This is a genomic window from Pseudoalteromonas sp. HL-AS2, from assembly GCF_031198805.1.
In the GTDB taxonomy this organism is placed as follows: Bacteria; Pseudomonadota; Gammaproteobacteria; order Enterobacterales; family Alteromonadaceae; genus Pseudoalteromonas; species Pseudoalteromonas nigrifaciens.
In genome coordinates, this window is the sequence record NZ_CP133572.1 from 403,700 (window position 1) to 461,370 (window position 57,671).

The window sequence follows — 57,671 nt, forward strand, 5'->3', positions numbered from 1 at the left end:
TTAGTGGTCTGGTCAACAAGCGCTTTTACAAGCTCATCCCTTTAGGGGTGAGTAGTTGACTATAATTGCTGCCATAGTTGAAAAGTTAAATATGATCGAAATGGCGCGCAGTTATCGCTGCTAAACACGGCCACAGCGGCTTGCGCTTTTTTAACACCTAAATCACCATCGAGTAAAATATCGGGCTGACTTTGGCCACGTAACTTTGCATAGTTTACCGTCCACGGGCCTATGCCCTTTAAATTTAGCCATAAATCTAAATCGTCACATTGTGGGTTTAACGTGCAAAACTGCGCCAAATTATACAATGCATTTTTACGCGCTTGAGGCACTTTAAAAAACGCAAAATCACTGTTTACCAATTGCTGTGGGGTTGGAAAATAAACAGCCCCGTTGCACTGCTCCCCCAACTCACTAACAAGTTTAGTTACTAAATTATGCGCAGCAGTAACACTTACTTGCTGCCCAAGTACCGCGCGAATGCCCGCTTCAAAACTCGACCAAATTCCTGGTAGGCGCAGCCCTTCGCTCACCGCAAATGCATTATTAATATTATCTTGTATATGCATTGTGATTAAATTTATATCGGCGTCTAAATCAAGTACTCGCCGAATATTGGTAATAACTTGCTGTAAGCAATGCGTATTATTAATCGTTATTGCCACTTTAAAGTGATTTTTTTTAGCTATAAACTCGGCATTAAAACTGCCTTTGCAGTGCTCGTCTGAAAATGTACGCCCATAACTTGTCGCTGTTATCCACTCCATAGGCGCAATTAAGCGTTTTGCTAAAAACTGCTGCATAGCAGGCCAATTATATGGCGGCCTAAAGGGAAGAGTTAAATTGAGAGTTGAGTTTACAATAGAGCTAGGTGCTTTATCGCTGCTGCGTAATTTTGAAGGGGCAATATTTAGTTGCTGTAAAAATGCGTCGTTAAAACGTCTAATGCTATTAAATCCCGCTGCAAAAGCAATGTGCGTTAGCGGTAGAGTGGTTTCTTGGATCAGTTTTTTAGCAAAGTGACACTGATTGAAAAGACGGTATTGCGTGATCGAAATACCAAAGTGCTGAGTAAATAAACGCCTTAAATAACGGCTACTTACCCCTAACCTTGCCGCGAGTTTTTCGCAATCATAACAAGCACCTTGATCAATTAACTGTTTTGCTCGCAGTGCCGTGGTTTTAACTCCTTGCCAAGCAAAGCTCCCCGGCGCACTATCGGGCCTACACCGCATGCAGGGTCTAAACCCCGCTTTAGCAGCATTATGTGCATACTGATAATAGGTAACGTTTATTTCATTAGCCGTGGGGGCTGGGCATATTGGCCGACAATATATACCGGTACTTTTAACCGCCACATAAAAAAGCCCATCAAAACGAGGATCGCGACTCTGCCGTGCTTTTTGCCAGTGTTTATCATTCATAAACGCACACACTAATTACTAATAAGAAGCTTAAGCTTAAAGTATACGCCACACTTTACTAGCCAATTTCGGACCTTAACCATATAAGTTAACCAAAGGCAGGAGTTATATGGTTAAGCTACTGTTTATTATGTAACGTGTTAAAAGGCACTCTGCCTTATTTGGCAAAGTCGATTAACTCTTGCCCTGTTAAGCGATAAATAATCCATTCATTTTGCGGCTTAGCGCCCATACTATCGTAAAAGTCTATTGCGGGTTTATTCCAATCTAATACCACCCATTCAAAACGCCCACAATTTTTATTCAGCGCTTGATTTGCTAAGTGCTTCATTATTGCTTTACCTGCCCCTTTACCGCGGCTATCAGGGCTTACATATAAATCCTCTAGGTAGAGGCCGTTTTTACCAAGCCAGGTAGAGTAATTATAAAAATAAACAGCAAAGCCAATGGGCTCGTCGCCATCAAAGCATATAATGCTATGCGCTGTTGCGCCTTCACTAAAAAGGGTATTTAAAATGGCTTGTTCATTAGTTTTAACTGCTTGTGGCTCTTTTTCATAAATAGCGAGCTCATTAATAAAGTGCAAAATGGTTTTTGCATCACTTGCTTGCGCATCACGAATGTCGATTGTGTTTGTCATACTGCTTTAACCTTAAAAATATTGCTCTAATTTATCTTTTAAAATATCAAGTTCAATTGGCTTGCTTAAATAATCATTCATGCCAGCTGCAATACACCGCTCTTTGTCTGAATCCATGGCATTGGCTGTTAATGCTATAATTTTAATTGCTTTATGCTGCTCGCCAGCCTCACCTTTACGTATTGCAATAGTGGCATCATAACCATCCATAACCGGCATTTGGCAATCCATTAGTACAACTTGAAAGTAACCTGCTTCATGTTTTGCGAGTTCCTCTAAAGCACGTTGACCATTTTCGGCTAAGACTGTTTCGCAATTGAGCTTTTTAAGCATTAAAGTAGATACTTGCTGGTTTATTGGATTATCTTCAACCAATAATATTTTAGCAGGCTCAATGGTTTTGGCTTTGCGCAACGATGAAATATACCCAGATGTTACCAATGGCAGTGCTTCGTGCTGCTCGCTATTAGTAATAACCGAAAGCGCAGAAATTAAATCGGCGGTTGTTACTGGCTTTGGAAAGTAAGCCTGAAAGCCTGCGTCAGAATAGCGCTGAGCCCCCTCTAAGCCTGCAATACTGGTCATCATTACTAATGGCATATGTTTGTAATCTGCATGCGCTTTTAATACTTCACATAACTCTATGCCATCCATGCCGGGCATTTGCATGTCTAATACAGCTATGTCATACATGCCCTGATTGTTTTTAACTCTATTTTCACAAATTAGCAGCGCATGTTCGGCATTATTTGCCAGCTCAACATTAGCTCCCCAGTGCTTGAGCTGCTCTGAAATAACCAAACGATTTGTTTCGTTATCATCAACCACCAATATACTTAACCCATTAATATTAGCCTTTGGCATATAGCGCTCTTGTTGATCGCCCTTTAGCACCTCCATGGTGACGATAAACTCACTCCCTTGGCCAGCATTACTTTTAATTGCAATAGCGCCTCCCATTAGTTCACATAACTGCTTACTTATAGCAAGACCAAGGCCAGTGCCTCCATATTCTCGAGTAGTAGACGCATCTACTTGCATAAAGGGTGCAAATAACTGTTGTTGTTTTTCTTTGCTAATACCAATACCAGAATCTTTTACGCTAACTTTCAGTATTAGCTGGGCTTCAATACGCTCAATAGATGCGCTAACCACCACTTCGCCTTCGTTTGTAAACTTAACGGCATTACTTAATAAATTAGTTAATACTTGGCGTATTCGCCCTGGATCGCCACTTAACTGCGATGGCTCTAAGGCAACCAAATCTAAAATTATTTCTATGCCTTTATTTTGAGCTGTTAATGCTTGCGCTGCGGTTACTTCACCAATTAAATCGCGGGCATTAAAGTTAATACTCTCTAGCTCAATTTTACCTGCTTCTGCTTTTGAAAAATCTAAAATATCGTTTATTACACCCAGTAATGAATGCGCACTGGTTTTAGCAATTGCTACTTTAGTTTCAATAGGCTTGGGCAGTTGCTCTAACTGAATAAGCTCAAGCATGCCTAAAACACCATTCATTGGCGTACGTATTTCATGGCTCATAGTTGCTAAAAACTGACTTTTTGCTACACCGGCTTCTTTTGCCAAAACCAAGGCTATTTTTAATTCCTCAGCGGTTTGTTTACGGCGTTGTGACACTAAGGTACTGCCTACTAAAGTTGCTAAAGAGCGTAAGTAGGTTTCTTCACTTTGCGTCCATTGGCGAAACTCCCCAACGGTTTCTGCGCATAAAATACCTAAATTTCCGTCACCGGTTGTAATAACGGCATCTAGCATAGATTTTATATTATTAGGTTTTGCATAGTGCTCAATAAAATCAACGGTAGCGGGATGATTATAAACATCGTCAATGGCTATTAAGTTTTGTTTATAAATAGCTTCGTAGTAGGCAGGGTAATCCTCTGCACTGAGCTGTGCATTACAGCAATCAACACCTTGCCCTTGTATATTTAAACTATGGCAAATCATTAAATCGCGTTGTTCGTTAAAAATCCAAATAGAAGCGCGCTGTACATCAAGCACTTCACACATAGACTTAACGGCTAATTTTTTCACCTCTGCCACATCACTGCTTTGCACTTCAGGTGCAACAGTAAGCATGGCTAAGCTTTTGTTGTAACGATTGGCTTTTTCGCTTTCAAGTTCAAGTCGCTTATGTGCATCAATACTTTGAAAAGAGCCAAAAACACGAATACACTGGCCGTTTTCAAACTCACTTTGCCCTATTGACTTAACCCAACGTTCTTGGCCAGTGTAAGTAACAATAATAAGCTCAATATTCCAGCTTTTCCCACTACTTATTGCACTTTCAAAAAGGGCATTAATTTTATCTCTGTGATAGCCTTCTTTATAATGATTTATTGCGGTGGCTATATCTGGAGAGTAACTCTGTGGCACTTCGTGAATTGCGCGTACTTCGTCTGACCAATAAAGCGTTTGCGCTTTTAAGTCTATTTCCCACGCACCTATTTGCCCCTGTTTACTCATAGATTCAAGCAGGCTTTGCTGACGTGTTATTTTTAATTGCGCCTGATAACGCTCTGTAATATCGAGTATAAAACCATCTAAATATAATACGTTTCCGTCAGTGTCATAAATGGCTTGGCCTTTTTCATTTACCCAACGTACTTCATTACCTTGCGTTATGATCCGGTATTCAACAGACCAAGGCGTGTGCTCGTCAATGCACTTAATAATCGTTTTTTCAATATCGTCACGATCGTCCGAGTAAATTATTTCTAAATAACTTAACTGCTTATTCTCTAATATTGCCTCAGCGTCATAACCCGTAAGCTCTTTAGTTTGCTTACTCATATAAAGCATAGTCCACACTTTATCGTACTTACAGCGGTAAATAATGCCTGGAATATTGCCTACTAACGAGGCAAATTGGTCACGACTATTTTGTAATTCTAGCTCTGTTGCTTTTTGTTCTGTAATATCCAAATGGGTACCTATCATCCGCTTTGGTGAGCCATCATCATTCCATTCAACCACTTTTGCAGTGTCTAGTATCCATACCCAATGACCTTGTTTATGTTTCATACGTGCTTCATTGACGTAATAGTTTGTTTCACCAGAAAAATGAGCGTTTAATTTTTGCTCCGAAACGATTAAATCGTCTGGGTGGGCATACTTATACCAAGTGCCTATTACTGCTGGGCCTAACTCATCTAAGGTATAGCCAATTATTTCAGCCCAACGGTGATTAAAAGTGACTTTACCTGTGTCAATGTACCAATCCCAAATTCCCACAGCGGTAGTGTCTATTACCAACTGTAGTTGTGCTTTATGCTCTTCTAGCTCTATTTCTTGTAACTTTAATGCGGTTAAATCTGTTCGAATGGCTATATAGCTCTGTGGCTTAGCATTTTCATCTAAAAATGGCGCTATGGTGGTATCTACCCAATATAAATTACCTTGCTTGGCTTTATTACATATTTTCCCATGCCATACTTTTCCCTGTTTTAGGGTTTGGTACATTTCTTTAAAAAACTGTTTTGGGTGAGTGCCCGAATTAAGAATACGGTGATTTTTACCTATTAACTCGTGTTCGTCATAACCACTTATTTCACAAAACTTTTTATTAACAAAAGTGATAGTGCCTTTTAAATCTGTTGCAGCCACAATCGCGTGCTCATCAAGTGCACTTTTTTGCTCTGCTAAGTGCCTTAGCACAACCTGTAGTTCAGCCCCTTGTTTATAAAACTCTGTTAGTTGTTGCTGTTTATTTTCGGCCAATTTACACAGCTTACTCGATAACAAATTAAACTCTTGGCTGTCGGGTAAAATAGGTACTTGGGTGCTTTTCCCCTTGGTAATTTTATCAACAAGGGCTGTTAAGCGCCTTAATGGATGAAACAATACTCGACCAAACCACCAAGAGCACGCTAAAACAGCCAACAACATAAGCAGTGTTGCCAAAGCAAAATACTTAATAGAATAAGTATTTGTTAGCTCCTGAACATTCGGCTTAGACACTAATAGCAGCCAGCTTTGATCACCCAAAAAATTCAGCTGACTAACAAAGCCATACATTACATCATTATTTTCGTTGTTATAGGTAAACGTTTTTTGCATTAATTGTGTTTTATTTAATAATGTTTGCTCTGTTGATGGCTGTTGGTTTAATAAAGGCAAACTATTACTTGGCAATAAACTAAAACTAAGCTCGCTGTTTTTAGCATACATTGCATTTAATTGATTCATTAGCCACTGGGGGTTTATATCGGCTAAAAGAATACGGCTTAATTGTTGCTCCGTATTATATATACCAAGCGCAATAATAAAATGTGGTTGTTTTTCAATTAAAAATGATTGAAATGAAGGCGTTGCATGCTCACTCAAGCTAGTATGGATATTAGTTAACGATTGAGGAGCTATTTTGCTAATAAAAGAAGATGTAGGTGTAGCAAGCAAAGCTGCGCTATCTATTAGCTCTACATTATTTACAAATTCGTATACGTTAACAAACTCAGTTATTGCACTTTGTTGTTGCACAGAGTTAGTCGTTAACTGGTTTTTAAGTAACTTAAAATCTTTAATATAATCAGCCAGCCAAAAGCGACTAAACTGCTGAGCAATATTTGTTACCTGTTGTAATTCAGTTTGGGCGTGTTGTTCTAATGTATTATTTATTCGCTTAAAGCTCAGCCAAGAAAACAAACACAAAGGTATTAATGCAATAACTACAAAGGCTATAGTTAGCTTACTTTGTACAGACTGTCCTTTACCTGCTAGCTTTGTGAAGCTCAAACCTTTATTCATACCTGAATTACCTAGTAATTTTACCCATTTTAATACTATGTATTAATGCATTAAAAAGCCTAAGACGCAAGTTTTGCGCTAATAAGCCCATGAATTTTTTATGTGTTTTACAAACAGTACTGCTACCTGGCTTTTAACTAAATATACGCCTAAGTATACACAATGAGTTAGCTAAGTTTCATCAAGCCCCGTGTAGCTGTTTTTAGCTGCTCGTGATATAACAATCTTAATATAAGTAGTTACTTGGGGATATTATGGGTCATGACCATGCACACAGCCATGTAGACGACAGCCAAAGTAACAAGCAACTCGCGCTAGCTGTTGCCATTAATGTTCTGCTTACTGTTGCGCAAGTTATTGGCGGAATATTTTCTGGCAGTTTGTCACTCATGGCAGACGCACTGCATAAACTTAGTGATGCAGCCGCTATATTTATTGCCCTTGTTGCGCGTAAAATTGGTAACAAACCTGCCGATAACACACATCACTTTGGCTACAAGCGCGCCGAAATTTTAGCTACTTTGTTCAATAGCAGTACATTAATACTGATAGGTGTGTATTTAATTTTTGAAGCTATGAGCAGTTATTTAAACCCGCAGCCAATTGATGGTTGGATCATAGTGTGGGTGGCTGCATTTGCCCTGCTAATAGATTTAATCACTGCACTTTTAACTTACCGAGCTGGCGCAAATAGCAGTATGAATATAAGAGCAGCTTTTATTCATAATGTATCTGATGCGATGGCGTCTGTTGTGGTTATTGTTGCAGGTACTTTAATTATTTTGTACCAGTGGTATATAGTTGATTTAATTGCGACAATTTTAATTTCTATTTATGTTATTTACCATGGCGTGTTACTGCTTAAACAAAGCTGTCGCATTTTAATGCAAGCTGCGCCTAATAACTTTGATACCCAAGCTGTTACATGCGCTCTCACCAAAAACTTTAATATAGAGCAAGTAATAGCTATAAAAGTATGGCAATTAGATGATAAAACCAGCCATTGCGAACTGCTGATTAACGCTCATAACTCACTTGATTTAGCAGCCGTTAAACACTTTTTACAGCATAATTTTAATATTGAAAACTGCATAATAGAAAAGCACAATAATTTATAATAAAAATAGCTTTATAAACAAACTTTCAATTGAAAACTGCTCTCATTATCATTTACAATTAGGGTTCTTAGCTCACAATTGAGATGCCGTTTTTGAAACTTTGGTTACGTAAAATTCATTTGACACTTGCCCTACTCAGCGGGTTGTTTTTATTAATAGTGAGCCTCAGCGGAGCGGTGTTAATTTACGCAAAAGATCTACAACACCTTATCCAGCCCGAAAAATGGCTAGTAACGCCTGCAGAAAAACCGCTAAATTTCGACACTTTAATAAACAGTGTGCAAACTCAAACCCAACAAAAAACTGTTTTTTTAATGCCTGAACAAAACCCTACTATGGCATGGCAGTTTAGATTAGCTAATAATCACTACGCGAGCGTAAACCCCTACACCAGCAATGTTATTTATACTTACCAAAGTACAGATACAATTTATGGTTTTACGCTTGCTTTGCATCGCTGGTTATTATTTGAGAGCAGTGACGGTAATAAACCATTTAAAAATTGGATGTCGGTATGTGCATTACTGCTGTTAATAAACGTATTAATAGGCTTTTATTTATGGGTAAAACCTAAAAACCGGATAAAACGTTTAGCTATAAAACCTAAAGCAAAACTAAGAGTACTGCTGTATCAGCTGCATACTGTGTTGGGAGTTTACTTTTTTGTGCCATTAATACTGATTGCCTTTACGGGTATGGCGTTTAATTGGAAAACGCAAACGCAGTCTGTTTTAGAACTGGTAACACAAAATAAAGTAACAAACAGACCTGCGCCTCCCAAAATACCTGTGCTTAAAAATACCGAATTACAATACAATTTAGCAATTAATAATGCTCAAGCCATATTTCCAGAAGGTGAGCTATATAGGGTATACCTGCCTAAAAAAGCGGATGACGCGATTGCTTTAAGAATACAAAATCCCGGCGAAAGCCACGCTTACAGCTGGGTTTGGACTAATCCATTTACTGGTAAAGTATTAAACTCATTTGACGCCAGTAAAACCAATTTCACCACACAAGCATGGAACTTTAAATATGCCTTTCATATTGGTAATTTTGCTGGGCCAGTTGTACAGTTTTTATGGCTACTAATAACCCTATCACTGAGCTTTTTTATTGTAACGGGTGTTTACTTTTGGTTAAAAAGACGAAATCGAAAATAATTATCATTAACACTTGTGGCCGTTATTGTTAATAGTTATCATTACCAAAATTAATTATTTATCTGAGTTACCATGTTAAAAACCTCACTTTGCTTACTTAGCGTCGCTGTTAGTGCTTGCGCAATTGCCGATGAAAATAGTAAAAACAAATATTCTGCTGATCAGTTAGAACACGTTATTGTGTCGGGTAGTCGTATATTTGAAAGTATTGATGAAGTTCCTGCTTCAATTACTGTTATAAATCAGCAGCAAATTCAACAACACTTAAAAGTAAACCCAGAACTAAGCAGCTTACTCGCACAAATGGTACCAGGATTGGCTCCTAGCACCGGCAGCTCCAGTAACTCAGGCCAAACACTGCGTGGTCGCGCACCTTTAGTTATGATTGACGGCGTGCCACAATCAACTCCACTGCGTAACGGTTCATTAGGCATAAAAACGCTAGATGCCAGTGCCATTGCACGCATAGAGGTTATTAAAGGAGCAACCTCGATTTATGGTAATGGCGCTGCTGGCGGCATAATTAACTACATAACAAAAAAAGCGAAAAGTGACGGCCAGCCTGAGGGCGAAATTAGTATTTCTAGCCGCTTTAGTGCTGTTAAGCTTGATGAAAGTGCCGGTGCAAGAATATCGGCAGCTATAAATGGTGGCTTAGATAAGTTTAGCTATTTAATAAGCGCCAGTTACGAGCAAAACGGTGTACAACGTGATTCAGAGGGTGATATTTTAGGCTTGCAATATGGTTTGTCCGACTCAGAAACACAAAACTACTTTACTAAACTAAGCTACGATTTTGATGATGATAAGCAACTAGAGTTTAGTTATAACTTTTATAGCTCACAGCAAAAAACTGATTTAGGGGATGTTACTGGCGACGGTAACATAGGTGAAAAAACCTATGCGATTCACGTACTCAAAGAGCTGCAAAAACCAGGTAAACCGCAAGGCCCCGAAGGCAATGTAAATATTACTCTTAAATACCTAGATTACGCCTTATTCGATAACACCCAAATGACCTTAGATCTGTACAAGCAAAATATAGAAAATGTATTTTTCTTTTCAACTAATTTAGCCAATCTTGATGATGGTTATAGCGGTGGTCAATCTGTTATAAAGTCAGATAAACTAGGCGCAAGAGCCACATTTAATAGCCAATTTGACTTTGATAATCTAACAACCACCTTAATATATGGTATTGATGCCCTAAACGATAAAACCTCACAACCTTTAGTTGATGGCCGTATATGGGTTCCTGAAATGGACATGGATAGTGTTGCTGGTTTTTTACAAACAAAGTGGGTAATTAACGACGATATTATTTTAAAAGCCGGTGTAAGAAAAGAAAGCATAGATTTAACGGTAGCCGACTATCAAACATTAAAGCTATGCAGAACCGCTACGCAATGTTCAGTACCACTAAGTGTGCGCGGCGATACCATAAATTACGATGCAACAACTTACAATGCTGGCATTAAATATAATTTAAGCCCTGCCTTTAGCCCATTTTTTAGTTACTCGCAGGGCTCTGATATATCAGACATAGGCATACTATTGCGAGCAGCTACTGTAAACGATATAGCGCTTATTCAAACACAAGCATCAATTATAGATAACTACGAAGTAGGTTTCACCTCACAATTTGATGACCTGCGCTTTGAAGTAGCAGCATATAAAAGCACGTCTGAGCTAGGAACCAGCAATAAATTTAACGATGTAACAGGCGTTTATGAGCCAATACGCGCGCCGCAAAAAATATGGGGCTTTGAAGGCTTAGTAAATTATGCCATTACCCCACAACTTAAATTAGTTGCCACATATAGCTACGTTGAAGGTAAAGATACCCAAGCCGATGAATACTTAGGTGCTAAACAAATTAGCCCACCAAAAGCGACAGCCAATTTAGCGTGGCAGGCCAGCGACGACATAGCTCTTACATTTAGCTATTTATACGTTGGCGATAGAAAGCGCTTTGATAAAAACGAACAAGGCCAATACGTTGGCGATCAAGGTCCTGTAAGTAGTTACGATATAGTTAATTTGAGTGGTCAATATCAAATTACTCCACAATGGAGCAGCTATTTTGGGGTCGAAAATTTATTTAACAGCGACTACTACCCTGCTCGTGCGCAATCATATACTTATGGTGGCTACAATATTAAAGGGCTAGGCACTACGGCAACTCTCGGTGCTAAATATCAATTCTAACTGATTTAAGTAACTTTAAAGGCATGTTAAGCATGCCTTTTTAAATTATATTAAAATATGTGTATTAACCCTCATCTCGCTCAATTAACAATACCTATTATAAAAATTAAAAACTGCTTACAAACCAAGTAATAACGCAAACTTAAATAAGAATCAAAACCAATAGTAACATAATGATTTTTATAGAGAAAACTTGCAATAGCTGCAGTTTGCACTACACTGGTCGCAATTGAACTTGTTAAGGTGATCTATCATGAAAGGTAATCAAAAAGTAATCGACGCATTTAATACATTGCTAGCCAACGAATTAGCAGCAATTGACCAGTATTTTATTCATTCGCGCATGTACGATGACTGGGGATTAGCTAAACTTTATGAGCGCCTTAACCACGAAATGGAAGAAGAGAAAGATCATTGTGACTGGTTAATAAAACGCATTCTATTTTTAGAAGGTGTGCCTAACATGACTAAACGTCGTGATTTATTAATTGGCACCGATGTTAAAAGCATGATGCAAAACGACTTAACACTTGAGCTTGAAGTAGTAGCTAGCGTAAAAGACGTAATCGCAATATGCGAAGAACAACAAGACTATCAATCTCGTGCCATTTTAGAAAAACTATTATTTGATACCGAAGAAGATCATGTTTACTGGTTAGAACAGCAACTTGGTTTAATTGATAAGATTGGAACGCAAAATTATCATCAAGCACAAATGGCTTAGTAGGAGTATATAGTATGAAAGGCGATAAAGACGTTATTGCAGCACTAAATAAAGTACTCGCTAACGAGCTTGTTGGTATTAACCAATACTTTTTACACGCACGTATGTTTAAAGATTTTGGCTTTAGTAAATTAGATAAAGCAGACTACAAAGTATCAATTCAAAAAATGAAAAACGCGGATCGTTTAATTGAACGTATTTTGTTTTTAGAAGGCTTACCAAATCTTCAAGACCTAGGCCGTTTACGTATTGGTGAAAACAGCGAAGAAATGATTGCTGCCAATATGAGCTTTGAACTTGATACAATTGATGAGTTACGTAGCGCAGTTAAACTGGCTGAAAGTAAAAAAGATTATATTACTCGTGAAGCCCTTGATCACATTTTAAATGAACAAGAAGAGCAAATTGATTGGTTAGAAACTCAGCAATTACTGATTGAAAATACCGGCTTAGAAAACTACCTACAGTCGCAGCTGTAATAGTAATTAACACGCATAAAAAAAGCAGCTTAAAGCTGCTTTTTTTATATCTAAATTTTGTAATGTAATTTTTAACTAAATTAAGCCACTTGATCCGTTATATCGGCAATTTGAATAAGCTTACGATTAAGGATCTTTTTAGTACAACCACAACACTTACCGCATTGGCTGCCCACTTTAAGCTCTTTAGTTAACTCACGCATGGTTGTTGCACCATCGTCAATTGTTTGTTCAATTTTTTTATCGGTCACACCGTGACATAGACAAATATACATGAATACAAACCACTCTCAATTACATTTAGTAGGTGCATACTAATCTAAATGGTAATGGTTATCAAACACTTTTTGCAGTTAATTATGTTATTTTTTGATCTTATTTTAAGCAGTGCTACACAGGTTAAAATAATCAGCGACTGTTTAAAAAAGTATATGTTCCAAAATTGTATGTCCGTTGAGGCCCTGTATTCAATTTTTAAAACAACCACTGAGCACCTGTACGCTTAAGCTATTCGTTTTAATTACTTATAGCGCTTAATCTATGGTTCACGATTTACTATCTAAAAGGTTTGTGGAATAATGCGCGTCTCTTAGGGGAGTAGCCCGCTTAGTAATATCAATCGTGTTGGAAAAGTGAGTAATTATAGCCTTGTATATCGCTACAATAACCACGCTTTAATATTATTGGTGTCACAAGTAAACTTATCAACATAATTGCACCTCACGTGCGTGGTAAGTTTGTAATGTTGTAGCAAGCATTATCGGCGAGACCTAGGTAGATAACTATCCTCAAGGCGGGAGATAGCTATTTGCCTTGGTTTAGTATTCCCGCCTGTAAGAATCAATAATGGAAGTTTTTTTAACCTCAACCGTCACTGTTGCCCTTGCGGAAATAGGCGATAAAACTCAGCTTTTATCGTTACTGCTCGCTGCTCGTTTTCATAATAAAATTGCACTCATTTTAGGTGTATTAGTCGCAACTATTATTAATCATGGCTTATCTGCTTGGTTTGGAGATTGGCTTAGTGGTAATTTTGCTATTGAGTACCTACCTTGGGTTGTGAATATTAGTTTTATTGTGGTTGGCCTTTGGCTGCTGATCCCTGATAAAGATGAAGCCGTGAGCCATAAATACGATCGCTATGGCGCATTTTTAGTCGCTTTTGTATTGTTTTTTATTGCTGAAATTGGCGATAAAACACAAATAGCCACTGTGCTACTTGGCGCACAATATCAATCGGTGTTGTGGGTTACTATTGGTACAACTGTGGGCATGTTAATTGCTAACGTACCGGTTATTTATGCAGGTAATGCGCTACTAAAACGCATTCCTTTAAATAAAGTGCGAATAATTGCAGCCAGTGTTTTTGTGCTGTTAGGGCTATATGGCATAGCAACTATTTAGGCTCAATACTTTTATTATTAAAAGCCCCCTGCTCATTATCCATAAACGAGGGCTTTTAATTTCACATCAGCTTAAGTATTAAAACTGATATTTAGCCGATAAGTAAACACGTCTTGGCTCACCCGGAAAATGCCCAGTGCGATTAATAAAGCCGCTTAATGCGTACTCTTTATCAAACACATTTTTAATTGATACTTGCCACGTCCAGTTTTCTAACTGAGTTTTCCAGGCCATATTGTAAATGGTATAGGGCTTTACATGGGTGCCATCTAAACTTACTTGCTGATCAACATAATCAAGGCCAGCAGCAATAGATGAGTTAATGCTGGGTAGGTCATAGCGAGTCCATATGCCTGCAGTATTTTGGGGGGCATTGGCAAACTTATCAGAACCAGCAGCTTGCGCTGAAAAGCCTTCGCTTTGCTCGTTTATACGGGTATCGTTATACGCGTAACTGGCCGTTACTACCCAGCTATCGGTTATGTCGCCAACCACCTCTAGCTCAAAGCCATCGCTTTGCACTTCACCTAGCGATTCTAGCTGGTCAATACCCGAATCATTTTGTAGTAAGCTTGTTTGCAAAATATTTTTACGCACAATTTGATAGGTCGCGATATTAATCGCCAAGGAGTCATCAAATAATTTAGTGCGCAAGCCTAACTCTGTAATATAGCTATTTTCTGGGGAGAATGGCCCACCTACTAACTCAGATTGGCTTGCCGCATCTTGCGGCAAAAAGCCTGTACCATAAAGCGCATATGGAAAAAACGTATCGTTAATATTATAACTGGTGCCAATACGCACCGTAACATCACTATCTGAAAACTCAGTATTGCTGATCTGATCAGTATCTTCAAAGTGATCGTAGCGTAGCCCCGCTGTTATATTCCACTTTTCGGTAATATCTAGTTGATCTTGCAAATAAACCCCGAGCCTTTTAGATTCAGTACTAACAAATCGTGGGGTTATACTTTGTAAGTCGTAATCGGCGCCCGATGTTAAACCATATTGCGGATTGATTAACGATAGTCCAGGTACTGGTCCGCCTTTACTTGCTTGTTTGGCGGTGCGGTATATAGCATCAAATTTAGCAGCATAATAATCTGCGCCTACTAAAAACACATGCTCCATATTCGCAATCGTTGTTTGTGCTATTAAATTAGCAGTTAAACTCAAGCCTTGGTTTTCGCGCGCTTGATCTCTAAATTCACGTTCACTCCAATCAACTACACCGTCATTATCGGTATCTAACAAGCCCCGCGGTTCGTGATAGTTTTGCTGTTCGGTATTAGTAAAGTAACGCGCTGTTACATCTATACTAAATATATCATTTAACTCATTTTTATAGGTTGCCTGATACACATCAGCTGACACTTTTTGATAATCGCTTGCTTCGTTATGGTTCCACTCACGATTAGCAATAAAGTCGCCGTTATCATCTACAGGTACGCCACGTAAACGGGCTCCTGCTAAGTCTTGATCTATATTAGTGTATTGCAGCACTAAATTTGACGCATTATCAAAGTCAAAGCGATAACCTAAATCGATAATGGTGTTGTCTTCGCCGGTGTTATACCTAAACGGATTTTGGCTTTCTTTATACACGCCCACTCTGTAGGCTTGTGTTTGCTCGTTGTTTACACTGCCTGTAGATTCAAAAGCACCACTAAAAAAGTCATCATTGCCAAGCTCTAGTTCTACTGTAGTTTTAGCAATATATTGTGGTTTTTTAGTCATGTAGTTAATAATGCCACCTGGATTACCACTACCATAAACCGCGCCACTTGGGCCTTTAAGCACTGCTACTTGCTCAATATTAAATAACTGCGGTACGGCAAAACCATTAAAAGGGTCACCTTTTACACCATCGTATAAAATTTCGTCTTGACGAAAGCCTCTAAATGTTACGCCCGAATAGCTAAAGCCATTAACGCCTGCAATGTTACTATATAAATCAGTAATTTGACGTGCTGCTTGGTCACTAATTAACGCTTGCGGTAATATTTGAATCGATTGAGGTATTTTTTCTAAGGGGGTATCTGTACGGGTACCAAATGCTGACTCGGTTGGCCTATATAACGAAAAAGCACGGCCTACTACTTCTATTTTTTCAATATTATTCTGAGCCGTTGCGCTATTGAGCGGTATTGTTGAGGGCGGTGCTGTTGTTGATTGTTCAGCTTCTTCGGCGGCAAATACACAGGTAGAATTAAATATAATTGATGAGATTGCGATAGATAAAAGAGTAAATTTCATGAGAGATAACTAACAATAATACAGTGAACGCATGTTAATGCTAACTACTCTCATTTGCAATTGATTATTCTATATAAATAAAAGCTTTGCCTATGTACTCGTAACGCAATAGCAGCCTTTAGTGCCAGCAATTAATAACTGTGAATTAAACCCAGCTGTTAAGTTACTAATTACAGTTTCTACAAAACCGCTTCCTTGCGAGCACGCTAGTCCTTCGGATAGCGGCCCGGCATAAACAAAGTCCCCATTTTTATCAATAATTACAGCAGCAGGGGTTGCTGGAATGGCTTGCTTAAGTTGTTGTGTAAGTTGCAACTCTTGCACGGCAAGTCCTTTACTTTTTGCAAATGCTTGCAACGTCGTAATGTGCGCTTGTGCTTGCTTAGTACAACCGCAATTTTGCTCTGTAATAATAACAAGCGATGCCACGGTATTACTAACCACTAACTGTTGTTTAAATTGCTCAAACCAATTTTGTTGCTTTAGCATTTGCGATTCATCAAACGGCTTTAGTTGCCCAAGCTGAAAGTACACCAGCCCAGTCACAACCAGTATAAACCACGCGGCAACAACCCCTACAATAAAGTAATTCGACTTACTTAAATTTTGCAATACTTTGCTCTAATACATCAATACTTACGTCAATTAACTGTACTTTAGCTGTTAACTGCTTAACTATTTTTGTGTCTTGATATTGGTTTTGGCGCATTTTGTCTGTGCTTAGTGCTATTTGCGCCGTATTACCCGCTTGCTCGGCAACTACTTGAGCCACTGAGCTAGTACTGCTTGATACCGCTTTAATTTGTTCACTCATAGATGAAATGTTTTCTTTCATCGTGGTGCTTATTTTTGTTAAGTCGACTACAAAATCAACACATTGGCTCATAGACTGAGTAGATGTGCGGCTATTGCTAACCAAATCTTTTAGCGTAGCGGCTATTTTAGCCGTAGTTGCTTGGCTATTAGTAGCAAGTGAGCGCACTTCTGATGCGACAACAGCAAAGCCACGACCATGCTCTCCGGCTCTAGCGGCTTCAATTGCGGCATTTAAAGCCAGTAAGTTAGTTTGATCTGCTATTCCCGATATTTCATTAAGTAAACCCGATATTACGTCGCCTGCGCCAACAAGATGATTTATTTGCTCTTCCGTATGATTAAGTAGTGTTAATAGCTCTCTGCTTTTACTGTCTGTTTGTGACACTTCTTGCAAGGCATTGGTCGCAGCTTGAGTAATATTATCTACTTGGTGTTTTAATACTTCACTTTCTTGCTCAACAAGTTTAAAGCCATGAGCAACTTGCGCACCAGAACTTGCAATATCGTCGGTTTGTTGGGTGCGCTGATCTGCACCTTCGGTTAACTCGTCGTGCACTTGGATCAGCTCTTGTGAGCTTACCTTTAATGACTCTGATTGAGTTTTTACTTGTTTAATTACATCTGACAAATACTCTAATAAGGTATTAAAGCCGGCTACCGCTTGGCTTTTTTGATCATCAGCACGTAAAGAAAGTTTAATATGATTAGGGTCTTGCATTATTTGCTCTGTCGCTGAGCTTAACGATAGCCCAGCACTACGTTCGCGCTGCAATGTTTTAGCAATATAGCCTGCAACAAACACTTCAACAATGGCATAACCTGCGTGTATTAGCACTGTTGTAAAGGCAAGCCTATCTGGATCAAACACGTAAAAACCTGTGTTTTGAGTTTGTAGGTAATAAAACGATAAGTGATGTACAGCAACAAACACAATAGCAGTTATAAAAACACGCCATTGCACAAACATAATTAACATCGCCATTAAAATAAATATTTCAAAATGCACTTCAATCAAACCATAGGTTTGTTGAATATGTAAAAAAGAAAACATCATAATGGCTGCAGCGACAACGTGGGGCGTTAAAGCACTATTAGGTTGGGTTTTTAATAGCCAAATTGGTAATAAGCAAAGCGGTAAGCCAACAATAAAGGCTTCGCTCAATGTGCCAAAATATAAACCAACACCTATTGATTCTATAAATAAGAGGCTAAAAATAACCGTAAATAAACGCGCAACACTAGACATAGTAGCCTTAAATTAAGTTTTTTAATAAAAATTAAGCGAGGCAATACGTATTAAAGTTTAAAAAAGTTCATCGGTTCCCCCTAACAAGCAAAAAAATGCTGAAATATTACACTTAACTTAACTAAGTAGACGAGTTAATTACATTATTTAAATATATTGACCTAATTGAATTGTTATTTACCCAACAAGCTAATAAGTTTATGTACAAGCAAAGCCGGCTATTTAACCTGCACTTTAGTTAGAACTTTATTATCCAGAGTTAAGGCTATTTAATAATAGGTAATATTTTTTTAAAGTTAGGTGTTGCTGCTTGCTTGGTCCATTGAAAAATAATGCTCTCGGTACTGGAAATGATCGCACCAGCTTGGCGTAGTTGCTCAGTAGCAATTATTTTGTGGTTGTCGTTACGTGAACCTATCGCATCAACTGCAATGATCACCTCATAGCCGTACTGCAATAAATCTAAGCATGTTTGCAACACACAAACATGCGCTTCGGTACCAATAACCACGACTTGCGGGCGAGTATACTTAGCGAGTTGCGCTAAAAACCCGGGCTCTGCACAGGCACTAAAGTGGGTTTTATGAAAATAATCTGCTTGTGGCAAAGCATCCTGTAAGGTTTGATTGGTTGCGCCCAAACCTTTTTTATATTGCTCTGTAATAAGGGTCGGTATTTTGTGCACTAAGCTGGCTTGCGATAACTGTAATGAGCACTTTAAAATAGCGCTAAAGTCAGCTATGGCTGGCTCAAGTTTCGTTTGTATATCAATAATTAATAACACACTGCGTAAAGCATCCACATTACTCATTTTGCTCATACTTCCTCCACTGTCCTGTTTAGTGTTAACTGCTTGTAACTAGCTCACTCTAATACGAACACCAAAACAAAGCTACTCTGCTCGCTGTTAGTATTGTTCAACTAGGCTTAAATAAGTTATTAATACACTGATACAACTCATTTTTATTGATGGGTTTGGCTATAAAGTCATTCATACCGGCGTTTAAGCATTTTTCTTTATCTTCGGCAAACGCATTGGCAGTAATAGCTAAAATTAATACGTTTTTACAATCATTTGGCATTTGGCGTATTTTTTGTGTGCATTGGTAGCCATCCATATTGGGCATTTGGCAATCCATTAAAATCAAATCTGCGGGGTAGCTTTCTAAGCAATGTAACGCTTCAAGGCCATCGTTTGCCGTTTTTATCTCGCATCCCGTTGCAATCATCATTTTGGTGATTACTATTTGATTAATTGGATTATCCTCTACGATTAAAATACGTTTTGCTGCTAAATCAGGAACAGAACTGTCGGCTATCTCCTTAACTGGAGCCTGGCTTAGAATGAGTGGGATTTTTATTTTAAAACAGCTTCCTACCCCTTCTTCACTGCGCAGGGTAAGCGAGCCGCCCATCAGCTCAATTAATCGTTTACTAATTGTTAGCCCAAGCCCAGTGCCGCCATATTTTCGGGTAGTGGAAACATCAGCTTGTGTAAATTCTATAAATAAATTTTGTTGTTGCAGCGCAGAAATACCAATACCAGTATCGGTAATTTTAATGAACAAACAATCATCCTCTGCAAAGCAATCCATAGTAATTAAACCAGTGTCAGTAAATTTACCCGCATTACTGAGTATATTGTTGATAACTTGAGAAAAGCGTAGTGAGTCTAACGCTATAAATGGCGGTAATTCTGGAGCAATAGTTAGCTTAAATGTAACGTTAGCGCTTAATCCCGAGTTATCAAAAACAGTGGCTAATTGGCGTATTAGTTTTTTAATTTCAGTTGGTTGCACATCTAACTTTAACGCATTAGCTTCTATTTTAGAAAAGTCGAGTATCTCATTTAAAATAAGCAGTAAGTTATGGGCACTTTGTTGGATCATTTGCAGCTCATTTTGTTCATCGGCAGCAATTTTAGAATTTTTTATTAGCAACTGAGTCATGCCCAAAATACCATTAAGCGGAGTGCGAATTTCGTGACTCATATTGGCCAAAAATAATGACTTAGTTTTATTTGCTTTATTAGCAACCCCTACAGCTTTAATTAGCTCCTGTGTTTTATCTTTAACTTGTTGCTCAAGCTTTAAATTAAAGTTTTTAAGCTGATTATTCAACGCTTCATTTTTACTGTTTGCGGTGCGTAACTTATTAAAGTTATTAGTCATCTTAAGGGCTAAACTTGCAAACTGTTGTTGTAACTTTTCAACCTCGTACCAGGTATTAGTATGCGAAACTAACCCTACTGTTTGTTCATCGGTTTCGAAGTTATCTATTTGCTCGGTTAACTTTATTATCGGCGTTACTAACCACTTACTTAGCTGCGTAATAAAAACACTGGTTAGTACAATTATAAATAAGATCAACACCAGAGATTGCCCCCACGCTTGGGCTGCAACATTATTGGCATACTTTTTATTCATTAATGTGAAAATACGCCAATGATTTAATGCCGATGTAGTGTCTTTTGAGTAATATTGCTGCGCGTTTGTTGCTGTAAATGCGCTTGTTTGTTTAAGACTTTGCAGCGCAACTACATCTTGTTTGCTAAGGGTTTGCATCTGCTTAAAGTCATTTAAGGTTGAAAATACTACCTGATTGCTTTTATCTAATATAATTAAGTCGGCTTGGCGCTTAAATAAGGTAGGTTGTAAATCACTAAAGTTTTCAAATAATAATGAGCCCTCTACTATCCCCTTAAATTGCTGGTTATTATAAACAGGGGCCGATATTGCCACTATTGATTGCTGTCCAAACCCTCTTCCTTTAAAAATACCAGAAATAAATCCATTTTGAGAATCAATTGCTTGGTAAAAATAATCGCGATCAGCAACATTAGCAACAGCCTTACCTTTTAACTGCTGTGTTTTTGACGTTGTGGGATAAAAGTAATTTACGTTGGCAAGTTCATCGGTACTTATAGCAGTTATAAACCCAGGATATAACTTCCCTAAAAGCTCAATAGCACTTTGTGGGCTATGCCCTACGCTAATATTTTGTGCGGTCAGTATTACTGCTTTGCGATGGTTTTCTAAATATAAATCTAGGCTTTGCGCTATTTGTTGGGACTTTTCATTTAGTTGTGCGTTTATTTCGTATTCAACCCTAGAGTAATGGTTATTAATAAGCACAATTGAAGTAAGCACTACCACTAAAATAACGAGCAAAGTTACAATATAATTAAGGATTTTATACAAAGAACCATAATGGCGAGACCAAGAATGGCGATTAAAAAAGAAACTAAATAAATCAATTACGCATAAATAAATGGCGGCATTTAAACAATATTTAGCAAGCGCAGTAACCAAAGGTAAAAAGCTAATATTAAGAAAGTAATGCCCAACCCCCCACAGTAATGGCATTGCTACTACAAGCCAAAACAGCATTCCTCTAAAAAATAAAGGCCTAGAATAGCGCAGACAAAAAAAGTACACCCATAGTATCTCTAAACCAAAAACGATTGAAGGCCAAGCATGCCCCCAACGATAAAATATGCCTAGGGTGCTTAAAGTAAACACAACTAACGAATAGCGCCAGCCAAATAATAATAAGCTTAAAAGAACAAAAAATTGCCCTAATAAAAACTCAGAACTATTAATAAATAAGATTGGTAGGGTATTTACAAAAGCAGCGGTAATACCAAATAAACACGACACAATAAAGTTAAAGTAGCGATGCTTACTTGCTAGTAAAGGCATAATTAGATTCCAATAAATTGCTGTTGATTCAATTTGTTCCTACAACAGCTATTATTTACATATAGCTTAAACTAAGCCATATGCTGCAATTTGCCAAGTTTAATTAACACTACTGCAACTACTTTCAATTTGTAACACACTATTTGTTACATTAAATTTTGAACGCAACAGGTTTTCGACCTTTAAGCGACATGCTTTATCGTGTTTTTCAATGGTGCAGTGTTTTTTTAGCACTATATGCGCACCCACTATTACCGTTTTATCTTTTCGTACTACAGTTACATTATGCACATTTTTTACATGCTGAATTGTGGTAATTGCTTGCTCAACTTTAGCTACTTTAGGGAGTTTATCTTTATTTATATACAGCCCTTTAACGCAACTTATAATAACCTTAATACCGGTGAATAAAACGAATGAAGCAATTAACATGCTCGATAAAATATCGATAATATCCCAACCAGTCAGGTAAATTAACACTCCGGCTATAAAAGTAGAAATAGTAGATATAATGTCAAAAAACGAGTGTAAAAACACCGCATATACATTAATACTCGCTTTACGGCCTTTATATAACACCCAAGCAGCGGCACCATGAAACAAAAAACCAAGCGCGGCAATGGCCGACATTAAAAAGCTATTTATTTCAAGTTCGTTGCCTTCATGATGGTGCATAAAACGCTCGCCACCTTCATACAATATAACCAAGCTAATTGCTAAATATAAAAAGCCATTTATAAGGCCTCCTACTAACTCAGCACGCTGATAGCCATCGTTATAGGTTTTAGCAAAGTGAATCGCCAAGCTCGAGGCAATTAAAGCAATAAATAAAGAGCTGTTATGAACAAACAAGTGCCCTGCATCGGCTAATACTGCTAGTGAGTTGGCGTAATATGCGCCTATTAATTGAATAACCATAAAAGAGCAGGTGATCGCCAAAGCAATTAATAAACGGCGACGGGAAGCTTTATGTGTCGTTATTTCGGTCATGAAATACTTAAGTACCTATACTTAAAACAAAGTAAGCTTCGAAAAAGCTCAACGGGGAATACGTAATGATATACAGTATCAATTATAATACGTAAACCTAATAAACGCACTAAAAAATTGGGAAAATAGAAACTTCTGTACTAAAAGTATTTAAAAAGGTATAAAAATAACAATATATTATAAAAATAATAACGTTTAATGTTTAGCTTGGAGAAACAAGTGAGTGATGACTCAATACTAAAATTGTGGCAGGTTTTAAATAAACTCAGTTTAGCTATTTTATTATACGACAATAAAAATAATACTTATTGTGTTAATACTGCGGCGCAAATTTTATTTGATTTAAAGCATTGCGACAATTTAGATAGCACTGCATTTAATGCTGTCACCCTCCTGAGCGTGCATAATAATAAACATATTGCTATTGAGTCATTATTCGATTCAAAAACTAGCACTAATATACAGCTAAAAAAACAACAACAAAGCATACCGTTAAATATCGCCCTTACCCAATTATCTGATTCTGTTTCTATGTTGTGTTTAGAGCCTTTAAAAAGCGATGTAATTGAGCTCTATAATTTTGATCGGGTTATTTCTGAAATATCAACAGACTTAATCGACATACAAAATGATGATATAGATTTGCATATTAATTTTGCGTTAAAAGCCATTGGCACTGCATTTGCTGCCGATCGTAGTTATTTATTTGAATTTAATACCGACAACGAAACCATTACTAACACCCACGAATGGGTGAATGAAGGCATTGAACCTTTCAAACAAAGGTTACAAAATGTGCCAAAAACCGAGCTACCCTACTTTTTTGAAGTAATGAACGCTACGCATTTGTTTCAGGTAAACGATGTTTTAAAATTACCTCAAGCAGCAAACGCTGAAAAAGTTGAGTTTCAGATACAAAAAATACAATCTGTTTTATGCATAGGGCTCCTTTTTGATAAAGAGCTTATTGGTTTTATAGGCTGTGACTGTGTTAATTTTAAGCGCGCATGGACACACATTGATCTGATCAGAATAAAATTAGTGGGCGAAATAATTGCCAACGCATTAAAAAATATAGATTACAAAAAAAAGCTGCAACTAGCCCAGCAACAACTTATTACTGCTAATCAAAAATTAAGTTTATTAGTTAATACCGATGGTTTAACTAATATTGCCAATCGCCGCTGTTTTGATGAAACACTTAAAAGTGAAATACAACGTTGTGCTCGTAATAAGCATTCACTTAGCTTAATTATGTGCGATATAGACTTTTTTAAACGCTATAACGACAATTATGGCCATCAAAAAGGCGATGACGCACTTAAGCAAGTTGCTAAAACACTAAATAAACTTTGCAGGCGCGAAGGTGATTTAGCTGCGCGTTATGGTGGGGAAGAATTTGCAATTATTTTGCCTTCGCTTAACGCAGCAGAGTGCCATCAATTTGCATTATTATTACAACAAAAAATAGCGCTGCTAAACATAGTACATAGCGACTCTAGTGTTGCAAAAACACTCACACTTAGCGTGGGCTTTTATAGCGCATATCCAACTAAAAACACCCGCCCCGAAACAATTATTAATAATGCTGATGCAGCCTTATATGAAGCTAAAGAAACGGGCCGTAATAAAATTTGTCAGTTTTTTGAAAGTAATTGAATATCACCTTACTAGGGTCTGTTGACCCTTGCGGATTAAAATTTGTTCAAACTAGGGGCGATTTAATCACGGCGCGAGGTTTGTAACCTAGTGGGCTAAGTGAAAACCGAGTAACAGAGAGTCAATCGCCCCTAGGCAGAACCCTTCGGGCAGCGCATGTTTGGCATTGATGCTACGTTATCGCCTATTTATGGGGAATAACCACACCACATAGGCTCTGCCTTGCCTAAATACCAAACACACTGCTGTAAATTTAACCTTGAAAGATCAACAGACCCTGACTATTTTATAGTGAAACCACATCAGTAATGTTACTCTAGCAACGTTGAAATTATAAACAACACTAACAATTCAACTTGTTAACTCTTTATTATTAGAAGGAATATTTACATGGACCCGATTGCACAAGTGCTCAATACAATATTTACCGTTGAAGCATTTTTACTCATTTTTGTTTTAGTACTGCTAAAAAGTAGTGTCAAATTTGTACCACAAAACCGCGCTTGGTTAATAGAACGCTTTGGTAAGTATCAATCAACTAAAGAAGCAGGTCTAAACTTTATCATCCCATTTATTGATCGTATTGCTGCAGATCGCAGTTTAAAAGAACAAGCACAAGACGTGCCTTCACAGTCGGCAATCACTAAAGATAATATTTCGCTTACTGTAGATGGCGTTTTGTATTTCCGTGTGCTTGACCCATATAAAGCAACCTACGGCGTTGATGATTACATATTTGCTGTAACTCAGCTTTCGCAAACAACCATGCGTTCTGAGCTTGGTAAAATGGAATTAGATAAAACTTTTGAAGAGCGTGACGTACTGAACACTAATATTGTCACTTCTATCAACCAAGCGGCAGAGCCTTGGGGTATTCAAGTATTACGTTACGAAATAAAAGATATTGTGCCACCACAATCTGTAATGGAAGCGATGGAAGCACAAATGAAAGCAGAGCGAGTTAAACGCGCACAAATACTTGAATCTGAAGGTGACCGTCAAGCCAATATCAATGTGGCCGAAGGGCGTAAACAAGCTCAGGTATTAGGTGCTGAAGGTGAAAAGGCAGAACAAATTTTACGCGCAGAAGGTGAAGCTAAAGCAATTATTGCAGTTGCCGAAGCACAAGCCGAAGCCCTGCGTAAAGTGGGTGAAGCTGCCGATACAGAGCAAGGCCAAAAAGCAATCCAACTTGATTTAGCAACTAAAGCAATAGCTGCAAAAGAAGCCATTGCCAGAGAGTCATCAATTGTATTGCTTCCTGATAATGCCACCGATGCAAGCTCAATGGTTGCACAAGGTATGGCCATTATTAATAGCTTAAATAAAAAGCATCAAGGCTAATAACTAAATAAAGGAGTCGGTATGGAATTTATTACCCAAAATTTACCACAAACCTTAATGGTACTTGGGGTTCTTGCGCTGATCATAGAAGTAGCCGTATTGGGGCTCTCTACCTTTATATTGTTATTTTTTGGCTTATCGTTATTTATAACCGGGCTGCTCATGAGTATGGGAATATTAGCCGACTCTATGACTACTGCGCTTTGGAGTAATACTCTAATAACAGCTGCAATTTCTATATTGCTTTGGAAGCCCCTGAAGCGGATGCAAAATAATGTTGAGCGTAAACCAGTTAATAGCGACTTTGCAGAGCTGACTTTTGTACTTAACCAAGATGTGACTATTGAAGGGTTAAGTACTCATCAGTATTCTGGCATTAGCTGGCAACTTAAAAGCAAACAGCCCATTAGCGCCGGTACGCAAGTTAAAGTAACTAAAAAAGAAGTTGGTGTAATGTGGGTTCAAAGCATTTAAAAACCTACAGCAATTATATTTTTCTAAACAGTTAAAATAACAATAAACGGGCAATTAAACACTGCCCGTTTATTTTGTTGAGTATTTATAATAAATAATCGCCTACCTCCTCCCTCGCACTTTGCTAACTAAGTTGATAGCATTAAAAAATGATGTAAGGAATATATCGTTATGACAAATCAACATAAACACACTTTGGTTGTTGAAGGGGGTGCAATGCGCGGTATTTTTGCAGCCGGTGTACTTGATGAGTTTTTAAAACAAAACTATCAACCATTTGCACGTTATTTTGGCGTATCTGCAGGGGCTACAAATGTAGCCGCCTATTTATGCAAGCAACCAATGCGCAATTACAAAGTGATCACCGACTATTCATGTCGTCCTGAGTTTATTAATCTTGCGCGCTTTATAAAGGGTGGCCATTTATTTGATTTAGACTGGCTATGGCAAGAAACCATTCGTGAAATACGGCTAAACACCGAAGTGTTTGCGCAAAACCCGGCAGACTTTTATATTGTTACTACGGCTATCGAATCGGGTAAAGCCCATTACTTAAAAGCCACCAGCACCGATATGGTCGAGCAATTAAAAGCGTCTTGTGCTATTCCTATTGCGTATCGCGACTATCCAATAATTAATAATATAGCCATGACCGATGGCGGCGTAGCCGACTCTATTCCCGTTATAAAAGCGTATGAAATGGGTGCACGTGAAATAACCGTTATTTTATCTCAGCCTTTGGGTTATCGTAAAAGGCCAAGTAAAGCACCATGGTTAACTAAAAAAATATATAAAAACTACCCGGCACTTATTAACACAACCCTCGCCAGAGCCGATGTTTATAACCAAAGTATTGATTTTATTAATAACCCACCCGCTGATTGCCGGGTAAATATTATAGCGCCACCAGTTAATTTTAAAGTGGGCCGTACCACTAAAAAGCTTGCAACCCTTAACACTGGCTACCAAATGGGTGTAGACGCCGCAAAAGCATTTTTAGCTTAATTCAAAACTAACTTAAGCTATATATTTAAAATTACTGCCCTTTATTTTAAATAAACATTAAAACACTTTAGATATTGTTAATAAGCTCTTATCCTATGGCGGAATTTTGATAAGTGAGTTATGTATTGTTTCTCATGAAATATTATGAGCATTAGCAACTCCCATTGTATTTTTTTATTAAGTATTTAGGAACACATTGAACGTGGACATTTTTAACGCAATTATTTTAGGTATTATTGAAGGTATTACTGAGTTTTTACCTATTTCGTCAACCGGGCATATTATTGTAGCAGCGCAATGGTTGGGTATAGAAGCAACGGCTACTAATCAAGCATTCGGCGTAATTATTCAATTAGCCGCCATTTTAGCGGTACTAGCCAACTATAAAGATAAGTTCACTCCAAAACATCTTAACTTATGGATAAAAGTAGCCATCGCATTTATTCCGTTAGGCATTATTGCTTTCATTTTTAGTGACCTAATAAAAGCACTATTTAACGTACCTGTTGTGGGAGTAATGTTTATTGTTGGTGGGGTGATTTTTTTACTACTAGAGCGCAATTATAAAGAACAAAACTGCACCATTACCGATGTTACTCAAGTGACTTATAAGCAAGCAATATGGATTGGTATAGCCCAAGTATTTGCACTTATTCCTGGTACAAGCCGTGCGGGTAGCTCTATTGTAGGTGCTATGTTGTGTGGCTTAAACCGCAAAGCCAGTGCTGAATTTTCATTTTTACTTGGTTTACCTGTACTTGCTGCAGCGTCTGGGTATGATTTGCTAAAGCATTATGACTTATTTACTTTTGACGATTTAACCGCCCTTGCTGTAGGCTTTGTTACCTCTTTTATAGTGGCCTATTTTACAATTAAATTATTTATCCGCTTTTTAGAAAACTTTACTTTTGTAAGTTTTGGTATTTACCGCATTGTATTTGGTGTTATTTTATTAACCATAGCTTACGTTTAAAACATATTTAAGAGAGAAAATAATGAACGAAAAAATAAATCAAGAAGCACTCCACGCACTTAAAATAGCATTTACCTACATGCCTAAAGCAATCGAGGTGACTAAATACGAGTACGGCGAGCGTTATCAAACCGTACTTGATCATATTGAAGCCGTGCGCGAAACACTTCTCATAAACGATGTAGATCCTGAGGAAGTAGGCGGCGATATAAATCCAGAGTACACACCAAATTCAACCTATTAAATAATCATAAATTGCGTTAGCTTATTTACTATTATTTAACTAGTATATTTAACTAACACTCTAAAAAGTAAGGATCTATTATGAATAACAAAGTGATTGGTATCGTGCTTATTATTATTGGCGTTGCGTTGGCTATTTGGGGGTATGATGTTTATGAAGCAGCTGGCTCACAAGTTAGCCGCGCGCTAAGTGGCGACACGCCAATAGAAGCATGGGCCGGTATGATCGGTGGAGCTGTGTGTATAATAGTCGGCATTACCAGGGTTAAGTAACATACAGCTTATAAACGCTGCATGTTAAAAAACAAAAATAATCAGTGTTTATTTAACCCCTAAATTAAATATTAAAAAAAGCCGCCTTTGGAGAAGGGCGGCTTGGGTGAACAAACAGCTATGGGTGTATTTTTGCTGTTATATCAAGAGACGTTTTTTAACTAACCTGATGCAGATTAACTAAATTAAGCTTGCTCTGTTTCATCGCTGTGGCGAATTAAGTAATCAAACGCACCTAAACTGGCTGTTGCACCACTGCCCATAGCAATTATTATTTGCTTAAATGGCGTATTGGTTGCATCCCCCGCACCATAAACGCCTGGGAGTGATGTTGCGCCTTTGGCATCAATTAAAATCTCACCAAATTTGCTCAGTTCAAGCTCGCTGTCTTTTAGCCATTCTGTATTTGGTATTAAACCAATTTGTACAAATATGCCCGCAAGAGTGAGTTGCTTACTGTCGCCACTTACGCGGTCGGTGTAAGTTAAACCGGTTACTTTTTTGCCATCGCCGAGTACTTCGGTTGTTTGTGCACTTTTAATAATAGTAATATTAGCCATACTGCTAGCTTTGCGAATAAGTACTTCGTCGGCACGTAATGTATCGGCAAATTCAAGTACCGTTACATGTTCTACAATATTGGCTAAATCAATCGCGGCTTCTATACCTGAATTACCGCCACCAATTACCGCAACCGGTTTGCCTTTAAATAAGGGCCCATCGCAATGTGGGCAATATGCCACACCGTGGCCACGATATTGTTGCTCGCCAGTCACGTTCATTTCGCGCCAGCGTGCGCCTGTTGCCAGTACCAGCGACTTGGCACTCAGTACCGCGCCGTTTTCTAGAGTAATTTCGTAACCATTATTATTGCGACTAAGCTTAGCTGCGCGTTGATTATGCATTACATCTACATCGTATTCTTTAACGTGCTCTTCTAGTTGTGCTACCAGTTTTGGCCCTTCGGTGGCTTTAATCGAAATAAAGTTTTCGATTGCTAAAGTATCGGCTACTTGTCCGCCAAATCTATCTGCAACAATACCGGTGTTTAACCCTTTTCGTGCTGAGTAAATAGCAGCCGATGCACCCGCAGGCCCACCACCAATAACTAACACGTCAAACTTTTCTTTTTTACTTAACGACTCAGCTTGGCGCTGTGCACCTTTGCTATCTACTTTATTGAGTATGTCGGTTAGGCTTAGTGCACCTTGGCTAAATGGTTCGCCATTTAAATAAACAGCCGGTACAGCTAAAATGTTGCGCTCTTCTACTTCGCCTTGAAATAACGCGCCATCTATCATGGTGGCTTTAATTTTATTATTAGTTGCTGCCATTGTATTTAAAGCCTGCACTACTTGTGGGCAGGTTTGACAACTTAAGCTTATATACACTTCAAAATTAAGCGCTTGGTCGAGCGACTTTATTTGTTCAATGTCCTCGGCTTTTGCTTTACTGGCATGTCCGCCAGTGTGCAACAGCGCTAACACTAAACTAGTGAATTCGTGGCCCATAGGTACACCCGCAAAGGTAATATGGGTGTTTTTAATAGGTGAATGTACAACCATTGACGGACGACGCGCGCTTGTGTCTGGGTTGTTTATTACCGTAAATTTATCGCTTAGTGAGGCTAAATCGTTTGCTAAGCTTGCTACTTCTGTTGATTTTTTGCTGTCGTCCAAGGCGATAAGCAGCTCAACAGGTTGAGTAAGCGATTCAAAATGGCTTTTTAATTGATTTTTTATGTTGTTATCTAACATGGCTTAACCCTTTTAGAAAATTTAAACAGCAAGCCTCCCATGCCAAATAATGCATGTGCTTAAACAAGTATATTGAAATAGGAGGCACCAACAAACGGATGTTCGTTGATTTAAGGGCAGTTACCTGCCCTTACTTGGTAAGTCGAGTACTTAGATTTTACCAACTAGGTCTAGTGAAGGTGCAAGTGTGTCTTCACCTGGCTGCCAAGATGCAGGGCAAACTTCACCGTCGTGAGTTGCAATGTATTGTGCAGCTTGTACTTTACGAACGAGTTCTTTAGCGCTACGGCCAATACCTAAATCGTGAGTTTCGATAATTTTAATTTCGCCTTCTGGGTTCATTACAAATGTTCCGCGAAGTGCTAAGCCTTCTTCTTCGATCATTACGCCAAAGCTACGTGTAATACGCCCTGTTGGGTCGCCAATCATAGGGTAAGTAATTTTACCTATTGTGTCTGACGTGTCGTGCCATGCTTTGTGAGTAAAATGAGTATCGGTAGATACTGAATAAACTTCTACGCCCATTTCTTGTAATTGTGCGTAATAATCTGCCATGTCGCCAAGTTCAGTTGGACATACAAAAGTGAAATCTGCTGGGTAAAAGAAGAAAATAGACCATTTACCAAGTACGTCTTTTTCAGATAATTCTACAAAGTCGCCGTTGTGGTAAGCGGTTGCATTGAATGGTTGTAATTTTGTGTTGATTAATGAAGTGCTCATGGTATTTCCTCATTTATGTTTAATGTATTTAAAAAGTAATCAACGCTATCGTTTTAAACGACCTTCTGCGTTGGCTTGATTAATACTATAAGACTAATGATAATTTAAATAAAATTGATTGTTTAGATTGATTCAATCAGTTTTTAAGATGGTGGTTTGGCAAATTACTTTTATACGCAATTTTTTAAGGTAGCTATTAGTAATACTGTTACAATAGCCGCGCTAAATACTCACCATATAAACGAGGCGTGCTGTTATGGAAAAATTTATTAACCACATACAACTAGGCTACTTGGGCTTGCTCCCATTTTTAGGCTGTGTTGGTTGGCCACTAATGTTTGGCAGTAACAGTGTAAACTTAGAGTTTTTTACTTTTTACAGCATTGCTATTTTAGCCTTTATGGCGGGTAACTTATGGCGCGCTGGTGAGCAAAGTTACAGTAATGCTATAAAAGCAGTTATTGTAGTTATACCTGTACCGTTTTTATCATTTTTACCAGTTGAATGGGCGCTTGCGTGGTTAGCGGTAAGCTTTTGGTTGGTGCTTATTTTTGAAAAAGCCTCACCGCAATGGCAAAGTTACCATAAAGATTATCAAAAAATGCGTTTTGTACTTACCTCTGTCGTGTTTGTATGCCATATATTTACTATTGGTATGAGCATTTACCCTAACTAATTTAAACTATTGCGCTTAAGGGCACACCATGATTGACCAATTGCGCCAGCAACTTAATACGCTTGGCGAAAACTACGTAGAAAAAAAAGCGGTATTTAAAATTAAAGTTATTCCATTTTTTTGTGCCATTAGTATAAAAAAAGATCATAAAAGTGAAGGCCGTCTGAGCTTTTATTCTAATCAACTCATTGAAATACTTATGGTGGTATTATTTGTTTTGTTTGGCCTATCTATTTACGACATAGACGCTGGCTTTACCCATGGCCCTATTCATATTATGTTCGCAATTTTAATTACCTTTAACCTTATACTTAAGCAAGTGGCCATTGAAGGGTTAAAAACACGTTTAGCCATGCTGCGTTTATATGAGCAACAAGCGTTAAATAATAACGCCGACGTTATCATTGCAAATAGCGATAAAAATACTAAATAACCTGATCTCAAGCAGCTATTTTCAGCGCTAACTGCGTTGAATTTACTTGCAATAGGCCAGCTATTGACGCGTAAATTCGCCTTGTTTTCACTGAAAACCTCTGGCTAGAGAAAATTAAATATAAATATGATTCAATACGTTAGTAAATCTCTTAACCAGAGTCCAGGTTAAATAACTTATGTACCTAAATCCCAAATGGAAAATACTCACTGTGGGCGATGGCGATTTATCGTTTTCTAACGCGCTGCATCAACACCTAAAGCCGAGTTTGTTGGTTGCCTCTACGTTTGATGACGCAGCAACTATTGAGTATAAATACCAAGACAATGCACTAAGCACTTTAAAAGCCAATAAAGTAACCGTACTTAATAGCTTTGATGTTACAAAACCCCATTGCTGGCAAAACCTAAACGTTAACTTACATAGCTTTGATGTGGTTATTTTTCAATTTCCGCTTGTTCCTGCCTTTGTGGGCCGCGAAGCGTTTGAAAACAATACTCAACAAACCAGTATGAACGTATTTAATCGTGCTTTACTGCACCAATTTATAAAATACGCTAACGAGTATGCACTTAACCCCAATGGCCCAATGCTGTGCTATATCACTTCAAAAGACGTAAAGCCTTACCGGGAGTGGAATATAGAAGGCAGTTTAAATGCACGTTTAAACGCTGAGTATTTAGGGCAGATGCCATTTGATATTAGCCGCTTTGCCGGTTATAAAATTCGCAATGTTGACCGTGATAAACACGTAAAAGACACCAGCGGTATTACCTATGTATTTAGCCCAAAACAGCATAGCGAGTTAAGCTGCCACCTTACTTTGCCGCATTATTTAACCCCAAATCACTGCTCACTTTGTCGTGTTGGCCCTTATATGGCAACCGAGGACGAAAACAAACACTTAAATGCCAAAAAGCATCAGCAAATGCTGCGCCTAGAACACGACTGGCAACAATGGCTTAATGCCTTTTATGCTTAACGCTTAATTTAAGGATTAGCCTGCTTAATTAAATCGGCCGCTTTTTCAGCAATAGCAATAACCGCAGCATTGGTGTTACCGGTTATTATGCTGGGCATAATTGAGGCGTCTACTACACGTAGCCCTTGTATAGCGTAAACTCGCAGCTCATTGTCAACCACTGCAAGTGGATCATTACCCATTTTACAGGTGCCTACCGGATGGTATTCGGTATCGGCCGTTTGACGAATAAATTCAATCAATTGCTCATCGTTATTTATATCAAGCGGGTAAACCATGTCACCACGAATAGCATCAAATGCACTGCTTTGCATTATTTGTAATGTTTTTTTCAGCCCTTGTAACATCACTTTTATATCGTCGGGATGGCTTAAATAATTAGGATCGATTAGCGGCGCGCTGCGCGGATCACTATCGGCTAACTTAACAGCACCGCGGCTTTTAGGGCGCATAATACTACTATGAATACTGTAACCATGGCCAATGTGTAATTTTCGGCTGTGATCATCCACTAAACCCAGCACAAACTCTAGCTGTACGTCTGGCGCAGGGGAGTCATCAAATAACTTAATAAATGCATGCGACTCTGCAAAGTTAGTAGTTAAGCACCCTTGGCGCTTACTAAACCAATCTATACAGCCTTTTAACACCCTAGCAGCCCCTAGGATACTCAAGCCAAACGTGCCTTTACTGGTTTTTGCTCTATACAAAGGCACCACTGTAAGGTGGTCGTGTAAGTTAGCCCCCACCCCTTCTAATGGTACTATCACCTTAATATTATGTGCGTGTAAATGGTTGCTGGGGCCAACTCCTGAAAGCATTAATAGTTGCGGCGAATTAATTGCCCCGGCACTGAGGATCACTTCGTTATTGGCGTATAAATTAACCACCTGTTTATTACGTTCAATTTGTACACCTTGCGCCATATTATTGTTTATTATTACTTTATTTACATGGCTATTGGTTAATACGGTTAAGTTTGCACGTTTTAAATGAGGAGTTAAGTACGCTTTAGCTGCGCTGCAACGCTCTCCATTATGTTGCGTAACCTGTGAAAGCCTAGCACCTTGCTGCTCGGTTGCATTTATATCGTTATTTAAACTCACCCCTTGCTCAACGCAGGCATTTAAAAAACATTGATTTACTGGGCTTGGCTCATTCAATTCTTGTACGTGAAGTGGCCCTTGTGTGCCATGTAACTCACTATTGGTAAATGTTTTATTGTTTTCGGCTTTTATAAAGTAGGGTAATAAACTGTCATAATCCCAGCCACTATTGCCATTGGCCGCCCACTGATCGTAATCGTATTTATTGCCTCTAATATACACCATGGCATTAATAGAGCTTGAGCCACCCAATACCTTACCTCGTGGCATAAAACCACAGCGATTATTCAGCTCTTTTTGCGCTACTGTATTGTAATGCCAGCTATTAATACCATAAGGCACACTTGCAGCAACCCCTGCAGGCATTTGTACAAAAGCAGTATTATCGCTAGAGCCTGCTTCAATTAAGCACACACTTACATTAGCATTTTCTGATAGCCGCGAGGCAATAACACACCCTGCACTGCCCGCGCCTACTACAATGTAGTCAAATGTTGTATTCATAGCATGCCTTTTATAATTTTCACAAATTGCCCATAACCACAATATTGCATAGATAAAAACATAAAAACTTGATATTTTTAGACACTCAACAGCAAAGGTTAACTATGAGCAGCTTAATAAGAGCCACGTCTTTACAAGGTATTGATACGCTAATTTTAGAATTTGGCGCAAATGTAACTGCCATTATGCAAGCGTGTAATATTAACGTTGATTTTACTCAGCTCGAAAACCAATATGTAAGCTATCGTTGCTATGCAGCATTATTAGAATACTGCGCACAACAATTTAATTGCCCCAGCTTTGGCTTAAAGCTCGCCAGCCGACAAAGTTTTGATATTTTGGGTTATATTTCTATTGCCGCTAAAAGCGGTACCTATTTAAGTGATGCACTCGATTGGGTGGTTAAATACTTACATTTGCACAGCCCTGCTCTTCGGCTTACGGCTCATCCATTAGAGGACGATAAAAGCTTATTTTTATCGTTCGAAATTAACCTCAACCCGCTACCTAACATTAACCAAGTTACCGAACTAACGATTGGCTTAGCAATGGGAGCGATTAAAAAGCTTAGTAATAACCAATGCAAACCTATCACAGTTTTTTTACCACAAAAGCTCACCACTAGTAAGTATGCTTATAACAGCTATTTTGACTGTAAAGTAATAGAGCACCGTAACAGCGCGGGTATTGTGATTGCGATACAAGACTTAAGCATAGCACTTGAACAAGGGGAGCTGACAAACGTAGAGGCTGCACGAAACTTTTTAGCTAAAAATAGTCAATACAACAGCCCATTACCCATTCAAGTAAGCGCGTTAATGCGCCCCATGCTGCCTATTTATCAGTGCTCTAATCACACGATTGCTGCGGCGCTTAATATGCATCCACGTACTTTGCATCGCAAACTAGCTAAGCATAATACCAGCTTTGTAAAACTCAAAGATGCCACGCGCCGTGCACTTGCACAGCACTACCTAACACAAGGGCAACTTACTATATCAACCATATCAGAATTATTGGGTTATCAAGAACAAGCCACATTAAGCACCAGTGTTAAACGCTGGTTTGGCTGTTCTCCTCGCGCATTTAGAACAAATAATTGTTAAACTGCGTATCACTTTTTATGAATTTATAGAGTTGAGTATGAACTTTGTTATTGTCGGTACTAATTTTATTAGCGATACCTTATTAAAAGCAGCCAACACCTTAATCGATTTTAATTTATATGGTGTGTGCTCGCGCGCAACAACGAGCGGCGAAGCCTTTTTAGCTAAACACCCAAAAAATACTCAAGCAAAAATATTTACTTCAATAGAGCAAGTTTGCCAAGACGAGCACGTAGATGCCGTTTATATTGCCGCACCAAATAGCTTACATCAGTTATATGCAGTGCAATGCTTAGCAGCAGGTAAACATGTACTGGGAGAAAAACCAGCAGCGGCCAATAGTGCCGAACTAGCCGCTATTATAGCAACCGCTAAAAAGCATCAATGCTTATACATGGAAGCCATGATGACCACGCATTTACCCAACTTTGCACTGTTGCAACAGGCCATGCTAAAAATTGGTACGCCGCGTAAGTTTATTGGACAATATAGTCAATATTCGTCGCGCTACGATAAATATAAAAATGGCGAGCGCCCAAATACCTTTTTACCTCAATTTGCTAATGGTGCTTTGGTTGATTTAGGCATTTATCCACTGTATTTATTAATAGCACTGTGGGGCGCACCAAATAGTGTACACGCAAGTGGTGTACTCCTTGATACAGGTGTAGATGGCGCAGGCGATGTACTCTTAAATTATCACGATAAACAAGCGGTGATCAGCTACTCAAAAATATCGCAAGGCGATAATATTACCGAAATACAAGGCGAACTTGGCCGCATTCGGATTGAAGCAGTGTCGCAACTCAAAAAAGTAGAGTTTATTGCTAACAACGGTGAACGTGAACTACTTTCGCAGCCTTTTGATGAGCATTTTATGAAATATGAAGTTGATCATTTTATGCAAATGGTGACACAAAAAGCGCCGCAATCGGATATTAATACACACCAGCTTAGTGTTGATGTAATGCATGTACTTGATACCGCTCGCGCGCAATTAGGTGTTGTATACCCAAACGATAAAGCGTTTGAGACAAATTAAACCTTTGCTATAGTGCCTATTAGCCGCTTTATAATATGAGTGTTAGTTTAATAGCTAACACTCATACGTTTTTAACTACTTTTTAGCTTGTGAAGCAACGAGCTTAACAGTCGCAACAACATATGTTTTCTTTAACAATAACAAAGCGTAAGTTGCTTAATATGTTGTTTATCGAATAAGTTTACCTCGAGTATCAAAAACAGGTAGAATGCGCCAAATTTAATAGTGATATACAAGGAAAATAATGCATTCATCTACGAAAGAACTCTTACTCGCTGTTTTTTGTATATTGCTCGCTATGGTAACTATCCAATCTGGTGCGTCGCTTGCCAAGCAACTCTTCCCTATTGTAGGCCCTGAAGGGACTACTGCACTGCGTTTAGGTTTTTCTGCCACTATTTTATGCCTGATTTTTAAACCGTGGAAACACTTACCTGCCGCAGGCCAACGATTTCCTATTTTAATTTACGGCCTGAGCCTCGGCGGTATGAACATTTTGTTTTATTACGCCATAGAGCGTATTCCACTGGGTATTGGCGTTGCACTTGAATTTACCGGCCCATTAGCAGTTGCATTATTTTCATCGCGCCGTAAGCGTGATCTATTTTGGGTAGGCTGTGCTATTGCGGGCATTTTATTATTACTGCCTGATATGAAAGGCCAAGAAAGCCTAGATCCGGTTGGCGTTATATTGGCGCTTGCCGCTGGTGCATGTTGGGCAGGTTATATTCTTTTTGGTAAAAAAACCGGTAATCAAGGCTCTGGTGGTGCAACTGTGGCTATGGGTATGACTATTTCGGCCATTGTACTTGTGCCCTATGGCGGAATTTTGCAAGCCTCTTCATTCAGTTGGGATATTATTCCGTTAGGTATTGCTATTGCAGTACTCTCAAGCGCCCTGCCGTATACCCTAGAAATGATCACTTTGCGTAATATGTCGTCGCAAGGCTTTAGTATTATGATGAGTTTAGAGCCCGCAATTGCAGCATTAGCCGGATTACTCATATTAGGCGAACTATTGTCTATTTGGCAGTGGCTGGCAATATTACTGGTAATTATTGCCTCTGTTGGCAGTTCAACTTCAAAACCACAAAGCAGCAGTTAAACTATCCTCATTAAGCGATTAGGGCGTATTAACCTTAGGGATTAAAATTTGTTCAATTTAGAGGCAATTTAATCCCGGCGCGAAGTTTGTTATCTAATGGGCTCAATAACTGCCCCGGCTTTATTTTACTGGCTTACATCCATGCAGGAAAAGTTACTTCCCCCTAGATAGAAGCCTTCGGGCAGCACATATTTGGCATTTATGCGTCGTTATCGCCTGCTTCTGGGGAATAACCACATTACATAGGCTCTGCCTAGCCTAAAAAACAAACGCACTGCTGTAAATTCAACCTCAAAAGATAAATACGCCCTACCCCCTAGTGACTTTAATTTTTTAATGAAAACGGCCATATTTTTTGTCTCATTTCTGCTTGTTACTTTAACCCTCAGCTTGCATTTAAATGCATAACGGTTTTGCTCATCCGTGTAATGTCACTCGCTACTCACATCTTGTTATAAAATTTTACTACTGTTTAGCTTTTAACAACTAAGCAGCAAGAGCTTACTGAATGCTTTTTAAGCAAGTAATTGTTGCTAGTGGTTATTTATTAATCTAAACAAATTTAGAGGCAATATTTATTCTATAAAAGTGAATTATAATTCATATTTTTATTCCCAGATGTATTCCACCCTGATAAACTAAAACCCTTACTTACTCATTATAACTAATTGCACTAGGATCACTTTTTATGTTTAAACCAAGCCTGTTAACCTTGGCTATTTCAAGCACACTTTCAAGTGTGGTTTTATTCTCTAATACCGCTTCAGCTCAAGAACAAGTGGTTACAAAAAACAAATCACTTGAAGTTATAGAGGTTACGGCAACACGACGCAGCGGCTCTGTACAAGCAGCACCACTTAATATAACCGCGCTTGACGCTGATGTAATGAAAGATCAAAACATTAGTGAACTTGCCGATGTAGCACGCTGGGTTCCTGGTTTAACAATTACTGACCAAGGTGGCCGCGAAGGCTCACCTATTATTGTACGTGGTTTAAATACTAACTCATCGGGTCCAGCGTCAGATGGCGGCACCGTAGCAACATATATTAATGAAATTCCGGTAAGCGTTGATATGCGCCTCGTTGATATTGAGCGCGTAGAAGTACTCATTGGGCCACAAGGTACATTATATGGCGCAGGTACATTAGGCGGCGCCATTCGTTACATGCTAAAAGCGCCAGAGCTTGATTATACCTCAGGCGAAATTTACGGTGATGTTTTTCAAACCCAAGAAAGTGACTCAGTAGGCGGTGAAGGCGGCTTTATTTTCAACTTACCAATTATTGAAGATACGCTTGCCATACGTACTAGCTTAAACCTATATAAAGATCCGGGTTTTGTAGATTACAATTATGTTGTTCGTGAGCCGGGAGTATCGCTTAGCGATCCTGATTGGAGCAATACTGATGCCGTTAACAACAACCTTAAACAAGTAAAAGATGCCAATGGCGAAACCACCACTACAGGGCGTATATCAGTTCGTTATAAAGCGAGTGAGTCTTTTGAAGGTACGCTTAACTATTTTTATCAAAAACAAGACAGCGAAGGTCGTTCAATTGTTCATAGCAACAGCTTAAATGCAAACAATGGCTTAAGCGATATAATTGGTAAGTACGAATCAGCGTATCGTTACGAAGAGCCACGCGTGAAAGAAGATCAATTACTTAGCCTAGAACTCAAAGCAGACTTAGGCTTTGCAGAGTTAGTATCGGCTACCGGTATATCAAGCTTTGAAGCTGAAGGTCAACGCGACCAAACAGATTTACTGATCCGTCTTGATTATGGCTACGAAGAATTTCCAGCATTTTCAACATTTACCCGCGAAATTGATGAAGTAGATACTTTTACCCAAGAGCTGCGTTTAGTATCACAAAGTGATAGCGATTTTAGTTGGATAGTAGGTGGTTTTTATAATAAAAAAGACACAGATGCATCAAGTAGAGAATTTACACCAGGTTTTGATCAGTTTGCGGTTGATAACTTTGGCGCAACTCAACTTAGACCTGATGCACTAGAGTACCTAGAAATAACGAGCAGCAAAGTAACAGAGTCGGCTCTTTTTGGTGAAGTGGGTTATCAAGTAACCGACAAACTAGATATAACGCTTGGTGTGCGCTTTTACGAATACGATGTAAAGTCTAAAGCCGCTTTTGACTTTCCGTTAGCAAATACATTATATGATGGTGCTGGCCCTAACGATATCGCTATTAACTTTGAAGAGAATGCAGCAAGTGATAACGGTAATCTGTTAAAATTTAACGCAAAGTATCAATTTAATGACACCGTAATGGGCTATGTAACGGTAAGTGAAGGCTTTAGAATTGGTGGTTCAAATGGCTTGGTTCCGTGCCCTGATCCACTTCCTGATGATCAACAAACAGGCTGTGGTAAACCAGATGAAATGCTATTTGATGCCGATATAACGACCAATTACGAGCTTGGCTTTAAAAGTACATGGTTTAGAAGTCAGTTACACTTTAACGCTGCACTCTTTAACGTAGATTGGGACAATGCGCAAATTACTGGGGCAACCGCAGTGGGGCAACTGCCTTACCTTTCAAACGCTGGCAGTGCTAACGCAAAAGGCATTGAAATTGCTACTCGCGCTATTTTATCAGACTCATTTAGCGCCTATGCAACATACGCTTACACTAAAGCGGAGCTAACATCAGATGCACCATTTTTATTTAACGCCGACGGTACTGATGGCGCTGCAGATGGCGATCGTTTACCTGGTTCACCAGAGCATCAGTTTTCATTAGGTATTAATTACCAAACTGACGTGTTTAACGACAAAACATTAGATATAAACTACGGCTTAACTGCGCAAAGCGACGTTATTTCAAAAGTTGGTTTACGTGATAGTGGTGAAGTACTACCAGGTTACAGCTTAAGTAATATTTCTGCTAAGTTAACTGCAGATGCGTGGTCAACTACATTATATGTTGATAATATGTTTAATAAATATGCTGTTACATCGGTGCGTCGCTCAGATGCCGATATTACAAGTGCTAATGGCGCAGAAATACAACGTAACTATGGCCATTACATTAACCGCCCTCTTACGGTAGGCATTAAATTTAACTACAAGTTTGAAATATAATTTAAATTACATTTAAACTGTACTTAATCTATGTCATAAAGGCTCAAATTTATTTGAGCCTTTTTATTTATACGAGCTAACTATGCCCCCTAGCCTAAAACAGTTACATCAAAGCGCCATAAATTACTTAAACCAAGGTGATGTGCAACAAGCACATAAAACTTTAGTTGAACTTGTTACCCAAAAACCAGACTTTGCAGACGGCTATTTTTTACTAGCTATGGTAAACCTACAAGTGGGGCAAATTTACAAAGCCATTCAGCTGATTGAAAAAGCGCAAGGTTTGCAAGAAAATGTTGAATACACAGCGCAACTGGCAAAATGTTACGCACTTACAGGACAACTACAAAAAGCCAAAGCAACCGCATTAAGTGTTGCACTTAGCAAAATAACCAAAGCGCTGGATGCAGACACTTTAGGCGTTGCACTCACACAAGCGGGTTTACACGAACAAGCGATAAATTACTTTGAATACGCGTTAACACTGGCAAATAACAAACAAACTCCGCAAGCACAGTTCTTTTATAACTTTGGTGTTTGCGCTAAGTTTTTAGGCCTTTTTGAGCAAGCTCAAAATGCGTTTGAAAATGCTATTACTCTAAAACCATTACACCACCAAAGCCACTTTGCATTGAGCGATTTAACTAAGGCAAGTACGCAAACTAACCATATTGAACGCTTAAAAACGGTTGCTGAACAGGTTACTCACCCCGATGCAAAACTACATATTGGCCATGCTCTAGCAAAAGAATATCAAGATATTGGCGCATTTTCGGATGCCTTTTTAGCACTGCAACAAGGTAAAGCCGATAAACTTAAAAACAGCCCATTTGATAACGAGGGATCAGCGGCTTTATTTGCACATATTAAAAAATTAAGCCTTGAGCATAACGAGCCAAACGCCTCAGGTAACCCAAGCAACGAGCCTATTTTTGTTTTAGGTATGCCGCGCTCTGGCACCACCTTAGTAGAGCGTATTTTATCAAGCCACAGCGACGTGCAATCAGCAGGGGAGCTGCAAGACTTTGGCTTGTGTGTTAAAAAAATAAGCAAAACCACCTCGCCGCACGTGCTTGATAACCAAACCTTGAGTAGCGCCTATCAAATTAACTTTGAGCAACTTGGCACTCATTACTTAAATGCTACCCGTGTAGTTACAGGCAATAGTAAACACTTTATTGATAAACTCCCCTTTAACTTTTTTTATATTGATTTAATAAGCAAAGCATTACCTAATGCAAAAATAATTTGCCTGCTGCGCGACCCAATGGACACCTGTATTGGTAACTATCGCCAACTATTTAGTATTAATAACCCTTATTACGCTTATTCGTTAGATTTACTTGATACCGCTAAATTTTATAGCCGTTTTTATAAACTCATGCAGCATTTTCAAAGTTTGCATAAAAATACAATAAAATTAGTTCAGTACGAGGAGTTAGTAGCACAGCCCGAAGTGCAAATTAAAGATTTAGTTAAGTTTTGTGATTTAGCGTGGCAACCGCAGTGTATTGATTTTCATTTAAATACAGCGCCGGTTTCTACCGCCAGTAAAGTGCAGGTTCGTCAACCGCTCAACAACAAAGCTATTGGCCGCTGGCGTGCATTTAAACCACATACAAATGAAATACAGCAGTACTTTAAAGCGCAGGGAATAGGAGTGAAATAACTGCTAAATTACTCAAGGTGAAAGGGAAAGCGTTAAAACAAAAAACATTTTGCTTTATACGGGCTCAGGCCGCGATTAAGTTAACCTTTGTTTTATTGAATTTAACTGCAACGGTTTGATGTCTAGCTACTAAACGCTAGACATCAGCTTAATTTAATTAAGTTTAAGCATCTTCGTCAACGTCTCGAATACGGTCTAAGCGCTCCAGCTCTTCTTCACGAGCGGCTTCAATTTCTTCAAGTATTGCATCAACATCTGCGGCTTCACTGTTATCTTCAAATTCACCTGTTAAAGTGGAGTTAGCCGTTAAGTTAGCCTCAGAAAACAATGCCCACATTTCTTTGGCGTATTGAGTTTGCAATAAAGCTGGGGCATATTCGCCGTAATAACGGCGCATATTATTAACATCGCGAGCAAACATTGCTTCGGCGCTATTATTCGCTGCAGCATTAACCGCTTGCGGTAAGTCAATAATTACCGGGCCTTTGCTGTCAACCAACACATTAAATTCTGATAAGTCGCCGTGGATGATACCCGCACACAACATTAATTTAATGTAATGCATCATTAAGCTATGCTGCCTAGTCGCCTCTTGTTCACTAAGAGCTACATTACCTAACTGCGGTGCAACATCGCCGCTGTCATCGCACACAAGCTCCATTAGCAACACACCATCAATACAGCCGTAGGTGTCGGGTACACGTACACCGGCACTCGCTAAACGTGATAGCGCATCAACTTCGGCATTTTGCCAAATCTCTTCTTCTAATTGGCGACCATAACTTGAGCGTTTACCCATAGCACGCGCTTGGCGCCCACCACGAACTTTACGGCCTTCTTGATATTGTGCGGCTTTTTTAAAACTACGTTTACTGGCTTCTTTATAAACTTTAGCGCAGCGAATATGATCGCCACACTGCACTACAAAAACATCGGCTTCTTTACCGCTCATAAGCCTGCTGAGTACGTCATCAATTAAACCATCATCAACTAGCGGTTGTAGGCGTTTAGGAATTTTCACAGATTTTCTGCTAAATAAAAGGCGCTAATAACGTTTATTTTATTAACTTGGTTATGGTTGTCTAGGTGGTTCAAACGAGGTGTTACCTTTGCGGATTAAGTGCGATTATAGAGTAGTAGCAAGCAGTAATAACATTTAAGTGTAAACTAAGCAGCTACATATATGTGGCTAGAATAAGCGACTCAAGCGTAAAAGCCAACCGCATTTTATAATTTTTCAGCTTTTTTAAACAAACTTTAATACTGGCTGCATTTACTGCAATAAAATTTATGCCTAACTACAATAAATAATGGCTATTTAGTATATAGCCATTATTTATTTTTTAAAAAGAAGTCATTAAATAGCTAATTAAAGCACTTAAAACTGCCATGCTAAAGAAGCCCAATAACGACGTCCGTCTTCTACATAACCATACTCTACTTCGCTAATTTCTTTATCAAATAAGTTATAAACCCCCACGCCTAATTTAATGTTGTTACTTAATTGATAGTTTGCACCTAAATCTGCTGTGGTATAGCTTGGAGCAATTAAGCTACTTTGCGATGGCCCAGTTGTAGGTTGGCTTTCTTCCCCGCGATAGTGCATACGTGCCCATGCACTAAATGCATCGCTTAAAACCCAATTAACAGAGGTTTGCAGTAAGTGTGTTGGTAACTGATTTAATGGGCTTCCTGCATAAGTGCCCGTTTTTTGCTCCGATTCGGTGTAAGTATAATTAGCGCTTGCACTTACTTTACTGCTTAGTTTAAGCGATGCTGATAGCTCAAACCCTTGTGTTACTGCTTCATCAACATTTACGTAGGTTGTTGGGTCTGAACCAAATTCATTTGGACCGTCGGTGCATTGAGTTAATGGGCAAGCTATACGTGATATTTTATCGTCAAACTGATTATAGAAAACAGTGGCCGAGGTACTGAACTTTTCACCTTTATCGTAATAAACACCTACTTCATAATTTATTGATTTTTCAGGCGCCAAATTCGCATTACCATATATATTACCGCCGCGACTAACCTGCCCCCATTCTGGCGTAGTTGCTCGTAAACTAGGTGCTTTAAAACCGGTAGATATACCTCCTTTGACGGTTAAATTATCGCTCGCATTAAGCACACCATATAAACGTGGGCTAATATGGCCGCCAAAGTTACCATCATGGTCGTATCGAATACCGCCGGTTAATGCAAATAACTCGCTGGTTCGCCATTCATCTTCGCTAAATATAGACCATTGCTCGTTATCTATTTGCGATACATCACTTAATTTGTTGCTGGTATGATCGGTTAAATCTTCTTTTTTATAGGAAGCGCCCAATGTCGCATTATGCTCACTCGCAAGCGGAATACTCCACATCGTTTGTGCATCAGTATTTTTAATAAGCATTTCGCGTGATTTATTATTATATTCATCGTACTTTATATAGCTATTAGAACTACCAAAGTCATAATAACCATTATGGCTTACCGAGATGGTTTTTTGCTCGTATTGTGTAGTTGTTGATTCAGGACAACCACTGCGACCACACTCATCCCCTGGGGCAAGTGGCGCAATTGTTTTACCCACAGTCGCATCTAACGTTTGTTCAGCACGGCCAAGCTCTAATGTAACCTCGTGATTTTTATTAGGTGTTACTATAAACTTAGCTTTAAGATTATTTTGCTCTTTACCTCTAAAACCGGCGACTAGGTCATCTTCATCGCGTTTTGTAAATTGCCCGTATAGCTGTACTCCAAGTAGTTCATCAACTAATGAGCCCGCTGTAAAAAAGTTAGCTTGGTTAATGTTCCCAGACTCATTACTTTGTTGAATCGTACTATCTAAACGCACCTCGCCGTACCACTGCTCAGGTGTTTTACGAGTAATTATATTGATTACCCCGCCTATCGCATCAGAGCCATATAAAGATGACATTGGACCGCGAATAACTTCTATACGTTCAATGGCCCCAATAGGCGGTGTCCATGCCCCCTCAACACCTGGACCGTCACTATTTGGCCGTGTTTCGCGCGATGTTTGTCGTTGGCCATCTATTAATATTAATGTATAGCCATTAGCCATGCCGCGCAAACTAATATCTTTTCTGTCGCCACCGCCAGTCACTATAACGCCGGGCACGTCTGTCATAGCGTCGGTTAAATCACGGTAAAAACGACTCGCTAACTCTTCTCTATCAATCACACTAATAGATGCTGGTGCATTTTTAATTAGCTGCTCATACCCTGACGCAGTGACTACCATCACTTCCATGTCATCGTTTGTTTTATTTGCTTGCGCATAATTTGTAAAGGTAAATAAAATTGCGGCACTTAAAGGCAATAATTGTCGACTTGCGGTGTTCATATTTGTTTCCCGTGTTAGAATTACTTAATTGATAATGATTAGCATTTGCGATATTAAGGGTAAGTGCATTGCCGAGCAATATAAGTATGCTAATAATTAGGGGCTGTTGATCTTTGTAGTACATATATCAATCAGCCCACATTGGTAGCCACATCATAGTAAATGCTAAAGCGAGCATTGAATGATAATTTCGTTCAAGCTTTTCATACCGCGTGGCTATCCCTCTATATTGCTTAATACGGCCAAATGCATTCTCAACCAAGTGCCGATATTTGTACATGCACCAGTCAATATCTTCATTGCCTACTAAACTGTTGCCCTTACGTGGAATAACGGGTGTAGCGTTATTATCACGAACAAACGCTCTCAGTTTTTCACTGTCGTAGCCTTTATCTGCGACAACCATATTACTTGTTGGGCAATTAGCTACGAGTGACTCTGCATGGACGATATCATGCGTATTTCCACAGGATAATTCATAATAAACAGGCAACCCTCCGCTATCGACTGCAAGATGAATTTTCGTAGAATTTCCACCTCGGCTCTTTCCAATTGATTCATTGTCAGCAGTTCTTGCACCGCAACTATGTTGATGAGCCCCGACAATACTGCCATCAATGAAGACCCAATCCATGTCCGCATCACGAGATAATGCGCGAAACAGTTCATTCAAAATCCCTTTTTTGGACCATAAATTAAACCGTCTGTAGATAGCACTCCAACGGCCAAAATCAGAAGGTAAATCTCGCCATGGAATACCTGTGCGCATCTTATACAGTATGCCTTCGAGCGTTTTTCTATGGTCGGGCTTATTATAAATTCGACCACTTAAGTACATTACTTTTGATAAGACATTCCATGTCCCGTCTGTTAACATTAATCTTGGCATGTAGGTTCGGTGTAAAGTTTTCTGGCGAATTCAATTATACCTTATCTTCATGCTGTTTGTTTTTCATACCACAAAGATCAACACGCCCTAAATTAAGGAAAACTTAATTACTATGAATATCAAGTTAACACGCTCGTTAACTATGTTTGTGCGCATAGTAGAAACAAACAGTATGAGCTTAGCTGCTAAACAATTAGGCATGACTACTTCTGCTGTAAGTCAGCAAATTAAAACATTAGAACAAGAGGTTGGGTTAAACTTATTCAATCGTAGTCCACGATCATTAAGCTTAACTGAAGCGGGTGATATTTATTATCAAAGCTGTAAAAAGCTGCTGCAAACAGCAGAGCAGACTAAACAAAAACTACAGTATTTAACTGGTATACCAAGTGGCAAACTTAAATTAGTTGCCCCTGTTGGCTTTGGCGCTGGGTTACTTTCTGAACCATTAAAACGCTTAATAGAGCTACACCCAAAATTAAACATAGAACTAATTTTGACAGATGAACCTGTTGATATGCTTAAAGAAGGAGCCGACTTAGCATTGTGTATTGGCCCACTTAACGACTCAAATTTAATAGCCCGAAAATTAGCCCAATGGCCTTATGCTCTTTGTGTTAATGCGACGCACCCTTTAGCAAAAAATGATCAATGTATTGAACAATTAAACCAGCACGCTCATATAGCTCACAGCCATTTAAACTATCAATTATTTAAGCCAAACAGCGCACCATACACACTTAATGCTCCGCGTATAAAAGTAAATAATATGCAATCAGTTATTCAATTAGTATGCGATGGATTAGGTTATGCAATGCTACCAGAGCCAGAAGTGCGCGAACGCATTAAAAACAAAGAGTTAAAGCAACTTAATAAAGACTGGCAACGTTCAAACTACACTGTGTATGCAGTAACGCCAAAACGAGATTTTATTGCTGCAAAGACTTATGCGTTACTCGATATTTTAAAAAAGCACTTCGCTGAAGTCACCTTAGGCACTAAGCACCACTTATAACAATTAGCATTATTGTTATATATAACAAATGATAACAACCAGTTAAAAATAAAAACGAAAAGAGTTTAAATTTTATTCGACTCTAGTATTGAGTTAAATTAGATAATGTTTACAATATCAATAAGGTGCTGCTTAATTAATATAAAATAAATTTCTCGTTTTTATTAACGCTATGCGCTCAGACACATTAACTATTATTTAGGAACTTTTCTGAGTGACTCCAGCACAACATTCAGCATTATTTGCAGCCCAACAACAGATTATAGAGCAGATCGCATTGGGTGTAGATATACACCTGTGCCTGCATAATATCTGCGAGCAAATTGAAGCAATAATTGACTCTAAAAATGCTAAAAGCTCGATTTTAACTCTAGAGGGCAACCAACTTCGCCACGGTGCTGCGCCTAAACTTCCCCCTGAATATTGCCAAGCAATAGACGGTGTTACAATTGGAGATAATGTAGGCTCATGTGGCACTGCAGTGTACACAGAGCAACAAGTTATTGTTAGTAACATAGCTACTAGCCCACTTTGGGCTAATTATAAAACTATTGCATTAGCACATGGTTTGCAAGCGTGTTGGTCTACTCCTATTTTTTCCTCAGACAACAAAGTGCTCGGTAGTTTTGCCGTTTATTACACGCATCCAAACGCACCAACCGCATTAGATTTAAAGCTTATTGAACGCTTTACTCATTTATCGGGCCTAGCAATAGAAAAAGCGCGCTCTGTCGCAAGAGAAAAAGCACTTAGTTTAGAGCTACAACGTTCTAACGATAAATTAAAAGCATTTATTGAGGTGATCCCCGATTTAGGAATCATTTTTGATGAACAAGCGCGGTATATTGAAAGTTATGGTGCTAGCAACGAGTTGCAATGTAATAGCTTAAATAATGAGCAGCGCATAAGCTCGCTACCATTAGGTGATCCTAATAAAGTAATCTCTATCATTACTAAAACACTGAAAACAGAGCAAGTACAACTGTACGAGTACGAACTTAATTGTATGGGTAACCGACATATTTTTGAAGCTAGAACGTCAATTATTAATAACTACCTACTTGATGAGCCAAATAAAAAACATGTTTTATGGATGATACGCGACATTACCGAGCGTAAACTTGCTGAAGAGCAAGTTAAAAAGTTGGTGTTTTACGACCCATTAACCACATTGCCTAATCGCCGCATGCTAACTGACACGCTTGAATTGATGATCAGCGAATCTAAAAAGCAGCTTTTATTTGGCACTCTATTATTTTTAGATTTAAATGACTTTAAGCGCATTAATGATTCATTAGGCCATGTTATCGGTGACGAGGTTTTACTAGAAGTTGCTATGCGGTTAAAAACCGTTATTAAAAATGCAGGTATTATTGCGCGAATTGGTGGCGATGAATTTGTAATTTTACCTAAGCACCTAAGTAGTAATAAAAACAATGCACAAAGCCAGGCAATAGTGTGTGCCAACCAAATACTCGACTGCTTCAAAAACCCATTTAAAATAAACAACTGTAGTTATAAAATTACCGTCAGTATTGGCATTAGTTTTATTGAAGGCCCAGACACAACAAGCAACGATGTATTAAAGAGGGCCGATACAGCTATGTATAGCGCCAAAAAATTTGGCGGCCATCGTTTTGCGTTTTACGATCCGGCACTGCAACACGAATTAGACTTACGTTTACAATTAGAAAGCGACATTATAACTGCAATAAAAGAAAAGCAGTTTGCGGCTTACTTTCAGCCGCAACTTGATTGCCAAGGTAATATTATAGCCGCTGAGGCATTAATTCGCTGGATACACCCTATAAAAGGCATTATATCACCCTACTACTTTATTCCTGTTGCGGAACAATCTGGTCTGATTGATCAATTGCAAAGCAGTGTACTGTTTGACGCCTGCATGTTAATTAAAACGCTAGAGCAAACACAGCAACTTCATGATTCATTTTGTGTTGCTATTAATATTAGCGCCTGCCAATTTATAACACATTCCTTATACAACAATATTGTTAGTATTGTAGATGCGTTTGGTATATCTCCTACAAGATTTAAACTGGAGATAACCGAAAGCATTTTACTGGATGACATGGCTGAAAATATTGCACAAATGCAGCAGCTCAAAGCTAAAGGGTTTAGGTTTTCGATTGATGATTTTGGCACTGGTTATTCATCGTTAGCCTATATACACACTTACCCCGTTGATGAGCTAAAAATAGATAAAAGCTTTATTGATAAAATACATGAAGGTAATAGAGGGTCTGCCATTGTAAGTACTATAATCTCACTTGCGCACAACCTTGGCTTTAATGTTATTGCCGAAGGCGTTGAAACCGCAGAGCAAGCTAAAACACTCGCACAACTTAATATTACCGGTATTCAAGGCTATTATATGGCTTATCCTATGCCCGCAGCTGAGTTTATTTCTTGGTTAAAACAACAACGTAACAGTTAGTAACAGCAAAGAATAAGAAGCGCAGCGCCCCCCCTAACCTCTTTATAAATAATTTACTTAGAACTATATTTGCAAATGCATTTTAGGCTTTTTGAACCTCAAAGTGGTTAAAGTGAACTACCATCGACGCCACTTCGTGTCGATCAATGGGTTTTCTCGGAGTTTTTTGGATAAAATAACGTGTCTGGTTTTATTTCTAACTGAAACTTACTGTGACACGTTAAAATTTTATTCTGATTTATTAGCTATTTTTTGTAAATTCTCGTGAATTTTGAATAAAACGATAAGTAGTTCACACCAAATTCTAGCGCCAATTACACCACCAACAATAATACCAAGCCCAGCCCAAAAACCACCACCGTACTGCACAAACATAGTGGTTACACCAGAAATTACAGCACCTAGTAACATTAACCAATATACAAAAGTAATGATTTTAGGTGTCAGCATAGATTCAAAGAAAAAAATATCTTTCATTTTTTAGTCCTTTTTAAAATAGTCAGTAAATTTTTATTTCACAAAAATGAGCGCTTACTAGCCCTCATAGTTATTATCTAGCTAGCCTTAATAAAGCTAACAGGCTGTATATTTAATTAAAGCTAATTACGCTATTAAATTAAAAATTAGGTGTCGCAGTTACTTATTTAAATTATCGAGTTCTTTTTCTAAGTCTTTCATTGCTTTTTGCGCTTTGAACTCTTCGTAAAGCGCTTCGCGTGAACCGGGATCTAAACGTTTACCTGATTTAGCCACTAGGTTATTAAAGGTATCTTGTGTGTTATTAGTGCTAAAGAATAAGTAAAAAGCATGAAATTCCATAGGTTTTACTTATATTTAATTGACTCATTTAATAACAGCTGTTAAAAATAAGCAACAAATATGAATATAAACTTAATAGGGATATTTAATGAAAAAAGGAATTCAGTTTGCTGTAATTTCTAGCATTTTGTTATCTGGTTGTGCTTTAGATAGTAAAATTAACGGCATGATTGGTGGCTTAAATAATCTACTAACAACAGCAAAACTACCTGTAACCTACATGCGCCCAGCTAATCAAGATAACACCGATAAAATAAAACGTATTGCTGTTATTACCGATAGAAGCTCTTCAAATGCAGTGAACTTAATTGAAAGTAACCTTTCAGCTATTCGCGTTAATGACAAGCCATACTTTACTTTTGTTGATCAAGCAGCGCTTGATAAAGTAATTGCTCAACAGCGCTTTAATGAAGGTGACCTAACAAACTCAAATAATCGTACTCGATTAGGTAAACTTACTGGCGCAGACACTTTAGTAACCGCTCTGTATGGTTCTGATGTTGAAACATCAACCTATTACGAAGAGCGTAGTGAATGTGTTGAAAAAGGTGACAAATGGTATAAATGCAAACGCTCTCGTGATGTTAAAGTTCGATGCTCTGAAAAACTAGCTAAAGTAATACTAGAGCCAAAAGCAATATCTGTTGAATCTGGTGAAATCATTTTCACAAAACGATACAGCCAACAGGTAAGCAGTAAAGTTTGCGAAGGTGATGATCCTCACAATTCTGATAGTGCGCTATTAGGGCAAGCAGTTTCTCAGATATCAGAAGAACTAATTCAAGATGTTGCCCCGCATAGCGTTACAAAATTAGTTGAATTAATGGAATCGGATGATTCTGACATGTCCGACGATGCTGAAAAAATGCTGGATATGGGAATAGAGTTTGCTGAAAAAGATATGCCAGATAACGCCTGTAAGATGTTTAGTAGAGCTCAAAGTATTTATTCTGAATCACTAGCAATTAATTATAATAATGCTGTTTGTGCAGAAAGAGCAGCTGACCTAGAGCTAGCCCTTGCATATTATCAAAAGTCTCATAATCTAACTATGGATGTTGATGAGCTAAAGTATATTATTGAAGGTGAGCAGCGTTTGTTAGATCGTAACAAACATAATGCTAAACTAGCTCAAAATAATAACCACAATCGTTTATAAAACAAACTTTGCCCAGCAAATGCTGGGCTATTTGGTTGAAACATGAATAAGAAATTACTTCTTTTTATATCTATGCTTTTATTTTCTTTCACAGTAGAGGCACAAACACACTCTAATTGCAGCTGTGCCCATTACTACCCAACACAAGCTCAAACCCCTGATTGGATAGGCATAGATAAAGTAACCGACACCCTCTATGTTAGCTCCGGCTCTTCTCAATGCTCTGGACTAAAGTCAATTGACGAACGCCGTTCTGCACTTGAAGCTCGAAAAGCACTCACAAAGCTTCTTAAAACTGAAATAGAAATTAAAGAGGAAAATAAACTCTTCTCTTCTAATTCCATAAGTAACTTACAGTTTAATTCTACAGCTAAAATAACAAGCGACCAGCTGCTAAAAAACGCTAAAATATTCGAACGATGGGTAGATAAAAATAACTGCGTGGTTTATGCAGGAGTAACAATAAACCATACAGATATACAAAAAGCGCAAGCACAAAAAAAGCAAGAGGCACAGTCAAAACTGTCCGCTAAGAATAACTGCATAAAAAGTACTGGCTCGCAAGCAGGTGAAGTTAAAAGCTTATTAACCGCTAAGTTTATTCAAAATGGCTTTAATATCACAGACTCAGCCTGCGACGTTTATTACCATGTAAAAAACTCAATTGTTAAGAGTAGTCAAAATAAAGTTTTTACTAGGTTACAGTTAGAAATAATTACTCACACTAACAAGCGTCTTTGGCAGGATCATTATCAAGGTAAAGGTATTAGCTTTTCTAAAAGATCAACGCAGCAATTACTACAAATCGCAAATGAAGACAGCATATCACTATTAATTGAAGATATTATTAAACTAAAAGATACTCCCGTTAATTAGCGCATATTTTAAGGAATGAAATGCCCGTGGAAAATAACAGCACACCTACAGAACAAGTTACTGAAGAAAAAAAAACAACTATAAAAAAACTTAAAGAATATTTTATTTTGTTAATGGTGGCGCTTATGGGCTTAGGTAACTGGGCAGATACTAAAGCTCTATCAATAGAAGCATATAATGGATTTATTACTAACTTTACAAATAAAATTGAAGAAAAAAAGATTTCAAAGTTAGACATAGGTAACTACCTTCCATATGCGCAAAAACAAATAGGTATACCGCAAGTCATTAAAACTTCAAAAATTGATGAACGTTACGAATATCGTTATTATAAAGAAGATAAATACCTCCTAACTTTAATCAATAAAGAAACTCGCATAGTAGCTATTGTTGTCCATAGCCTGTCCTATGACAAAAGCTTAGTTGACGATTTCTCACCTAAGGTACCGTTTAGTAACTTTAAATTAAAAGAGCACAGTCTTGAACAAATAGTGCCTGATAGTAATGAATTTTTTTATGACAGTAATAACATTAAATACTACATGCAAGTAAAACAACTCAATGCCCAAGGTATGTTTCTTAACTTAACGAGTGGCTTTAGTGATTATACTGAGCTAAAGGGAAATGTTGCTGAGGATCTATTCAAATTAGATGAAGTAACTTTGATGAGTGACGAGCAAACGCTTACTTCACCTATCACCAAAAAATTAGCAACCAATAAAGCAACTTTTTACGCAATCTCAGAATTACCAAGCGAATATATTGCTGATTCACTACTTACTAAATATGAATTTAACGTTTATTTTTAAGGAACAAAATGCGACATTTTTCATTGTTTTTACCACTACTTTGTACTTTTACAGTAACAAATATAAGTGCGAACACTTTTACTGAGTTTAAAAAGCAGCAACTTTTAGAAGCAACCAGTTTCAGCAAGCAATATAAACAAGATTACGCAAATTTTAGAGAAGCTTATTTAGCTGATTACGACTCTTTTAGAGATTCATTACTTAAGCATTGGTCTGTGCCCATCCAAAGCAGCACATTAAAGCAGGTCGTTTACAGTGCAGACCTAAAAAGTCGCATAATTATTGACGAACAAAGCATGACGGTTACTGTAGAAACATTAGATTCTCACAGTACGCTTGGACAAGCAGCTGAGACATTAATAACTGATAAAAATCTAGCCTCGTCTTTAGAATTAATAAGCCCAACTAAACAAGAATTAGAAAATAGCTTAGCAATTTCAAAAAGTGAAATTAAAAGTCAAAAAGAGTTAAAACAGAACCAAGAAACGCTAGCACAAGAAATAACTACACAGTATGAACAGTCGCTAAGCAGTGTTGATAAAAACACTCAATTAAAGCCTCAACAAGCAATACAAAGTAAACAGCAATTAGCCATAGAAAAACAGCAGCGTATTGAAAAATTAAACACATCACTCAGCACCAAAGATAATGATGTGACTTATAAAAATATTACTTCTCGTACTTTTTCACTCCCTGACGAATATTTACATAAAAAAGTGAGTCCTTACTTAAACTTTTACTTACAATACGAGCAACAACAACTACCTCTGTTATTAGCAATTTCGCATGCTGAGTCATCTTTTAATCCAAATGCTAAGTCGCATATTCCCGCATTTGGGCTAATGCAAATTGTACCTAATTCAGCAGGTTTAGATGTAGCAAGAAAACACTTTAAAAAAGATATAGCGCCAACACCAGAGGAGCTTTTTGATCCTGATACCAATATCACTTATGGATCTGCTTACATTTCTATTTTAGACAAAAGTTATTTACGGAAAATAAAAGATCCAATAAGTCGTAAATATTGCGCAATTGCAGCTTACAATACTGGTGCAGGAAATGTAGCTAAAGCGTTTAATACTGATAAAAGCCGAAATATTAATCGTGCTATTTCTATTATAAACGACCTAGATAGTGAAAGTGTTTACAGTCACTTAATTGCAAACTTACCCTATGATGAAACAAAAAAATACCTTAAGAAAGTAAACAAGCTTGAACAGCAGTACCAAGCAAATATTAATCAATGGAACCTTAATAATAAGGAAATCAAACATGAAAAATAAACTTTTACCAATAGCCACTATTTTCTTTTTAAGCGCATGTGGATCAACTCAACAGCCACAATCAACCCCCTTTAGTAATGCTGATACTGTACCAAGCTGGGTTTTAATGCCAAGCGCACCTGAAGGAGGGTTAGCCTCATCTAGCTGTGTACCTTGGAGTGGTAATATGGCAGCAAGTAGAGCACAGGCTGTAGCTAGCGCGCGCGCTGATTTAGCAACACAAATTAATAGCAAAGCTCAAGTTCTTGATACCTTAATAAATAAGCAAATGCAGCAGCAAGATTCTGTACAAACACAAAGTTCTTTTACACAAGTAAGCCGCCAAACAGCCGAAGAAAGCCTTGTTGGTAGTATTGCAAAAGAAGTCAGCTTTGCTCAAATAAATAACCAAAAGCAACTATGTGCATTAGTTATTATGGAAAATACTAAGCCTATTTTCGATAAGTTGATTGAAAAGTCAGGCAAAAATCTGAGCCCTAATGATGAAGATATGCTTTACCGTGAATTTAGATTGCAACAAACCACTGAAGAGTTAAATAACTTAGCAAACTAACTCCATATTAAAATGAATACTGTAGAGTAAAGTTACTCTACAGTATGTCAGCACTACCCTAAAGCCAGCCATACACCAACGGCGACCATTAAACTGCCCGCAATGCGATTCATCCACTGGATGTTATTACCGCGCGTTAAAAATAATCGTAAGCTTTTTCCACCTGTTGCATAAGCCAACATACTTAAAAATTCGGTAACCATTATTACACTTAACAACACTAATAGTTGCGGGGCTACGTCATGTTCAATGCTTATAAATGGTGGTAGTAATGAGATCATAAACGCCCAGCCTTTTGGGTTGGCTATTGCAGTTACAAAGCCTTGCGTAAACAGTGACTGGCGACTTACAGCTGTGGCATTGCTGGTATTTACCGACATTTTTCCTTTAGAACGCCACATATTTATACCAATGTAAATTAAGTATGCACCGCCTACCCACTTTAAAATAGCAAACGCCTCTGGATAATTAAGCATAATACTCGCCACGCCAAGCACTGCAGCAACGGCAACACTAGCAACGCCGAGTAGTTCGCCAAGCATCATCCACAAAGTGCGCCGCACGCCAATACTCATGCCTAGCGTCATGGCTAACGTCATACACATACCTGGGGTGATCGAAACAAAAAAGAAGGTGGGAATAAATACCGCGAGTACTGTTATATCAATCATTTAAAACTCGTAATGGGTTAAAGACAAAGTTGTAATAGGTTCTAGGCGAAAGGGTAAAGGAAAAAGAGCTAAGGTGAAAGATAAATGATATGTAATATGACCATTTGTACTCGCTCACATTGAGCCAGTTTTTGGTAAGGTCCCCCCCCTTAAACAAAGTATCAGCCCAAAATAAATTTTACCTATTAGTAAAACATCTTCCCACTTGAAAGCCCTGAACAGCAAGGCTTTCGCGTTATTTATCCTTTATTATGAAAAACAAAAAGCGTCTGAATTTGGAAATTTTATACACTCATATATGGCAAAAGTCTGAGATGATAAAGTGCAAAAATACATTTTGTTGCTCTAAAGTGCGGCGTACATACGCTCACTTTGCATTGGGAAGGTGCCGTGAGATTTAGAGTGGATCTTCTTGCTCTCACAGCACAAACACGTACTTTACTACTGCCTCGGTGTTGGCTCTGCCACTTGCTCCGTTGTTACCTTTTCCGGCTCAGCCTCTTCATCCATTAACAGGTATTTGTTTAGCCACTGCTCTTGTTCCCACAACACATGCAGTAAGCTTTTACGAGCACGATAACCATGTGCTTCATGGGGTAGCATAACTAAACGCGCTTCTTTACCTAAGCCTTTTAACGCGGCGTACATACGCTCACTTTGCATTGGAA

The 57,671-nt window shown here is 38.4% G+C and carries 48 protein-coding genes (1 of these 48 cut by a window edge); 28 read left to right on the forward strand and 20 right to left on the reverse strand.

Annotated elements, in window-relative coordinates; genetic code table 11:
* Positions 1-59: 59 nt before the first annotated feature.
* From RB215_RS16700 to RB215_RS16710, 3 genes are all read right to left on the reverse strand, one after another.
* A complete protein-coding gene (locus RB215_RS16700) occupies positions 60-1,424 on the reverse strand; it encodes a DNA-3-methyladenine glycosylase 2 family protein (protein WP_208834957.1) in 1,365 nt (454 codons plus the stop codon).
* A gap of 157 nt (positions 1,425-1,581) precedes the next feature.
* The gene (locus tag RB215_RS16705) at positions 1,582-2,064 is read right to left on the reverse strand and encodes a GNAT family N-acetyltransferase (RefSeq protein WP_309217202.1); all 483 of its coding nucleotides are present in this window, start codon (positions 2,062-2,064) and stop codon (positions 1,582-1,584) included.
* A 12-nt stretch (positions 2,065-2,076) separates the two neighbouring features.
* On the reverse strand, positions 2,077-6,834 hold the full coding sequence (locus RB215_RS16710) for a PAS domain-containing protein (RefSeq protein ID WP_309217203.1): 4,758 nt from the start codon (positions 6,832-6,834) through the stop codon (positions 2,077-2,079).
* Between the two features lie 254 nt (positions 6,835-7,088).
* Here RB215_RS16710 and RB215_RS16715 point away from each other — a divergent pair, with 254 nt between their 5' ends.
* The 5 genes from RB215_RS16715 (at position 7,089) to bfr (RB215_RS16735) (ending at position 12,526) form a co-directional block, all read left to right on the forward strand.
* Positions 7,089-7,952 carry a cation diffusion facilitator family transporter gene (locus RB215_RS16715; RefSeq protein WP_309217204.1) on the forward strand — a complete coding sequence of 288 codons (864 nt, stop codon included), beginning with the start codon at positions 7,089-7,091 and terminating at the stop codon, positions 7,950-7,952.
* Positions 7,953-8,044: 92 nt separating this feature from the next.
* The gene (locus RB215_RS16720) at positions 8,045-9,115 is read left to right on the forward strand and encodes a PepSY domain-containing protein (RefSeq protein ID WP_197107879.1); all 1,071 of its coding nucleotides are present in this window, start codon (positions 8,045-8,047) and stop codon (positions 9,113-9,115) included.
* A gap of 72 nt (positions 9,116-9,187) precedes the next feature.
* Complete coding sequence (locus RB215_RS16725; protein ID WP_309217205.1) at positions 9,188-11,323, forward strand: TonB-dependent receptor; 2,136 nt, start codon at positions 9,188-9,190, stop codon at positions 11,321-11,323.
* A gap of 253 nt (positions 11,324-11,576) precedes the next feature.
* Positions 11,577-12,047, forward strand: coding sequence for a bacterioferritin (gene bfr, locus RB215_RS16730; protein WP_011329914.1), 471 nt, complete (start codon positions 11,577-11,579; stop codon positions 12,045-12,047).
* Positions 12,048-12,061: 14 nt separating this feature from the next.
* Positions 12,062-12,526: a bacterioferritin gene (gene bfr / locus RB215_RS16735; protein WP_011329913.1), complete on the forward strand. Its 465-nt coding sequence runs from the start codon at positions 12,062-12,064 to the stop codon at positions 12,524-12,526.
* Positions 12,527-12,606: 80 nt separating this feature from the next.
* On the opposite strand, the gene RB215_RS16740 is transcribed toward bfr (RB215_RS16735), so the two are convergent.
* Positions 12,607-12,801 carry a (2Fe-2S)-binding protein gene (locus RB215_RS16740; RefSeq protein ID WP_011329912.1) on the reverse strand — a complete coding sequence of 65 codons (195 nt, stop codon included), beginning with the start codon at positions 12,799-12,801 and terminating at the stop codon, positions 12,607-12,609.
* Positions 12,802-13,372: 571 nt separating this feature from the next.
* On the opposite strand from RB215_RS16740, the gene RB215_RS16745 reads away from it, so the two are divergent.
* Positions 13,373-13,930: a TMEM165/GDT1 family protein gene (locus RB215_RS16745; RefSeq protein WP_011329910.1), complete on the forward strand. Its 558-nt coding sequence runs from the start codon at positions 13,373-13,375 to the stop codon at positions 13,928-13,930.
* 78 nt (positions 13,931-14,008) lie between these two features.
* Here the strand turns inward: RB215_RS16745 and RB215_RS16750 are convergent, their stop codons facing one another.
* The 6 genes from RB215_RS16750 to RB215_RS16775 form a co-directional block, all read right to left on the reverse strand.
* Complete coding sequence (locus RB215_RS16750; protein WP_309217206.1) at positions 14,009-16,186, reverse strand: TonB-dependent siderophore receptor; 2,178 nt, start codon at positions 16,184-16,186, stop codon at positions 14,009-14,011.
* Between the two features lie 90 nt (positions 16,187-16,276).
* Positions 16,277-16,798 (reverse strand): DUF6436 domain-containing protein, encoded by a 522-nt coding sequence (locus tag RB215_RS16755; protein WP_309217207.1) that lies wholly within the window; start codon positions 16,796-16,798, stop codon positions 16,277-16,279.
* Positions 16,782-18,248, reverse strand: a complete 1,467-nt coding sequence (locus tag RB215_RS16760) for a methyl-accepting chemotaxis protein (protein WP_011329907.1) — start codon at positions 18,246-18,248, stop codon at positions 16,782-16,784. The genes RB215_RS16755 and RB215_RS16760 overlap by 17 nt, the downstream gene beginning before the upstream one ends.
* Positions 18,249-18,513: 265 nt before the next feature.
* A complete protein-coding gene (locus RB215_RS16765; protein ID WP_011329906.1) occupies positions 18,514-19,068 on the reverse strand; it encodes an isochorismatase family protein in 555 nt (184 codons plus the stop codon).
* Positions 19,069-19,165: 97 nt separating this feature from the next.
* The gene (locus RB215_RS16770) at positions 19,166-21,949 is read right to left on the reverse strand and encodes a response regulator (RefSeq protein WP_309217208.1); all 2,784 of its coding nucleotides are present in this window, start codon (positions 21,947-21,949) and stop codon (positions 19,166-19,168) included.
* A gap of 99 nt (positions 21,950-22,048) precedes the next feature.
* Entirely contained in the window at positions 22,049-22,939 is an 891-nt protein-coding gene (locus RB215_RS16775; RefSeq protein ID WP_011329904.1) for a cation diffusion facilitator family transporter, read from the reverse strand.
* Between the two features lie 219 nt (positions 22,940-23,158).
* On the opposite strand from RB215_RS16775, the gene RB215_RS16780 reads away from it, so the two are divergent.
* The 7 genes from RB215_RS16780 to RB215_RS16810 all read left to right on the forward strand — a co-directional run bounded on the left by RB215_RS16780 (position 23,159) and on the right by RB215_RS16810 (position 28,910).
* Entirely contained in the window at positions 23,159-24,598 is a 1,440-nt protein-coding gene (locus tag RB215_RS16780; protein WP_309217209.1) for a diguanylate cyclase domain-containing protein, read from the forward strand.
* A gap of 390 nt (positions 24,599-24,988) precedes the next feature.
* Positions 24,989-25,942, forward strand: coding sequence for a slipin family protein (locus RB215_RS16785; protein WP_011329902.1), 954 nt, complete (start codon positions 24,989-24,991; stop codon positions 25,940-25,942).
* Positions 25,943-25,963: 21 nt separating this feature from the next.
* Entirely contained in the window at positions 25,964-26,416 is a 453-nt protein-coding gene (locus RB215_RS16790; protein WP_011329901.1) for an NfeD family protein, read from the forward strand.
* A gap of 171 nt (positions 26,417-26,587) precedes the next feature.
* Positions 26,588-27,421, forward strand: a complete 834-nt coding sequence (locus tag RB215_RS16795) for a patatin family protein (protein WP_041454910.1) — start codon at positions 26,588-26,590, stop codon at positions 27,419-27,421.
* Between the two features lie 202 nt (positions 27,422-27,623).
* Positions 27,624-28,394 (forward strand): undecaprenyl-diphosphate phosphatase, encoded by a 771-nt coding sequence (locus RB215_RS16800; protein ID WP_309217211.1) that lies wholly within the window; start codon positions 27,624-27,626, stop codon positions 28,392-28,394.
* Positions 28,395-28,416: 22 nt separating this feature from the next.
* The gene (locus tag RB215_RS16805; protein ID WP_011329898.1) at positions 28,417-28,638 is read left to right on the forward strand and encodes a hypothetical protein; all 222 of its coding nucleotides are present in this window, start codon (positions 28,417-28,419) and stop codon (positions 28,636-28,638) included.
* A gap of 80 nt (positions 28,639-28,718) precedes the next feature.
* The gene (locus tag RB215_RS16810) at positions 28,719-28,910 is read left to right on the forward strand and encodes a DUF3185 family protein (RefSeq protein ID WP_011329897.1); all 192 of its coding nucleotides are present in this window, start codon (positions 28,719-28,721) and stop codon (positions 28,908-28,910) included.
* Positions 28,911-29,095: 185 nt separating this feature from the next.
* On the opposite strand, the gene ahpF is transcribed toward RB215_RS16810, so the two are convergent.
* Entirely contained in the window at positions 29,096-30,667 is a 1,572-nt protein-coding gene (ahpF, locus tag RB215_RS16815) for an alkyl hydroperoxide reductase subunit F (RefSeq protein WP_011329896.1), read from the reverse strand.
* Positions 30,668-30,817: 150 nt separating this feature from the next.
* Positions 30,818-31,387 carry an alkyl hydroperoxide reductase subunit C gene (gene ahpC, locus RB215_RS16820; protein WP_011329895.1) on the reverse strand — a complete coding sequence of 190 codons (570 nt, stop codon included), beginning with the start codon at positions 31,385-31,387 and terminating at the stop codon, positions 30,818-30,820.
* Positions 31,388-31,643: 256 nt separating this feature from the next.
* Between ahpC and RB215_RS16825 the strand changes: the two genes are divergently transcribed.
* The 3 genes from RB215_RS16825 to RB215_RS16835 all read left to right on the forward strand — a co-directional run bounded on the left by RB215_RS16825 (position 31,644) and on the right by RB215_RS16835 (position 33,478).
* Complete coding sequence (locus RB215_RS16825; RefSeq protein ID WP_011329894.1) at positions 31,644-32,063, forward strand: DUF3429 domain-containing protein; 420 nt, start codon at positions 31,644-31,646, stop codon at positions 32,061-32,063.
* Positions 32,064-32,091: 28 nt separating this feature from the next.
* Positions 32,092-32,496: a hypothetical protein gene (locus RB215_RS16830; RefSeq protein ID WP_011329893.1), complete on the forward strand. Its 405-nt coding sequence runs from the start codon at positions 32,092-32,094 to the stop codon at positions 32,494-32,496.
* Positions 32,497-32,674: 178 nt separating this feature from the next.
* Positions 32,675-33,478, forward strand: coding sequence for a class I SAM-dependent methyltransferase (locus RB215_RS16835; RefSeq protein WP_309217212.1), 804 nt, complete (start codon positions 32,675-32,677; stop codon positions 33,476-33,478).
* An 8-nt stretch (positions 33,479-33,486) separates the two neighbouring features.
* On the opposite strand, the gene RB215_RS16840 is transcribed toward RB215_RS16835, so the two are convergent.
* Complete coding sequence (locus RB215_RS16840) at positions 33,487-35,088, reverse strand: GMC family oxidoreductase N-terminal domain-containing protein (RefSeq protein ID WP_309217213.1); 1,602 nt, start codon at positions 35,086-35,088, stop codon at positions 33,487-33,489.
* 104 nt (positions 35,089-35,192) lie between these two features.
* On the opposite strand from RB215_RS16840, the gene RB215_RS16845 reads away from it, so the two are divergent.
* The 5 genes from RB215_RS16845 (at position 35,193) to RB215_RS16865 (ending at position 43,116) form a co-directional block, all read left to right on the forward strand.
* On the forward strand, positions 35,193-36,194 hold the full coding sequence (locus RB215_RS16845; protein ID WP_309217214.1) for an AraC family transcriptional regulator ligand-binding domain-containing protein: 1,002 nt from the start codon (positions 35,193-35,195) through the stop codon (positions 36,192-36,194).
* Between the two features lie 37 nt (positions 36,195-36,231).
* Positions 36,232-37,236: a Gfo/Idh/MocA family protein gene (locus tag RB215_RS16850; protein WP_011329887.1), complete on the forward strand. Its 1,005-nt coding sequence runs from the start codon at positions 36,232-36,234 to the stop codon at positions 37,234-37,236.
* A 244-nt stretch (positions 37,237-37,480) separates the two neighbouring features.
* Complete coding sequence (locus RB215_RS16855) at positions 37,481-38,341, forward strand: DMT family transporter (protein WP_089369173.1); 861 nt, start codon at positions 37,481-37,483, stop codon at positions 38,339-38,341.
* Positions 38,342-39,029: 688 nt separating this feature from the next.
* Positions 39,030-41,447 (forward strand): TonB-dependent receptor domain-containing protein, encoded by a 2,418-nt coding sequence (locus RB215_RS16860; protein WP_309217215.1) that lies wholly within the window; start codon positions 39,030-39,032, stop codon positions 41,445-41,447.
* 82 nt (positions 41,448-41,529) lie between these two features.
* A complete protein-coding gene (locus RB215_RS16865) occupies positions 41,530-43,116 on the forward strand; it encodes a sulfotransferase (RefSeq protein ID WP_309217216.1) in 1,587 nt (528 codons plus the stop codon).
* A gap of 163 nt (positions 43,117-43,279) precedes the next feature.
* Here RB215_RS16865 and RB215_RS16870 read toward each other — a convergent pair whose 3' ends face one another.
* The 3 genes from RB215_RS16870 to RB215_RS16880 form a co-directional block, all read right to left on the reverse strand.
* A complete protein-coding gene (locus tag RB215_RS16870; protein ID WP_309217217.1) occupies positions 43,280-44,137 on the reverse strand; it encodes a PA4780 family RIO1-like protein kinase in 858 nt (285 codons plus the stop codon).
* A gap of 357 nt (positions 44,138-44,494) precedes the next feature.
* Positions 44,495-46,474 carry a ligand-gated channel protein gene (locus RB215_RS16875; protein ID WP_089369170.1) on the reverse strand — a complete coding sequence of 660 codons (1,980 nt, stop codon included), beginning with the start codon at positions 46,472-46,474 and terminating at the stop codon, positions 44,495-44,497.
* 127 nt (positions 46,475-46,601) lie between these two features.
* Positions 46,602-47,363: an IS5 family transposase gene (locus RB215_RS16880; protein WP_309217218.1), complete on the reverse strand. Its 762-nt coding sequence runs from the start codon at positions 47,361-47,363 to the stop codon at positions 46,602-46,604.
* A gap of 112 nt (positions 47,364-47,475) precedes the next feature.
* On the opposite strand from RB215_RS16880, the gene RB215_RS16885 reads away from it, so the two are divergent.
* Positions 47,476-48,378 carry a LysR family transcriptional regulator gene (locus RB215_RS16885; RefSeq protein ID WP_089369169.1) on the forward strand — a complete coding sequence of 301 codons (903 nt, stop codon included), beginning with the start codon at positions 47,476-47,478 and terminating at the stop codon, positions 48,376-48,378.
* A 214-nt stretch (positions 48,379-48,592) separates the two neighbouring features.
* Complete coding sequence (locus RB215_RS16890) at positions 48,593-50,833, forward strand: EAL domain-containing protein (RefSeq protein WP_309217219.1); 2,241 nt, start codon at positions 48,593-48,595, stop codon at positions 50,831-50,833.
* A 228-nt stretch (positions 50,834-51,061) separates the two neighbouring features.
* Here RB215_RS16890 and RB215_RS16895 read toward each other — a convergent pair whose 3' ends face one another.
* Both RB215_RS16895 and RB215_RS16900 read right to left on the reverse strand, forming a co-directional pair.
* Positions 51,062-51,310, reverse strand: a complete 249-nt coding sequence (locus RB215_RS16895; protein WP_011329879.1) for a DUF4282 domain-containing protein — start codon at positions 51,308-51,310, stop codon at positions 51,062-51,064.
* Positions 51,311-51,469: 159 nt separating this feature from the next.
* Positions 51,470-51,652, reverse strand: coding sequence for a hypothetical protein (locus RB215_RS16900; protein WP_011329878.1), 183 nt, complete (start codon positions 51,650-51,652; stop codon positions 51,470-51,472).
* An 88-nt stretch (positions 51,653-51,740) separates the two neighbouring features.
* Between RB215_RS16900 and RB215_RS16905 the strand changes: the two genes are divergently transcribed.
* From RB215_RS16905 to RB215_RS16925, 5 genes are read left to right on the forward strand one after another with little or no spacing between them, the layout of a single operon-like run.
* The gene (locus RB215_RS16905; protein WP_011329877.1) at positions 51,741-52,811 is read left to right on the forward strand and encodes a CsgG/HfaB family protein; all 1,071 of its coding nucleotides are present in this window, start codon (positions 51,741-51,743) and stop codon (positions 52,809-52,811) included.
* Between the two features lie 42 nt (positions 52,812-52,853).
* A complete protein-coding gene (locus RB215_RS16910) occupies positions 52,854-53,687 on the forward strand; it encodes a TonB-dependent receptor (RefSeq protein ID WP_065813980.1) in 834 nt (277 codons plus the stop codon).
* A gap of 20 nt (positions 53,688-53,707) precedes the next feature.
* On the forward strand, positions 53,708-54,496 hold the full coding sequence (locus tag RB215_RS16915) for an ETEC_3214 domain-containing protein (RefSeq protein ID WP_182678908.1): 789 nt from the start codon (positions 53,708-53,710) through the stop codon (positions 54,494-54,496).
* 8 nt (positions 54,497-54,504) lie between these two features.
* A complete protein-coding gene (locus RB215_RS16920) occupies positions 54,505-55,779 on the forward strand; it encodes a transglycosylase SLT domain-containing protein (RefSeq protein WP_011329874.1) in 1,275 nt (424 codons plus the stop codon).
* On the forward strand, positions 55,769-56,332 hold the full coding sequence (locus RB215_RS16925; RefSeq protein ID WP_011329873.1) for a hypothetical protein: 564 nt from the start codon (positions 55,769-55,771) through the stop codon (positions 56,330-56,332). The genes RB215_RS16920 and RB215_RS16925 overlap by 11 nt, the downstream gene beginning before the upstream one ends.
* Before the next feature lie 53 nt (positions 56,333-56,385).
* Here the strand turns inward: RB215_RS16925 and RB215_RS16930 are convergent, their stop codons facing one another.
* Together RB215_RS16930 and RB215_RS16935 are read right to left on the reverse strand one after the other, a co-directional pair.
* Positions 56,386-57,003, reverse strand: a complete 618-nt coding sequence (locus tag RB215_RS16930; protein WP_309217222.1) for a LysE family translocator — start codon at positions 57,001-57,003, stop codon at positions 56,386-56,388.
* Between the two features lie 441 nt (positions 57,004-57,444).
* Positions 57,445-57,671, reverse strand: the 3' portion of a protein-coding gene (locus RB215_RS16935; protein WP_309217223.1) for a prolyl oligopeptidase family serine peptidase. 2,245 nt of this gene lie beyond the right edge of the window; only the last 227 of its 2,472 coding nucleotides appear in the window; its start codon lies beyond the right edge, outside the window; the stop codon is at positions 57,445-57,447.

Bases quoted from the DNA above. Each gene is read 5' to 3' on its own strand.
- RB215_RS16700 (WP_208834957.1), bottom strand. From the start codon at position 1,424: ATGAATGATAAACACTGGCAAAAAGCACGGCAGAGTCGCGATCCTCGT.
- RB215_RS16705 (WP_309217202.1), bottom strand. From the start codon at position 2,064: ATGACAAACACAATCGACATTCGTGATGCGCAAGCAAGTGATGCAAAA.
- RB215_RS16710 (WP_309217203.1), bottom strand. From the start codon at position 6,834: ATGAATAAAGGTTTGAGCTTCACAAAGCTAGCAGGTAAAGGACAGTCT.
- RB215_RS16715 (WP_309217204.1), top strand. From the start codon at position 7,089: ATGGGTCATGACCATGCACACAGCCATGTAGACGACAGCCAAAGTAAC.
- RB215_RS16725 (WP_309217205.1), top strand. From the start codon at position 9,188: ATGTTAAAAACCTCACTTTGCTTACTTAGCGTCGCTGTTAGTGCTTGC.
- bfr (WP_011329914.1), top strand. From the start codon at position 11,577: ATGAAAGGTAATCAAAAAGTAATCGACGCATTTAATACATTGCTAGCC.
- bfr (WP_011329913.1), top strand. From the start codon at position 12,062: ATGAAAGGCGATAAAGACGTTATTGCAGCACTAAATAAAGTACTCGCT.
- RB215_RS16740 (WP_011329912.1), bottom strand. From the start codon at position 12,801: ATGTATATTTGTCTATGTCACGGTGTGACCGATAAAAAAATTGAACAA.
- RB215_RS16745 (WP_011329910.1), top strand. From the start codon at position 13,373: ATGGAAGTTTTTTTAACCTCAACCGTCACTGTTGCCCTTGCGGAAATA.
- RB215_RS16750 (WP_309217206.1), bottom strand. From the start codon at position 16,186: ATGAAATTTACTCTTTTATCTATCGCAATCTCATCAATTATATTTAAT.
- RB215_RS16760 (WP_011329907.1), bottom strand. From the start codon at position 18,248: ATGTCTAGTGTTGCGCGTTTATTTACGGTTATTTTTAGCCTCTTATTT.
- RB215_RS16765 (WP_011329906.1), bottom strand. From the start codon at position 19,068: ATGAGCAAAATGAGTAATGTGGATGCTTTACGCAGTGTGTTATTAATT.
- RB215_RS16770 (WP_309217208.1), bottom strand. From the start codon at position 21,949: ATGCCTTTACTAGCAAGTAAGCATCGCTACTTTAACTTTATTGTGTCG.
- RB215_RS16775 (WP_011329904.1), bottom strand. From the start codon at position 22,939: ATGACCGAAATAACGACACATAAAGCTTCCCGTCGCCGTTTATTAATT.
- RB215_RS16785 (WP_011329902.1), top strand. From the start codon at position 24,989: ATGGACCCGATTGCACAAGTGCTCAATACAATATTTACCGTTGAAGCA.
- RB215_RS16790 (WP_011329901.1), top strand. From the start codon at position 25,964: ATGGAATTTATTACCCAAAATTTACCACAAACCTTAATGGTACTTGGG.
- RB215_RS16795 (WP_041454910.1), top strand. From the start codon at position 26,588: ATGACAAATCAACATAAACACACTTTGGTTGTTGAAGGGGGTGCAATG.
- RB215_RS16805 (WP_011329898.1), top strand. From the start codon at position 28,417: ATGAACGAAAAAATAAATCAAGAAGCACTCCACGCACTTAAAATAGCA.
- RB215_RS16810 (WP_011329897.1), top strand. From the start codon at position 28,719: ATGAATAACAAAGTGATTGGTATCGTGCTTATTATTATTGGCGTTGCG.
- ahpF (WP_011329896.1), bottom strand. From the start codon at position 30,667: ATGTTAGATAACAACATAAAAAATCAATTAAAAAGCCATTTTGAATCG.
- ahpC (WP_011329895.1), bottom strand. From the start codon at position 31,387: ATGAGCACTTCATTAATCAACACAAAATTACAACCATTCAATGCAACC.
- RB215_RS16825 (WP_011329894.1), top strand. From the start codon at position 31,644: ATGGAAAAATTTATTAACCACATACAACTAGGCTACTTGGGCTTGCTC.
- RB215_RS16830 (WP_011329893.1), top strand. From the start codon at position 32,092: ATGATTGACCAATTGCGCCAGCAACTTAATACGCTTGGCGAAAACTAC.
- RB215_RS16835 (WP_309217212.1), top strand. From the start codon at position 32,675: ATGTACCTAAATCCCAAATGGAAAATACTCACTGTGGGCGATGGCGAT.
- RB215_RS16840 (WP_309217213.1), bottom strand. From the start codon at position 35,088: ATGAATACAACATTTGACTACATTGTAGTAGGCGCGGGCAGTGCAGGG.
- RB215_RS16845 (WP_309217214.1), top strand. From the start codon at position 35,193: ATGAGCAGCTTAATAAGAGCCACGTCTTTACAAGGTATTGATACGCTA.
- RB215_RS16850 (WP_011329887.1), top strand. From the start codon at position 36,232: ATGAACTTTGTTATTGTCGGTACTAATTTTATTAGCGATACCTTATTA.
- RB215_RS16855 (WP_089369173.1), top strand. From the start codon at position 37,481: ATGCATTCATCTACGAAAGAACTCTTACTCGCTGTTTTTTGTATATTG.
- RB215_RS16860 (WP_309217215.1), top strand. From the start codon at position 39,030: ATGTTTAAACCAAGCCTGTTAACCTTGGCTATTTCAAGCACACTTTCA.
- RB215_RS16865 (WP_309217216.1), top strand. From the start codon at position 41,530: ATGCCCCCTAGCCTAAAACAGTTACATCAAAGCGCCATAAATTACTTA.
- RB215_RS16875 (WP_089369170.1), bottom strand. From the start codon at position 46,474: ATGAACACCGCAAGTCGACAATTATTGCCTTTAAGTGCCGCAATTTTA.
- RB215_RS16880 (WP_309217218.1), bottom strand. From the start codon at position 47,363: ATGCCAAGATTAATGTTAACAGACGGGACATGGAATGTCTTATCAAAA.
- RB215_RS16885 (WP_089369169.1), top strand. From the start codon at position 47,476: ATGAATATCAAGTTAACACGCTCGTTAACTATGTTTGTGCGCATAGTA.
- RB215_RS16895 (WP_011329879.1), bottom strand. From the start codon at position 51,310: ATGAAAGATATTTTTTTCTTTGAATCTATGCTGACACCTAAAATCATT.
- RB215_RS16900 (WP_011329878.1), bottom strand. From the start codon at position 51,652: ATGGAATTTCATGCTTTTTACTTATTCTTTAGCACTAATAACACACAA.
- RB215_RS16905 (WP_011329877.1), top strand. From the start codon at position 51,741: ATGAAAAAAGGAATTCAGTTTGCTGTAATTTCTAGCATTTTGTTATCT.
- RB215_RS16910 (WP_065813980.1), top strand. From the start codon at position 52,854: ATGAATAAGAAATTACTTCTTTTTATATCTATGCTTTTATTTTCTTTC.
- RB215_RS16915 (WP_182678908.1), top strand. From the start codon at position 53,708: ATGCCCGTGGAAAATAACAGCACACCTACAGAACAAGTTACTGAAGAA.
- RB215_RS16920 (WP_011329874.1), top strand. From the start codon at position 54,505: ATGCGACATTTTTCATTGTTTTTACCACTACTTTGTACTTTTACAGTA.
- RB215_RS16925 (WP_011329873.1), top strand. From the start codon at position 55,769: ATGAAAAATAAACTTTTACCAATAGCCACTATTTTCTTTTTAAGCGCA.
- RB215_RS16930 (WP_309217222.1), bottom strand. From the start codon at position 57,003: ATGATTGATATAACAGTACTCGCGGTATTTATTCCCACCTTCTTTTTT.